The organism is Alteromonas gracilis (assembly GCF_002993325.1).
Lineage (GTDB): Bacteria > Pseudomonadota > Gammaproteobacteria > Enterobacterales > Alteromonadaceae > Alteromonas > Alteromonas gracilis.
On the sequence record NZ_PVNO01000001.1, the window covers coordinates 115,344 to 173,014 of the forward strand.

The window sequence follows — 57,671 nt, forward strand, 5'->3', positions numbered from 1 at the left end:
TTCTTCGAGTGTGGAAAAGTGCGAGATTACTTTACTGGTCACGTGCTGTGCGCCAATCATACCGCCAATGGTGATCCAAGTACCGTTAATGTCAATTAACCCGCGGTGATCCATCGTAGGTGCTTCAGCTTCTGTTTTTGGTATAGCCCAGGTTTCTTTCGCAATATCAAAGGTCCATATGGCGCCATCTGCAGTTGAAGGTTTACCGTTATAGCCAATGCCATTGTAGTTGTACGGATTAGTCGAACCGCCTACAAAATAGATTTTATTGGTGGCCTCATCGCCCGCAGCGGCCATGCGATAGCGCGCAGAACCTGTTGGATGCTGAAGCGTACGCCAATCAATCTTGAAAGGGTTTTCCTCGTCAATTTTACCTTTAAAGCAGGCGGTTTCCGCAGCAAAACTACGCCGTTTATTACTGTGGGGTGTTACTGAGACGCCGTCACAAATTACCATAGTGTTGTTGACGATGCCGCCAGCGTGCCCAAATACTGGATTACCCAAGAATGGGCTCGCCTGTTGCCATTGGCCGGTTTGCGTATCATAAACCTGCACAAGATTTACGTTGCCATCGTTATGCCAGCCTGAAACTAAGTACACGTAACGGTCTTGGTAGACTAAAGCAGTTGCATCATCAACTGGCACGGGCATCGGCGCCAGTCGCTCATACTTCGTCGTTGTTGGTGAGTATTTATAAACGTCTGGCGTACTAATCTCGTTGTGATCTTCATCAACGGTGTAACCGCCAAAGATATACACGCTGTCCTTAACGCCCACAGCTACTGATGCCAAACGACCTTTTAGCGTTAGGCTTGATGGAACAGGGGGGAGAGCTTGCCATTGCGGCGCATTATTACGCTTACTAGAATCGTCTTCGTTAATAACAAGTTGCCAAGCTCGGTTATGCACATCTTTAAAAGTTTTGCCTACACCCAATCCCATAAAACTGAAGATATATTGTGTGTCTTCTATGAAAACAGACGCTACGGCATTATTTGAAACTGGTTCTGGTAGGGCTGGAAGGCTGATGGGCGCAGCTGCTGCTGAGACAGTTGCTGTAGCAGCAATGATGAAGGCAGAGAGCACGAAAGAAAATTGGGGTACCGCACCTAGGAAAATGCGTAGAGCAATAGTTTTTGGCTTTTTAAATAACACAGTAATCTTCAGTTTCTATTTAAATTTCGAACGTTTGGCCGCGTATTCTACCTGTCACCTTTTTGTTTTTCCGCAAAAGTTTACGCTCAAGTTATTTTGAAGGTTTTGTGACTGTATAAATTAACGCTGGTCATCACCCAGTGCATTCGTGCTACATTGGTATTGTTCAAAGAACGATGTCGGCGTTAGCGAGTTAAGAATAAAGGGCGAGCCATCTTTTTAAAAATAAAAGCCTGCAACCGAAAAAGGTAATCAGTGGCCAATGCGATGTCATTTAAGTCGCTGCAATTGGCAGAGCAGACCACTTTACCATTCAAAATCGTTACCATAAGCCGCAACAACGCAAAGGGTAAACTATGAGAAGAGCAGTTATCACCGGTCTTGGTATCGTATCAAGCATCGGCGTAAATAAAGAAGACGTACTTGCTTCACTAAAAGCGGGTAAGTCTGGAATTACATTTTCAGAACAGTTCGCCGAAATGGGCCTTCGCAGCCAAGTTTGGGGCGACATCGATATCGACTTAAAAGAGCACATCGACCGTAAAGCAATGCGTTTTATGGGCGATGCGGCAGGCTACGCATACGTGGCAATGCAGCAAGCTATTGCAGACTCTGGACTAGAAGAAAGCGACATTTCAAACGAGCGCACAGGTATTATCGCGGGCTCAGGTGGCGCGTCTTCTGAAAACCAAGTGCTTTCTGCTGATATTCTTCGCGAAAAAGGCGTTAAACGTGTTGGTCCATATATGGTTCCTCGCTGTATGGCGTCTACGGTATCGGCTTGCTTAGCTACACCGTTTAAAATTCGCGGCGTGAACTATTCCATTGCCTCTGCTTGTGCCACCAGCGCCCACTGTATTGGTAACGCGCTAGAGCTTATTCAACTTGGTAAGCAAGACGTAGTATTCGCCGGTGGCGGTGAAGAACTGCATTGGTCACTATCAAGCCAGTTCGACGCGATGGGCGCACTAAGCTCTAAATATAACGACAACCCTGCTGTGGCATCACGTACTTATGACGCAGCACGCGACGGCTTTGTAAGTTCTGGCGGCGGCGGTATGGTTGTTGTTGAAGAACTAGAACACGCGCTTGCACGCGGTGCTAAAATCTACGGTGAAGTAGTAGGTTACGGGGCTACATCAGACGGTTTTGACATGGTTGCACCGTCGGGTGAAGGCGCAATTCGCTGTATGAAGATGGCAATGCAAAACATCGATGCACCAATCGATTATTTGAATACCCACGGCACATCAACGCCAGTAGGCGACGTGAAAGAACTTGCTGCTATTCAAGAAGTGTTTGGTCAAGCGGGCGTACCTATTAGTGCAACCAAGTCCCTGACAGGTCACGCTCTTGGCGCTGCAGGTGTAAACGAAGCTATTTACAGCTTACTGATGATGGAAAATAACTTTATTGCGCCATCAATTAACATCGACACGCTGGACGACGCGGCCCAAGGCTTAGATATTGTTACACAAGCACGTGAAGCAACGCTAAACACTATTATGTCTAACAGCTTCGGCTTTGGCGGCACTAACGCAACGCTGGTTATGCAGCGATACAACGGTTAAATAAAACCGCTTGAATTAGTAAACTTTTTAGCTTTATTTAAGAAGTTTCAAAAAACAAAAAGGGCGTAAACCTGAACACCATGAGTGTTTGTGTTTACGCCCTTTTTTATTGTTTTTTTATTGTTCTCGTCTATAGCTTTCTAAAGTAAAGATTGCGAACACGACCGTTAGATATTCTGAAGCCATTCACCTCACCGTGAACATCGCGCTCGAATAGAATATCGCCAACGTGTGAGCTAAAAAAATCACCTTTGACTGGCGCAATATAATGGTCGCTTAGGTAGTGATGAGAAATTTTGATTTTGACTCGGTTGCTATTTCCTATCATTTGCAAACTATACTGACTTTATGACGAAGCAATTTAGTATCAGTTGGTCTAAAAAAGCAGTTTTTCTTTTTTAGAGGTCGATTAGTTTAATACTTGAGCCCTATTTATTTGTTAGAACCTTCATTCTTCGAAAGGACTTTAAATGGATTTAGTTCTTTTTTTAATTACAGCATTGGCCTTAATAATTAGCCTTATAAGAGAAATTAGGAAACGAGGCAGCGACAGCATAGGCGTTGTCGTCTGGAAATATTTTAGTTATTACACAACACTTTCTAATCTTCTTGTCCTAGTTTGGTTCGTGGCTTTGACTTTTGGGCCTGAGCATTCAGTTACTCAGTTTGCTAAAAATCCGAATGTGGCTACTGCAATTACTTTTTATATAGTTACAGTTGGTATTGCTAACTACCTTATCTATGGATGGCTTAAACTCTCACTATTTGAACGTATTTCAGCTTTATTAGTCCATGCCGTTACACCCGTAATCACACTTTCCTACTGGTTTTTCTTTGTGGAAAAAACGCAGCTTCAATACTCTAACTTAGGCTATTGGCTCATTTTTCCGCTGACTTATGCCGCTTACACAATGTCTCATGGGAAATGGACAGAATTTTACCCTTACGAATTTACAAATGTTCAAGCGCTAGGCCTTAATAGAGTTTTATTAAATGGATTAGTGTTATCTATTAGTCTTCTCGTTGGAGGCGCTTTATTTATATTTATAGGGAAGACTCTTGGCGGATTTTAATAATGCGTTTGAGGCACTTGCTATGAGTGCTGGAATTTTATACGTCGGCTATGTCACATCGTTTCTAATTTTAGCTCACGCGTTATCGACCATTCGTGAGGGGTGTGAAGGTCTTCTGTTTGTCTTTACCCGTCACTCAAGTTGCCTATGATAATTTCGGCTTTTGTTTTCTCTCAATTACAAAATGCTGGCATTCAACCAAGTCTGGTGTAATATTGCACCAGATGATGCCTATTGGAGTAAATGTCATGCCTCGTCAAAGTATTACTCTGACTGAAAAAAATGATGCGTGGCTCAAGAGTCATGTTGAAGATACGCGAGAATATGCAAACAAAAGTGAACTCGTGAATGATTTGATTCGCCGGGCGAGACGTGCTGAGGAAATAAATCAAAAGCTCGTCAGTGCAGAGAGAAGTGGATTCATTGAACAATCGCCTGTAGATATGCTGAAAGAATTTAAGGCTGAATTAAAAAGATAAATGGAAAGCTACAAGTTATCGCTGAATGCCAAAGAGGATCTCAGGCGTATTTATACATATGGATTTGTAGAATTTGGCGAACTCCAAGCAGATAAGTATTTCGAAGGTTTTTTTCAGACATTTGAAAAAATTGCGAGTAATCCATCGGCATACCAATCAGTTGACCATATTCGACAGGGGTATAGACGCTGCGCTTATGGCTCAGACAGTATTTACTATCGATACAATGGTGTTGAAGTTGAGATAATGGCAATTCTGGGGGGGCAAGACGTCGTTGACTGGCTCTAAATCAAGCCAACAAACAAAACTCAGTGTCCGCTCTTTTTTTTTTAGGCAGACCTTAAAAACGGAAACGAAGTTGCACCGCTCAATACATTGCGGCACGTACAAATCCATATCTGACTAAGTAAAAACCCTAAGCTCACCCTAATATTAATAGAGGGCTACTGTGTTATCACTAAGTTTTCGGAAAATAAACACAAGGCATCCACAGCGGAATTCTAGTATAACTTAAAGCTTTTTAACTAACGTTCGAATTGCTTCAACAACTATTTCAGGCTGCATTTTGTGAATGGAATGCTGACGCGCCCCTGAAAAAATGATTGTGCTATCGGTAGAGCGAGTGGCTATGTCTTCCTGCAAAGTCGCCCATACCAAATCTCTGGTTTTTGTCTTATCGATTTCAGAAGACGCTTTGTTCCGCGCAATAACCACCAAAGGCATATCGCCATAGTTAGGTGTTAATTCATTTAATTCACTAAGGCTTCTTGGAAAGTATTCGGCTTCATCTAAGCTGGTATATTGATGTTTGGTTGTACTTTTTTTGGCTTTTTCTTCTGGATTAGTGTTGGAAAGGTACAATCTGGGAATACCGACAGGAGCTGCCCACCTTCCAAATTTGAATAGATATTTTTGAAGAGAATTCGTTTGAGGCATCTCATCTATCTGATCTTCATGGGCAGAGTCTACCAACACCAAAGCGGCTATATATTCAGGATAGGTAAGGGCATAGCGCTGCATGTTAACCCCACCAAATGAATGGCCTACAAGGATAATCGGTCCAGTAATATCTTTGTCTTTCAGAACCGAGTGAAGTTCAGCGACAATGGCTTTACTGTCTCTATCGTGCGGGCTTTCCTCACTCCACCCAAGTCCAGCTCTGTCATAGGTAATAACCCGAGAAAACTGTGAGACTTCCTCTACTACTTTGTTCCAGACCGATGAGTCATCACCCATACCAGCATCAAAAATAACGGTAACTTTTCCTGTTCCAGTGTCCTCGACATACAGGCTATAGCCACCGATATCTATCATTTCTCCACGCTTGTCAAAAGAGGTGGAATCAACATAGCTTGAATATGACTGAAATACAAAACCGACCAATAAAAGCAAAACTATGCTGACAGATAAAATTTTCAATGCGAATTTTCCTTTTCTTTGCGTTTCCACGACTTTAATAATATTTCACGAGTTTTTCAGTAATTTAGCTGGTCATTTCGGTTAAGTAAACTGGTAACGACTAAACAAATTATCTGGCTCGGGAATAGTGATTTTCCCATAATGCCGTTTCAGCAAACCTTCACTTTCAAGCTCACCTAAAAGCTGATTCACAGTTTGCCTACTGCTATTTATCATTTGCGCCAAAGACTCTTGCGAAAGCGTTAGCGTAATCGCGTTGTGTTTGGGCAAATGCTGACCGTAACTGGTGGTAAGCATTAAAAGCCGTTTTACCAGCTGGTGCTTAAGGCTAAGCCCTGCGCTTGAGTCAATAAATTGAAATGCACTGCGTACTCGAGTGCATAAAAGACGAGTAAAATGCGGGTAGAGTTCTGGATACTGTTCAAGTAATGCCTTAAACGCGTTTTTTTGAATTATAGCAACGACGGAGTTTGTCTCACAAAAGTTGTCGTGAGTACGGGGGAGGTCGTCAAACATTGATATTTCACCAAACCAGGTGCCAGGCCCAAGTAACGCAAATAACATTTCGCGACCGTCCACGCCCACAGTAACAACTCTTAATCGACCTTCGCATACCCCGTAGAAACCTACGCCGTCTTCACCTTTGGCATGTAGTTGTTGCCCTGATTTTAGGTGTTTTAGGCGCATCTTGTCGAACATGGCTTCCTGTAAATAAGAAGGGAGTGCGCTAAACCACGTAGAGCTAGCCAGAACAGGTTTAAATTTTTCCATTTAACAAATTTCTTACAATGTCGTATATGCGACAGTGTATAGCAGCTGGGACGAGTAATGTAGACGGTAAGAAAAATTAAATGGAAGTTTCTTTGAAGTGCGCGACGTATCGAGTCTTCAAGAAGAGGCTTATACCCAAGCCCTAATCAAATCATTTTGTATATTGAAAGAGAAAAGCTATGACAGATTCAGTAAAGTCGAAGGTTAGCAATGAAGAATGGCAAACCCGCGTTGATCTTGCCGCATGTTATCGTGCGGTTGCAATGTATGGTTGGGACGATCTTATTTTTACTCACATCTCTGCCCGCGTTCCGGGGCCTCACCATCATTTTCTAATTAACCCTTATGGTTTGATGTTTGATGAAGTTACTGCGTCTAGTTTGGTTAAAGTAGATCTTCACGGTAATAAAGTAATGGAAAGTGAATACGACATAAACCCAGCAGGTTTTACTATTCATAGCGCCGTTCATGAGGCTCGAGACGACGCCAAATGTGTGTTGCATTTGCATACAGCAGAAGGCGTGGCGGTATCTATTTTAGAAGAAGGATTGCAGCCATACTCGCAACAGTCGCTTTTTCCGCTGGCGTCGCTTTCCTATCATGCTTACGAAGGCGTGGCGCTAAACCCAGAAGAAAAAGTGCGATTGGTTCGCGACCTTGGCGATACCCAATTTATGATTTTGCGCAATCACGGGCTTTTAACCTGTGCAGACAATATTCCCGATGCATTCTTGTTTATGTTTATTATGCAGCGCGCCTGTGAAATTCAGTTAAAAGCGCAGGCCACGGGCAAACCGCTTATTCCAATTCACTCGGCAATTCTTGAAGGCATTCGTACACAAGCCGATCAAGTCACTCGGCAGGCTGGTGGCTCGTTAGCATGGCCGGGTATTAAACGACGTGTTGAACGCCGTTTCCCTGGATACGATAAGTAACTATCTAAAGTTAACGTTATCAATTACCACGATCCCAAAGGGTGAGGTGGACAAAAAGCACGAGCTAAAGCGCTTTGCTTTAAGCGTTCCCGTTTGAAAGGATAGTATGAACCTCGGCCGTCTCTTTAATGTTGCGGCCAAACGTGCATCAAAATGACGTAAATTAAACAAATCACCGACAAGATAAATCGGGGGCGCTAGGTTACTAAAAGCCTAAGTTAAGGTACACTTAGCGCCATGAAAATACTTCTTGAAGATACCATTCCGTTTGGCACAGATTACCTCAACAGCGTAGGTGATGTTGAAACCTATGCTTGGCAATCTCTTGTGCCTGAAATGCTGCGCGATGTAGATATCCTTGCGTTGCGTTCTACTACTAAGGTTACGCCTGATCTGCTGACCAGTGCTAACAAGCTTAAGTTTGTTACCACGGCAACGGCGGGTACTAATCATTTAGATAAAGCGCATTTGGACAGCATGGGTATTGCGCATAGCAGTGCAGCGGGCTGCAATGCCGTCGCGGTGGCCGAGTATGTACTCAGTGTTTTGCTGCACGCGCAAAAAGCTCAAAAGCTTGATTTATACAATGCGACAGTGGGAATAGTAGGTGCTGGTAATGTAGGAACTGCACTATCAAAAATTTTAACGGCAATTGGAGTTAAACACTGTCTGTACGATCCTCCGTTACAGCAAGCGCTAGCAAATACCGGTAAAACAGAGCATAACGGTCAGTCGTTTGTAGACCTAGCACAAATAGCAAAGTGCGATGTTATCTCGCTTCACGTGCCTTTTATTAAAGGCGGCGAATATCCTACATATCAGATGATAGACGAAGCGTTTCTGGAAGGATTAATGTCAAACCAGCTGCTTATAAATGCATGCCGGGGTGAGGTTATTGATGAAGTGGCACTACTTAGTGTACTTCAAGGGGAAAAACCGCCCACGGTAGTGCTCGATGTATTTGATAATGAGCCAGGTATAAACACAGCATTATTTGACTATGTTTGGTTCGTTACACCACATATTGCGGGCCATTCTGTGGAAGGCAAGGTGCGTGGTACACAAATGGTCTACGAGCAAATTTGTGACGTGGTGGGTACGGCCCCAGACAAAGCGCTCAGCGACTTTTTAGACAAAACCAACCCGATAAATGCTGCGTTAACATCGCCCGAGGCATCGCGTTTATCGGTTGATGATCTCATTGCTGTTTTTCACAACGTGTACGACGTCGCCATTGACGATGAGATAACGCGAAAGGCATTTTTATCGACGTCAAACCGTGATGTAAAGCAAAAAACAGATATTGCGAATACGTTTTCTGTATTGCGTAAGCAATATAGAGTGCGTCGCGAGTGCAGCGCCTATGCGTTACACTTGCCAAAGAACACCAGTAAGCAAATTCAAAACACATTCACCAAATTGGGCTTTCACGTTAGTCTGGTTTAGTTATTTTTAGATTAGGAGCATAAAGCATTATGTCGCAAGCGTTTGACGTAGCGGTACTTGGCGCCACAGGTTTAGTGGGCCAAACCATGATTGAACTATTAGAAGAGCGAGATTTTCCGGTAAATCGTCTGTATCCGCTTGCCAGTAAACGTTCAGCAGGAAGTACCGTGTCGTTTAAAGGCGAAGATATTGAAGTATTAGATGCTGATGATTTTGACTGGTCATTAGTGCAATTTGGCTTTTTCTCTGCAGGTGGCAGTATATCAGCAAAATTTGCTCCGCTAGCGGCAGAGGAAGGCTGTATTGTAATCGACAATACTTCAGAGTTTCGTTACGAGCCAGATATCCCACTTGTAGTGCCAGAAGTTAACGCCCATGCACTGGCAGAGTTTCGCAATAGAAACATTATTGCGAACCCAAATTGCTCAACCATTCAAATGTTGGTGGCGCTTAAACCGATTCAAGATGCGGTTGGTATTGACCGCATTAATGTTTGTACTTATCAGTCAGTGTCTGGCGCTGGTAAAGAGGCCATGGAAGAACTCGCTAAGCAAACTGCGGGTCTACTGAACGCACGTGAAGTAAAGCCAGAATCATTTAGTCGCCAAATTGCCTTTAACGTTATTCCTCAAATCGACGTTTTCCAAGACAACGATTACACCAAAGAAGAAATGAAAATGCTTTGGGAAACCCAAAAGATTATGGGTGACGAAAGCATTTTGGTAAACGCCACTGCAGTGCGCGTACCTGTATTCTACGGACATGCTGAAGCTATTCATCTTGAAACACGTTCACCGATAGATGCGCAGCACGTTAAAGAGCTTCTAGCTGACGCGCCGGGGGTAACCGTTTACGATGGCAACGAGCAGTTTCCAACGCAGGTTAGCAGTGCTAGCGGCAATGACATTGTTCATGTAGGGCGGATTAGAAATGACATTACTCACCCTTGTGGTTTAAACCTGTGGGTTGTGTCTGACAATATTCGCAAAGGTGCAGCAACAAACAGCATTCAAATTGCTGAAACACTTATTCGCGATTACTTATAAATGTTTCATAGAGGCTTCGCCTCTGATTAATCGGATAAGCACAGGAAAAGGTAAACATTTTTCTGTGCTTGCCGATAGTTAACGAAAGGTCGGATTTTGACGTAACAAAACGACAGTGAATTGGGAAAATTTAAACATTGTTACAGGGCAATACTTCTGTCTAACTAGATCACCCTTCATAACTGGTTTATAGTTTGTAAGGTTAGGAATAAATAAACGTTAAAAACAATCGTCAGTCAGACACTTAGACAAAATGTAAGAACATTAAAAAAGCGCAAATAAATCTTACTGCTAAGGTCGCAATAACTGCAAAACGCTAGCTTGACGAGATGGTTTCAAGGTAGCTTTAGAATAAAAATAAAAGCCAATGTTTTCTTCCGTACTGATTGGCTAGAAAATCCGCCCAAACATACGGGTGGTCAAGACGCTTGAGGGCATATAGGATTGCTATGAAATTGCATTTGACGGGCTTACTTTTACTCACACTTTGTTTGTCTTGCCCTGTAACTACAGTAGATGCACAAGAACGCGCTACCTTCTTAAAAGGTCCAAAAGACGCTACCGATCAGTTTTCCGGGCTGGAATATGGCCCTATTGATGCCAACGACACACTTTGGCGAATAGCGGAACGCTACCGTCAGAATAATAACCTGAGTGTATATCAGGTTATGACAGCCATCTACGAGCTCAATCCTAACGCATTTGAAAACGGTAATTTAAATCTATTGGTCGATGGCGCGGTGCTTAAGCTGCCTTCAGAGCGCTACATTGCAAGAATTGATAAGCAAAAAGCCCAAATGCGCGCTGAGCAGGACGAAAGAGCATTTGCTGATATGCTTAACAAGCCTGGCAGCAGCGTAAGGAACATCAAACCGGCTTCTCCGTTGGTTAACCAGCAAGACCTCACCCAAACTCAAACCGACATCGAACAAAAGATCACCCGTTTAGATCAGGAGCAAAATCGTCAGTTTGATGAACTGCGCATGCAGTTTGCTGCATCTCTTGAAAATGTAGAAGCCATTCTTAATGAAAATAGACGTTTGTATGAACGCGTTGAAGCAGTCAATGGCGAGCTAGAAACGTTAAGAGGGCAAGTTGAAGGTGACGTAAAAGCACAGCTTGATATGCAAGTAGCGCTTCAGCAAGAGTTGCTAGATATGATCAAGGCTGAGCAAGCTCAGCGTGAAGCAGAAAAGCAATCATCGTTCTTGACCACGTTAACAAGCCCTCTGAGTCTTATTATTGGCTCTGCATTTTTGTCGTTGTTACTCGTTGGCGGTTTGATCATGTGGTTGCTTAAACGCAACAGCAAACCTGAAGAGGCGCCCACAGCAGGCCCCACAATAACGGCTAACGATGATGATATACCTGTACCTGATGCTGATATTGGCGACCTTTCAAGTGCCCTAGCGCCAGATTTAGATGAAAAAGCAGAATTATCTGACGACGACTTATTCAATGACGATGACCTTCTAGACGACGTACTTACCTCTGACTTAGAGGAGAGCTTAGATGACGAGCTTGAGTCCTTTGCAGACCTAGAAGACGATATGCTAGTGCCAGATAATGATGACGACTTGTTTGAAGCTGGTGATGATGAGCTTGACCAAAGTGAGCTTGACAGTTTATTTGATGACGATGACTTATCAGACAAGGTGCTAAACGAAAATGACGCGGATGACCTGGAAGGTTTCGACTTATCGGGCGACGACGATGTTTTTGAAGAGAGTGGTGATAGCGATAGCGAGCAGGCGTCAGATTCAGCGAGTGCTGAAGACGCAGGTGACGATGATGATTTCGATATTGATGATTTACTCGATGATGTTCAAAGTCAAGGCGCTGATGAGGAAAGCAAAGCTGAGATAGATGAGACAGAGGAAATTAACCCTGACGATATCTTAAACGAGGTTAATGGTACCTCTGAATCTGAAAATGTTGATGAGGACGACATAGACGCGTTGCTTGCCAGTTCTGTAGAAGAGCTTACTGATGACGCTGAGCCAAGTGAAATCTCACCGTCGCTCCCTACGATTGAGGATGAGGACGAAAAGCCCGAGATTAGCATTGATGATTTGTTGGAAGAGCATGGTGTTGATGCCGGTCTTACCGATGAGTTAGACGGTAACGATGAACTCATTAATGAAGATATGTTGAGTAAGCTCGATGACGAGATTAATCAGCAAAACAAAGAAATCGATAAAATCACCGACGATCTGCTCAACGAAATTGAACAAATAGAAATGATGGGTGGATTAGGCGAAGAAGAAGATGATGATGACTTTGAAGATGAGATAACAACATCAGCGCCGTCACCTCAGTCAATTCAAAGCCTTGACGCCATAACTGATGATTTAGACGATTTGCTTGAAGAAGAGATTGAGGTTGATTCGGACTTCAGCGATCCCCTCTCTGACGAGCTTATAGCGGAATTACAATCAGAACAAGAGAACGACGACAGCGATTTTGCAGACGAAGATACTTCGACTGAATCGGTAGCCGAGCCTAGTGATGATGAAGATTTTGGTGACCCTTTCACTGACGAATTACTTGCCGAGCTTGAAGCTGAGCTTGAAGGTGAGCCTGTAGTTAGTCCGGAGACCGATTCCCTTGAAGACACGGATAACGATATTTCTGGTGGAGTCGACGAGGAAGAGGAAGACGATTTCAGTGATCCTTTAACCGACGAGCTACTTGCTGAATTGGAAGCTGAAGAATCGAAAAGCAGTAGTGACGTAGAGCAGTTAACCGATGAGTTACTGTCTGAATTAGAGGCAGAAATTGAGTCGGGAGATGAAGACTTATCAGAGCCGGAATCAGAACTTGGTTCTGAGATGGAAGAAGCAGAGGTTACGTCTGACGCGGAGCCTGAAGCTGAGCTTGGAACAGAAATCGAAGAAGAGCCTGACTCCATTGAAGAGCCCGAGCTTGAAGCCGAGGTAGATTCACTACCAGAGCCTGAAGCTGAACTAGAGTTTGAGCCCGAGGCTGAATCAGAAATAGCGCCTACCGATGAAGACGAAGTTAAAAGCGAAGACGAGATAGAGCCAGAATCAGAATTTGGTTCTGAGATGGAAGAACCAGAGGTTACGTCTGACGCGGAGCCTGAAGCTGAGCTTGAAACGGAAGTAGAACAAGAGCCTGATTCCATTGAAGAGCCTGAGCTTGAAGCCGAGATAGATTCACTGCCAGAGCCTGAAGCTGAACTAGAGTTTGAGCCCGAGGCTGAATCAGAAATAGCGCCTGCAGATGAAGACGAGCTTGAGAGCGAAGCCGAGATAGATCCGGAGTCAGAACTTGGTTCTGAGATGGAAGAAGCAGAGGTTACGTCTGACGCAGAGCCTGAAGCTGAACTTGGAACTGAAGCAGAACAAGAGCCTGATTCCATTGAAGAGCCTGAGCTTGAAGCCGAGGTTGATTCACTGCCAGAGCCTGAGGCTGAACTAGGGTTTGAGCCCGAGGCTGAACCAGAAATAGCGCCTGCCGATGAAGACGAAAACGATAGTGACGCTAACGCTGAGGCAAACGAAAGTGCTTTAACTTCTGAAGATCCCCTTGATGACGCTATTGAAGCGTTTGAAAAGCAGATGATGGATGATATTCCATCGTTTAGCCAAATGGGTGTGGATGAAGAACTTCAAGCAGAAGAAACATCAAAAGAGAACACAGATTCGACAGATGAAACCACTTCAACGGGTTCTGAAGCGTCTTTATCTAATGAAGAATCGCGCAGTGATGATGAATATGACGACAGTCTTCTGAATGACGCTTTCGACGAAATCGAAAGCTTCGAGTTAGAACAAGAAATTGATGGCGTCATTGACAGTCAAGACAACGAAGAACAAGAAACGTCTTCTGAAAATGAGGCACCATCGGAAGAAGATAGTTCTCAAAAAAGTGCCAATAAAGATTTTGAAGAATTAGACGATGTGCCCGGACTAGATGATTGGCTCTCTGCTTCTGATGATGATGACACTGTTGACGACAACGAAATTCTTGACGATTTAGACAGTGCGGAATTCGATGAGTTACTGCAAAGCCTAGAGTCTGACGATGTGATGGATTCTAGCGAACTAGTAAGCGATGCAGAAGATGACCATGATTCTCTGAAAGAAACTAGCGTTGAAGAGAATGCTTCCAGTGATGAAGTAGAAGAAACCGCTAATCTTGAACAAGATGACGGTGAAGACGAAACGTTCGAACTTGAGCAAGACGAGGATGCTGAAGCGTCACTTGAGCTTGAACAAGATGACGAAACATTCGAACTTGAGCAAGATGAAGATGCGGGAGAGACATTCGAACTCGAAGAAGATGATGCAGAGCCATCATTTGAGCCTGAACAAGACGAAGATGAAGATGAAACATTCGAACTTGAGCAAAGTGATGACAGCGAGCTTTTTGAGTTAGATGAGGATGAAGGGGCTGAGGAGTCAGACGAGCTTGAGATTCCAGATGATCTAGACATAGCCACGCCATCTGAAATTGAGGAAAGTGAGCCAGTAGTAGACGACCCTGCCGCTGAAGATAACGGTGAGGAACTTAAACTAGATAATCCTGACCTTGACCTTGCTGCATTGTTGAGCGACATAGAGTCAGATGATGAAGGAGAGACGAGCTCTGCGTCAGAAGATTTCCTCGATGTAGAATCGCTCTTAGATGACGGTGACGATGCAAATGCTATTGATCCTGACAGTCAGGCGCTTGATCTTGACGTAAGTTTATCTGATTTTACCGGCGTTTCTGATGATGATACGGTTATAGATATCGATAAAGATGCAGGCCAAAACGCAAACCTTGATCTAGCTCGTGCTTACATTGAAATGGATGATGCAGAGGCAGCAAGAGAGTTGCTAGAAGAAGTAATGAATGAAGGTAGCGAAGAACAAAAGCAGGAAGCTGAGTCAATACTAGCAAAAATCGTTTAGCGTTTGAGCGTTGCTTTTTGAAATAGATAAACAGCCTGCCTTTTTAACGCAGGCTGTTTTTGTTTATGTTACTGCGCGGTAACTGGTCATTCCGTTAGTGTTTTTTACGCATATGTGGCATTGCATGTTGCCCGCAGGATGACTAAACTTAGCGCCTTTTTAGCGAAGGGGTAATGTAAATGGGGCGAATTGCCTTAGGGATTGAATACGACGGTGCGGCAGTTTACGGCTGGCAACGCCAGCGCGAAGTTCCCAGTGTTCAAGAACATCTCGAAAAGGCACTGTCGACAGTGGCCAATCAACCCATTGAGGTGCAATGTGCTGGGCGAACCGATGCAGGTGTACATGCCACAGGGCAGGTGGTTCACTTCGATTGTGATGCTCCTCGCTCCGAACGCGCATGGACGCTCGGTGTAAATGCGAACCTACCTAATTCTGTAGCTGTTACCTGGGCTAAAAACGTCAGTGATGACTTTCACGCCCGTTTTTCTGCTACTCATCGTCGCTATCGTTACGTCATTCACAACGCAAAAATGCGTCCTGCTATTCTGCACTCGGGTGTAACGCACATTCATCGTGAATTAGATGAAAAGAAAATGCATCTTGCTGCACAGGCGTTATTGGGAGAGCAAGATTTTACCTCATTTCGCGCAGCGCTATGCCAGAGTAAAACGCCATTTCGAAACGTTACCGATGTGAGCGTGAGCCGACAAGGACGTTACGTTATTATTGATATTCGCGCCAATGCGTTTTTGCACCATATGGTTCGCAACATTACCGGTTCGCTTGTTGAAATTGGTGCAGGGGAGCAAGATGTTAATTGGATTGCACACTTGCTAAGCTTAAAAGACAGAAGTAAGTCAGCAGCAACGGCTAAGCCAAATGGATTGTATTTGGTAGACGTTACGTATCCAGCGGAGCATGACTTACCAAAAGGGCCTTTAGGGCCAGTGTTTCTTCCAGACTGAAATAAACAAATACGCTGAAACAATGTGTGAAGCTAGCACAGTAATCTTTTATCAAATTTAGGTTTTTAGTGTTTTACTGATATGGTGATAGCGAATTTGACGATACCCACTCATCATTTTGATGGTAAGGCGAAGTGCGCTGCCGGTCAGTAGTTAAGGAATCAACGTGATGCAAGGAGTTAGCGTGCCCATTTTTCACTTTTTATCTAAAGTACTCTGCTCGTTTTTGTGTCTAGCGACATTTCAAAGCTTTGCTAATTCACAAGTTCAAGTTCCCAGCATACGCTTTGCTGTCAACACTCCTGGCTCTCCTCCCTATTTATATTACGATGAAAACTCAAAGCGCTATCAAGGCATCGTCGTCGACTTTTTCAATTCTGAGGAAATGTCTAATCAGTTTCCCGTTGTCTACTTAGACTCAAATCGTGCCAGAAGCGAAGATTTATTAACGTCGTCTTCGGTAGACGTGTTTTTGTCATCTCCAAATTGGTTGAGTAAACCGAACGAATTTCTCTTTAGTGAGGAATTGATAGCGCATAATAGTTATATCTACTCGACCACAAATTTCGAAGGGCCATTTGTTTTAGAAGAGAACGTATCCTCGAGCATCTGTACACGATACGGTTTTGTTTATCCTGTCTTGACCGAGTATTTTGACAGGGAAGAAAATAATATTGGCAGAGTTGATTCAAGTAGCCAATTTACAATGACTATGATGCTATCGCGAGGACGCTGTGACTTCGCGATATTGAATGAACACAATGCCCGTTCAGTCATGTTTAATGAGACCTTCTGTTCCACAGCGTTTTATCAATCGCCTAATGTTATCAGTCAGGTGAGTTTAGTGTTTGTTATTCGTTCTGATTTGACTTCTCTCAAAGATAAAATTGATATCGCACTCAAACATTTCGTAGAAAGCGGCCAGAGGCAATTATCCCTCGAGCGCCACTCGGGTGTTAACCAGTTTCCCAAGGTCAAATGCTAGAAACGTCTAGTTAAGCCAGTGCTCATTAATACCTTTAGGTACTAATTTAAATACAGAAATAACTGAGGGTAGCGCTACTAATTCCGACTGCCAACTTCTAAGACCAGTTTTGTTTTTTCCATTTCGTTGTATTGTGGTCTAATAGCGCGCTATATTAGTTAGCTGTTCTGGTGTATTACGTATTTTTTCTTTGTAATACAGCATGAAACTTAAAAATTTAATGTGTTGTTGGCCTCAAGTATGAACAAATATTAATCGTCATGGTCGGCAAACAAAAACAAAGGATTCAATTTCCATGAGCTGGATTCAAAAAATTCTTCCGCGCACGCAAACATCGCACAAAGGTAATGTCCCTGAAGGTATTTGGACAAAATGTGGTTCTTGCCAAGCTGTGTTGTACAAAAGCGAACTGGAAAAACTTCAGGAAGTTTGCCCTAAGTGTGACCATCACATGCGTATTACCGCACGCCGACGTATCGACGCGTTTTTAGACGATGGCGAACGCGTAGAATTGGGTGCCGAGCATGAACCTCAAGACGTACTCAAGTTTAAAGATTCTAAGCGCTATAAAGACCGTATCGTTGCTGCACAAAAGGCGACAAACGAGAAAGATGCATTAGTGGTAATGCAGGGTAAGCTGAAAGGCATGCCTGTGGTAGTCGCTTGTTTTGAGTTTGCGTTTATGGGCGGTTCAATGGCATCGGTGGTAGGTGCACGTTTCGTTGCGGCTGTTAACGCATGCTTAGAAAACGACATGCCTCTTATTTGTTTTAGTGCAAGTGGCGGAGCGCGTATGCAAGAAGCGCTCATGTCATTGATGCAAATGGCTAAAACATCTGCAGCTCTGGCTAAAATGAGCAAAAAAGGCCTGCCTTACATCAGCGTGCTTACCGACCCTACAATGGGTGGTGTATCTGCAAGTCTGGCAATGCTTGGTGACGTGAATGTGGCAGAGCCGAAAGCGCTTATCGGTTTTGCGGGTCCTCGTGTTATCGAACAAACAGTAAGAGAAAAGCTGCCTGAGGGTTTCCAGCGCAGTGAATTCCTTGTTGAGAAAGGCGCAATTGATATGATTGTTGACCGCAGAGATATGCGTGATAGATTACACAGCCTGTTGGTTAAGTTGCATCATAAAAATTAGTGAATAACGAAAACAATTTAAATACTGGCTCAGCGCAAAACGCACAAGACGCTTCTGCGTCCTCAACTACGCAAAAAAGCTTGAGCCAGTGGCTATCCTACCTAGAATCAATTCATCCTAGCGCCATCGATATGGGGCTAGACAGAGTGAAAGCGGTTGCCAATGCCATGGCACTATCGCTTAGCCAATCGCTGGTTATTACCGTAGCAGGCACAAATGGTAAAGGCACCACGTGTCGCTTGCTTGAGCAAGCCATGCTATCGCAAGGCAAAAGTGTTGCAGTGTACAGCTCACCACATTTAATCGATTACCGTGAACGGGTGCGTTACAACGGCGAGTTACCGCCTGCCAATGAATTTGTAGATGCTTTTGAGTTTGTTGAAAACGCGCGAAAGGACACGGGTGGTGAGCCTATCACCTTGACTTACTTTGAGTTCGGTACGCTGGCTGCAATGAAAATGATGCAGTTATGGGCTGTAGATGTGGTGATTCTTGAAGTTGGCTTAGGTGGGCGTTTGGACGCCACTAACATTATTGATCCCAATCTCGCCGTTATTACCACAATCGACCTTGACCATCAGGATTGGCTTGGCAATACCCGAGAAAAAATCGCTCGCGAAAAAGCGGGCATTATGCGCAAAAACGGCAGTGCAGTAGTGGGTGAACTGTTCCCTCCATCGTCGCTTTATGATGTGGCTAATGAATTGCAAGCGAACGTACGCTGGGCAACACAAGACTTTGTAACTGAAGTGGCAAGTGATTACAGTGAGTGGAGTTGGAAAGGAAAGAGTAGTAGCTACGCCTCGCTACCTTATCCTAAAATTCCACTTCAAAATGCGAGTACAGCGTTGGCTGCGCTAGAATTGCTAGACTTGCTACCCGAAGAAAGTGTGGTAAGAAACATTATTGAAAATACCACGATGCCAGGTCGTCAGCAGACGATCAGTGAGTCGCCTCTCGTTGTGGTGGATGTTGCCCACAACCCGCAGGCAACGACGGCCATGCAGAACTGGCTAAATCGTTATGATGTAAGCAGAATGCGTATCGTCGTGGGTATGCTTAAAGATAAGTCAATTGCAGAAACCTTAGCGCCACTCTCTGCGCTTAATGCTGATTGGTATGTATCGTCAACAAGCGGCCCTCGAGGCTGCAATGCAGAAGTACTTGAAAATGCACTTGTTAATGCTGGTACAACCATAGAGAATATAAAGACGTTTAAAAACGTAACCTCGGCATATCAGCGCGCGCTTGCAGATTATCAAACTGGCGAACTTATTCTCGTTTTTGGTTCTTTCGTTACCGTAGCAGACGTGCTTGCTGAGCATAACTAACACGCGCATTGTAGAGAAAAACGTGTATTCAAGCAGGAGAGCACAGTGACATCGGCATTAAAGAATAGACTGGTGGGTACGATCATTGTCGTTGCCCTAGCGGTCATTTTTTTACCAGACTTTCTTGATGGCAAAAAGCAAACTAACAGAGAACCATTTGTTTCTGTACCCGCTAATCCACCAAAGAAGCCTATTGTAGAGCCCGAGCCATTTCCATCGGAGCGAGTGGCAAAAGCGGCAGTTCCTGCGGTTGAAATAGAAGATGAAACCGCCATAGACGATGAGCCTATGGTGACGTCACGTGATGAGGACTCTGGCGCTAGCGTTACTCAGGCGCCAAAAGAAAAAGTTTTCGAAGAGCAAGATAACCTTGCCAGTCAAACTGTGATTGATAACAAAGGCGCGGCGGCAGATGACGATGCAGGTTGGGTTATTCAGCTTGGAAGCTTTCGTCACGAGAAAAATGTCAAAGCGCTGTTAGCCAAACTCGAAAGGGCAGGTTACAGAGCCTTTAGCCGTAAAATTCAGACGAGCTCTGGGCCGCTTAATAAAGTTTTTGTTGGTCCTGATTTAGATAAAAACAAGCTAGAGTCGGCACTGCCTCATCTAAAAGAGCTCACGGGTCTTAAAGGCAAAGTTACAACGTTCAAAGTAGAGTAGTGCGTATTCTTACCTTTATTGATTCGTATTACAGACTAGTAATATTTCTATCTTCTGTTAGAATGCGCGCCATCTCGCCAAAGGCTCGTTGCTTCAAGACAAAAAGCAACATCAACGCAATAAAGAGACGATGAACTGGGTAGACTTTTCCATACTGGGTATCATTGCGGTATCTACCTTAATAAGCCTAATCAGAGGGTTTGTTAAAGAAGCCATCTCGTTAGTGGTATGGTTTGCTGCACTCTTTATTTCAAGCAATTTCTACGCAGACCTCGCAATCTATTTTACAGCCATTGACGACCCTTATTTAAAAAATGGCGCCGCCATTGCCGCGCTTTTTGTCGCAACACTTATTCTCGGTGGCATGATCAATTACGCCATAAGCCAGTTAGTGCAGGCCACAGGCCTTTCAGGTACCGATCGAGTCTTAGGAATAGTTTTTGGTGCATTGCGTGGCGTTTTGATAGTTAGCGCATTGCTCTTTTTTATGGATACCTTTACTCGCGCAGCCTCAGCAGCATGGTGGCAAGCGTCGGTGCTCATTCCCGAGTTTGGTGTCATCATTGAGTGGTTTTTCAGCTATGTGAAAGACTCCTCCAGTTTCTTAAATCCCGCTTGAAATAGGTAACGCACATGTGTGGTATAGTCGGAATAGTTGGTAAAACGCCCGTAGCTCAGTCGCTGTACGACGGTCTGACGGTTATTCAGCACCGAGGACAAGATGCCGCAGGCATAATGACTATCGACCAAAATATGTTTAATTTGCGCAAAGCAAATGGTTTGGTTCGAGATGTTTTCCATACACGCCATATGAAGAGATTGTCAGGCAATATGGGTATCGGTCACGTGCGTTATCCAACGGCTGGGACGTCTAGTTCGGCAGAAGCGCAACCATTCTATGTGAACTCACCGTTCGGTATTGCCTTTGCTCATAACGGCAACCTAACCAATGCCCACGAGTTGCAAGAAGAAGTATTCCGCATTGCTCGCCGTCACATTAACACTACCTCAGACTCTGAATTACTTCTTAACATTCTTGCTCATGAACTGCAGCAAGTTGCGGGTTTAAGTGTAAGTGCTGAACATATTTTTGAAGTCGTAACAAAGGTTCACAAAAAAATTCGTGGTGCCTATGCAGTAGTCGCAGCCATTATCGGCCAGGGTATCGTTGCGTTTCGTGACCCTCACGGTATTCGCCCGTTAGCGCTAGGTAAGCGTATGAGCGAGCTAGGTGAAGAATGGATGGTAGCTTCCGAAAGCGTAGCGCTTGATGCGGTAGGCTTCCAGTTTGTTCGAGATGTCATGCCAGGTGAAGCGGTATTTATTACTGAAGAAGGTCAGCTTCACACCAGACAGTGTGCTGAAAACCCGGTAACTTCGCCGTGCATATTCGAGTTTGTTTATTTTGCTCGCCCAGACAGTTTTATCGACGGTATTTCAGTGTACGCGTCGCGCGTAAACATGGGCCGTAAACTGGGTGAAAAAATCAAACGGGAATGGGCTGACCTCGACATTGACGTGGTTATTCCTATTCCTGAAACATCCATGGACGTAGCGCTTAAAATAGCCAACACCCTTGAATTGCCATACAGACAAGGTTTTGTTAAGAACCGCTACATTGGCCGTACCTTTATTATGCCCGGCCAAACCATGCGCAAGAAGTCTGTACGCCGCAAGCTTAATGCAATTTCATCTGAGTTCAGAGGCAAGAGCGTATTACTTGTTGATGACTCAATCGTACGTGGTACCACATCAGGTCAAATTATCGAAATGGCTCGAGAGTCAGGCGCGAAGAAAGTGTACTTTGCGTCAGCCGCGCCGGAAATTCGCTTCCCGAATGTTTACGGCATCGATATGCCATCGGCTAATGAGCTTATTGCTTATGGCCGTGAAATCGATCAGATAGCAGAGCTTATTCAAGCGGATGGCCTTATCTTCCAAGATATCTCTGATTTAGTAGATGCAGTTCGCGAAGAAAACGAAACCATTCAGCGTTTTGAAACGTCCGTTTTTGATGGAAATTATATTACTGCAGACATCGATCAAGCGTATCTCGAACGTATCGACTTGTCTCGCGGTGAACAGTCGAGGAAAGCGCCGGTGGTACAGGCGGAGCTAAGTAATCTTGATGTGCACAACATGGATGCCGCTGATTAGTTAGTACGGCATTAGCTTTTAGATAAGCAACGTGTTCACAAAAAAGCCGCTTTAAGAAGCGGCTTTTTCAATGGTTTAATCTTTTAAGAAGACGCTAGTGAACGAATACTGGCCCACCAGTAAGCCCCCATACCAATACTGAACCTGTCATTAGGATAACCAGTAACACCAGACCGCATGTCACCACTGAACTTGAATAAATAAAGCCTTTATCTTCTGGCATATGCATTAAAATTGGAACGCCGGAGTAAAGTAGGTATACCGAGTAGCTTATGCCGACCAACAAAGCTGTCATCACTACCCATAGTTCAGGATATAGACCCGCAAAACCCACCATAAACAGTGGAGTGGCTGTATAAGCTGCTAACTCTAACGATTGCGTGTAAGTTGGCGTAGCATCGAAAGCTTTAGCGAGTTCATGAATAAGTACCGCTAGTGCTACTACTCCGGCTATCAAGCCAAAATACATACCTATGCCCATCATGATGGCGGTATTTTCGCTAAGTCGTATGATGTCACCCGCACCAATACTCCAGCCGGTGTGGGCACTGGAATAGTAAGCTACAAGTGAGGGAATGAGTGCTATAAACGCGATATGAGTAAGCGCGTAAAAATAGGTTTCGTGCTTGGTATCAATGGTTTGCCACTCTTCTCTTGGATGAGTGTAAATACCAATTAAGTGATTTAAAATCATAAGGTCCTGCCTTGTTCACCAACATTATTATTAGAAGATTGTTGTGAGGCAGTAAAAACACACGAATTAGCCGAGAATACAAATAAACTCGGACACAGCGGCAAGCGCTAAAGAACTGCCATTAACAATACGTTTACAAATTCAGTGTGCAGCAGAAAGTCAGAGGCGTCAATATAAATAGTTTAATTTATGAACACCTCTAAATAGCTAGTTGATATTCGGCGCTCCAGAGTGGAAACGAAGCTCTTTGTCGTCACTTTCTATCAACGATTTTTCAACGTGACCGAAGTGAGCTACACGTTCAGTTATATCCGTGTCGGATATTTGTCCAGCAAGCGTGAGGTAATCTTCAAAGTGTCTGGCTTCAGAGCGCAATAGGGAAATGTAAAACTTGCCTAAATCTTCAGACACAAAAGGAGCGAGCTTCGCAAAGCGTTCGCAAGAACGGGCTTCAATATAGGCGCCACAAATAAGCTTATCGACAAGCTTTTCAGGCTCATAGGTGCGTACGTGACGTAGTAAGCCATTGGCGTAACGGCTAGACGTTACCGATTTATATTCAAAGCCCAGTTCGTGCATAATCTCTAGCACTTGATAATAATGATGGAGCTCTTCTTTTATCAGCATCACCATTTTATCCAGCATATCTTTTTTGAAAGGCTCAAGCCCTTCAACGTTAAAAACACTTTTTGAAAGGTGTTTAGTGTTAAGCGACTGCCAATCGCCTTCATGTCTATAAGTAAAGTCCTCATAGGGTTTTAACCAGCCCAAAAGCACTTTACTTGTTTCCTCATCAGCAACGTAGCGGCGAAGCAAGTACATGGCTGACTGAGCCGCTTTCAATTCGCAGATTAAGTGATCGGTAAGGATAACGCGAAGGTTTTCTTCTTTTTGGGCTTCGTCTATCCACGACTGTGGGGTCTCGCAGTGCAAAAAAGCGTTAACTGGAGTAAGTAGTGAAGTGACTTCAGAAGTGGAAATTACAGACATGTTGAAACTCAATTTTAAGTGCTACGATGTTTCAGTAACATTTGAATTTGGCATCTGGCAATCTATGTTTCGGCGAGCCCACATTCAAAGTTTCTGATCGAGGCGTGATTTTACTTGATACCTACAAGCCCTTACAACTTAAAAAAGAGGCCGTTAAATTACAAAATGAACTACCTAGCTCACCTTTTCTTGGCACGACCAACCGCAGATTCTCATTTTGGTAACTTATTGGGAGATTTTAGGCGAGGTGTTGATATCAACAGATTTGGAAACGCAGTTCAGCTAGGCCTTAAAAATCACTACGAAGTCGATCGATTCACCGATAGTCACGAGAGCGTTCTAGCTGCAAAGATGCTATTCGATAAAAGTCGCCGGCGCTTTGCCCCTGTAGCATTGGATATCTATTTCGATCATCTACTCATTAAACACTGGACAAAATTTTCAACTCAACGTTTCGATGATTTTCGCGAGCAAAGCTTCGCTTTGTTAGAACAGCGGTTGCCTACCATGCCAAGAACGATGCAGCACAGTGTAGGGCATATGATAACCCATGATTGGTTTGAGGATTATGCTGAAGAAGAAGGCATAGCCAAAGCGATTTCTGTTGTCGCCAAACGCATTCGTTTTCCCAATACTTTTCATTATGCTGTAGACGATATAGGCAAACACCAAAAGGAAATAGAGGCGAGGTTTTTAGCGTTTTTCCCTGACCTCATTGCACATATAAACGATAACGGCCCTGAAAATATTGATAAAACGTAGCCCGTGTTACAGAAATGTATCGAAGAAATTGGTGGTTTTGTCGTTGATTGCTAAGCCGTCGTACAAACAGCGATATAGTCTAACTAGAGCGTGTTGCTCATCTGTATAAGTGACAGGTTGGCAGGCTCTAAGAATACAAAAACGATAAAACTAACGACACACAAAGACAAGAGTAACGATGAATAAACAAGCCTTAAACCTAGTAACATCACTTGTGTCATTTCGCCACGGTGATAACAAACATAAAGCGCTGCCTTGGCTAATGGCCGCTATGCTTGCTTTTGTAAGTTTAAATGCGAGTGCTTCTGAAGATGAGAAAAGCCCCTCAGCACACGCTCGCGCTATGAAAATTGATAGCAGTGTAGTGACAGAACACGAAACTAAAATTCTTGGCAAGCGCGTGAAATACAGTGCTACTACAGGTACGCAACCTGCATGGAACAGTAAAGACGAAGCGGTTGCTACTTTATTCTACACGTACTATCAGCGAACTGACGTTAAGGAGAATACGGAGCGCCCGCTTATTATTTCCTTTAATGGTGGCCCTGGATCTGCCTCAGTATGGATGCACGTAGCGTACACTGGCCCTCGTATTCTTAATATTGATGATGAGGGTTATCCTGTTCAGCCCTATGGTGTTCAAACTAACCCTTATTCCATTTTAGATGTGGCAGACATCGTATTTGTAAACCCGGTAAACACAGGGTACAGCCGCGTACTACCAAAAGCCGATGGCAGTATGCCGTCGCAAGACGAACAACAAAAAATGTTCTTTGGCGTTAACGCCGATATTAGCTATTTAGCGGATTGGGTGAATACCTTTGTAACACGCAATAATCGCTGGCGCTCTCCTAAATATTTAATTGGTGAAAGTTACGGTACTACGCGTGTTTCGGGTCTTGCTCTGGAGCTTCAAAATAGGCAATGGATGTATTTAAACGGCGTTGTTTTGGTGTCGCCAACCGACATCGGTATTGAGCGCAATGGGCCTGTAAAAGCCGCTAATCGCTTGCCATATTTTGCGGCTGCCGCCTGGTATCACAATAAACTTGAGCCTGAACTTCAGAACAAAGATCTTACTGAATTACTTCCTGAAGTCGAAGACTTTACCATCAATAAACTCATTCCTGCGTTGGCTAAAGGCGGCTTCATCGGCGAAGCGGAAAAGCGTGCTGTGCTTAAACAAATGGCGCGCTACTCAGGGTTAAGTGAAACGTCAATTGCTCAAAACAACTTAGACGTAAGCACTGCTTTTTTCTGGAAAGATTTATTGCGAGATGAAGGGAAGACCTTAGGCCGCTTGGATAGCCGCTATTTAGGTATAGACGCGAAGCAAAGTGGCGATCGCCCTGATTATTGGGCAGAGCTAACGTCATGGTTGCATTCATTCACACCAGCCATTAATTACTACCTTCGCGAAGAATTAAATTACAAAACCGATATTAAATATAATATGTTTGGCAACGTGCATCCTTGGGATAGAAGCAACAACCAAACTGGAGAGAACTTGCGTTTGGCAATGGCGCAAAATCCTTATCTGAATGTGATGATTCAAGCTGGGTATTACGATGGCGCAACTAACTACTTTGACGCCAAATACACCATGTGGCAACTTGATCAAAGTGGCAACCTAAAAGACCGCCTTAGCTTTAAAGGGTATCGCAGCGGGCACATGATGTACTTGCGTCGCGATGACTTAAAACAGTCAAACCAAGACTTACGTGAGTTTATTCAAGCTAGCACACCAGTCAAAGGCGCCCCCGCCATGTATAAGCGATAGTCATAGAAGGAAAAGAGATATAAAACAGGGACGTCAGCTTTCTTTACATGAATGTTAACGGAAATTGATATCGTATTTTATGTCATTGAAAATAAAAGGTAATTATTTTTGGCTCGTACCTTGCTAAAGCATTTTTACTAACAGAAAAATTCTTATTAACACTATTTACAAGGAAGTATATATGAAAAAATCTTCGCGTTTTTCACTTACCCTGTTGGCAAGCGCAGCATTAGCCTTTTCTATCTCAAGCACTAGCGCTAATGCCTCCGTGCTCCTCTCAGGTTGGGAAGGTTCTACTGAAAGCGGGTTTGGTTTTTTGGCAATGGAAAGCAATGATGATGGCTCCTCTGGACCCATCATTTTTGATTCCTATGAGGCTTTAGCATTCAATAGCGGTTTAAATTTTTTCGGAACGACCTACGACAGGTTTTTTATCAATAATAACGGTAACATTACCTTCAATGGTAGAGTAAGTTCTTTTACACCAAATCCTTTTCCAAACAGTAATCAGCCAATGATTGCGCCATTTTGGGGGGATGTGGATACACGCTGCGCAGAATGTGGTGACGTATTTATCGGCTCTCCTAATGAAGATACCCTGGTGGTAACCTGGAATGACGTTGGTTACTACAATCAAAATAGTGATCCGACCAACACGTTTCAGTTAGTGTTGATTGACAGGGAAGACACGGGCGCAGGCAATTTTGACGTTGAGTTTAGATATGAAGATATCGGCTGGACTTCAGGCAGTGCATCAGGTGGTATCCCAGCTCAGGCGGGATATGACGCCGGCGATGGGGAAAACTTTTTTACCGTACCTGGTTCTCGAACTGCCGCTATTGCTGATATAGACGAAAGTAACAGCAATACTGGCACGCCAGGTATTTGGAAATTTGCTATTCGCGACGGCGTGCTACCGGGTAATAATCCAGAAAATCCGATTCTACCAATTGTTAACCCAGAAACACCGACGGATTATGAATTTGAATTTTCTATCGATGATCCAGACGAGCTTGTTTTCATCGACCCTGATGTAGCCGTAGGCTATGATTATATCGTAAATAGTGGCCCAAATATCGCGTCAGTCCTTTTGCCAGAAGGTTATGATGACAACATGTTTGACTTATTCCTTTGGGATAATGGCCTTATGGATTGGCTAGATACAGGTACAGATATTACTGGAGGCGTAGAGTACGACTTCACTTCACCCGTAGACCGCTTCAGAATAATGGGAATTGATGTTTCGAATATGCTTGAACCAACGCCTGATGCGTTTGTGACTGGTTTAACGTTCGATGGTTCTGGTGTTATTAATATGAACCAAAATGCGGTTACTGTATTCGTACCTGACCCAACCCAGGTTCCTGCACCCAGCACTTTGTTTCTTATGCTAGGAGCGCTATTTAGCACTTTCCTTATGAGAAAACGTAAGTAGCAGTAATAAATAAGATAGGGGGAGCATAAGCTCCCCATTTTTGTTAAGAGGTAGACGTGAAATATTTAGTAATAGTTAGTTCGATACTCGCTTCATTTTCTTCGTGGGCTGTCACAACGAGCGATTTTGGTAGTTGGAGTTTGCTTTGCAACGATTCTTCAGTTTGTACACTTAGCCAGCTTGTTGCTAAAGATGAGAAAGCAACTAAAGTATTGTTAGGCATTAATGTTGATTATTCTTATTCGAAAGATTTTCCAGTTTTAAAAATAAAGCTACCTAAAAATACGCTAACAAAAAATGGGGTCGGAGTAAAAATAGATAATTTCTCGCCCTTACAAGTGCCTTTTTCTGGGTGTGACGAAAAGGCATGTCAAAGTATTATCAAAATCGATAGCCAGCTTTTAGAGCAATTGCATAACGGTGAAACCATGCTAGTTGCATATCAGAAGTCTGAAAGCCAGCAGGTTACCTTACCCGTATCATTAGCGGGTTTTGACGTAGCATACGCGCAGCTGAATCAAAAAGCTAAGCGTTAGTCATAAATATCTTATCAAGCCGTATTTCAACATACACCTGCTTCTTTAAGGCGCGCTAAACATTCAGCGCAGCGCGCTTTTAACATGTCTCTTAATAACCTAACCGCTGGCGTGATCGATTGGCGGCTCGGGCAGATTAACCAAAGCTGCGTTGGTTTTGGTTGGTAGCCCGGCAATAACGTAACAAGACGCCCACTTAGAATATCGTCACAGGTATCTAAACTTGATTTAACGGCAACCCCTTTGCCAGCCACGGCCCACCGCCTTACCATTTCACCATCGTTTGCTGTCCTGTTACCGAGCATTTTTATCTTAAGTGGTTTTTCGTCGCGCACGAATTCCCATTCGTTATACACTTTGTCGTGCAGTTGATAAAAAAGCCCGTTATGCGTTTTCAAGTCTTCAAATTGTTCTGGGGTGCCGTGGATGTTGAGATAAGAAGGGGCGGCGACAAGAAACCGAGGAACGTCGCAAATTTTAAATCCGTAAACGCTTGCATCATCAGGTGAACCATAACGCAGAGCTAAATCGATAGGATCGCGGTAGAAATCGATATTGCTGTCGTTTAAATTAAGTTTTACGCTTATTTTGTCATGCTCTTCCATAAAATCATCAAGCCACGGCGCTATTACATTTCGTCCTAAGTCAGATGACAAGCCTAGTCGTAGTTCGCCCTCAATAACGCCAGTATCGCCCTTTAAGTTCTGCTTAGCATTTGCAAGCATCGCCATGGCTTGCTCACATGTTGGCAAAAATCGCTCACCAGCAGAGGAAAGCCTGAGCGATCGAGTTGTGCGTACAAATAACTCAGCGCCGAGAGCTTGCTCAACCCGTTTAACTGCCGCACTCGCCGTAGCGGTGCGCATATTTAAATGGGTGGCCGCGGCGGTGATATTTCGAAACTCGGCTACTTTTATTACTACGTTGAGGTCATCTAGTAACATGGTTTTCAAATTTTATTTGATAATGTTTCTTGTATTGTGATGTTTATCCAAAATTAATCAAGAGTATGATGAACGTATCAATTAAAGGAGAGCACAATGATGAAAGCAGTCGGCTATACCCAGTCACTAGAGATTAGTGAACCCAATGCGTTAATGGATTTAGAACTCGCCAAGCCCAGCGCGTCGGGTAGGGATCTATTAGTAAAAATAAATGCCATTGCCGTGAACCCCGTTGATTACAAGATTCGTCAGCGTGTTAACCCTGAAGGCGAAGCGAAAGTGATAGGCTGGGATGCCGTAGGTGAGGTGGTTGAAATTGGCGCTGATGTCACCGAGTTTGCCGTTGGCGACAGAGTTTATTATGCCGGAGACCTTACCCGAGCGGGGTCGAATGCCGAGTTTCAGCTGGTTGACGAGCGCATTGTTGGAAAAGCGCCGAAGTCTTTATCAGATAGCGATGCAGCGGCTCTTCCGCTAACCACAATTACGGCTTATGAATTGTTATTTGATCATCTTGCACTAAAGCAGCAAAGTGAAAAAAGTGACGAAGTAGTGCTTGTTGTGGGGGCAGCAGGCGGTGTTGGCTCAATAATGTTGCAACTACTTAAGAGTTTAACGGGCGCAACCGTGATCGCTACTGCATCTCGGGAAAGTTCAAAAAGCTGGGTGCAAGAGTTAGGGGCCGACTACGTAGTTGACCACAGTAAACCTATGGCCGAGCAAATCAAGGCCTTGAATGTTGGTGAAGTAACTCATGTGGCGAGTTTAAACAACACACACCAATACATTGAAGACTACGTGGAAGTCATGAAGCCGAAGGGTAAATTGGCGTTAATTGACGACCCAGAAAGCTTGGATGTGGCAAAGCTTAAGCAAAAAAGTCTGTCATTACATTGGGAATTTATGTTTACCCGTTCAATGTTTGAAACTGATGATATGGTCGAGCAAAGTCGTTTACTTACTCATGTTGCATCACTTATTGATGAAGGAAAAATAAAGACAACTGTAGGAAAACACTTAGGTAAAATTAACGCTGAAAACTTGATTGAAGCGCATAGAATTTTAGAAGAAGGGCGGGCTATTGGTAAACTCGTCTTGGAAGGCTTCTAATTAAGAGAAGGTTAGTCGCAGGCAATATTTAATTGCCTGCGACTATTAATGGTGAAGAGGAGAGAATAAATTGACGCCAAGGCCTATGCTTGCACATTCACTAACGTACGGCCTGAAATCTGCCCCTCTAAAATGGCGTCTATTTTTTCATTCACGGCTTCTAGGTTTACTTCCTCTGTAAGGTCATCAAGACAATCGAGCTTCCATTCACTGGCAAGTTTGTCCCACAATCTCAATCTAGGCGGCATAGGGCACTGCACAGAATCAATGCCAAGCAACGAAACGCCTCTCAAGATAAATGGAAATACGCTAACATTAAGATCGGCAGAAGCGGTAAGCCCGCAGCATGTCACTGTGCCGCCGTATTGCGTAGCCTTAATGGCTTGCGCTAAGTATTCACCACCCACCGTATCGACAGCGCCAGCGTATTGTTCTTTCAACATGGGGCGCTCTTTATTTTCAAGCAGCTCATCGCGAGTGATTACTTTGCTTGCTCCGAGGGTTTTTAAAAATGACTCATGTTTCTTTTTCCCCGTGCACGCTACCACTGAGTAACCCGCTTTGGCGAGCAATGCGACCGCGACAGAACCTACACCACCCGTTGCACCTGTTACTAAAATATCGCCTTTTTGTGGTGTAACACCGTGTTCAACTAAACCTTGAACAGATAGCCCAGCAGTAAAACCAGCAGTGCCTATCACCATAGACTCCCTTAACGATAAACCAACGGGTTTAGCCACCGCCCATTCGCTCGGAATTCGAATATATTCGCCAAAGCCTCCCGCCGTGTTCATACCCAAGTCATAGCCGGTTACAATAACTTCATCGCCTTCCTTGAAGCTGTTGTCATCGCAGGATACAACTGTGCCTGCAGCGTCTATACCCGGGGTATGGGGAAAGTTTCTGCTAACGCCGGGATTTCCTGTCGCTGACAGGGCGTCTTTGTAATTAAGTGATGAATACTGCACCTTAATGAGCAACGTGCCCTCCGGCAAATCATCAAGTGAACGCTGTTCTATACGGCGAGTGAACGATTTATCTTCCTGTTTTTCTATTAGCAACGCTTTAAACGATGTCATACCTGTCTCCATTGGTCGAAAGTAACGCTACCATTGTGACAATATATATACTTTGCGCAAGTATGCACTTTTTAGTAGGGTAGTACCCTAAAATATACTAATGGGAATGGACGCTAGTTTCTCTTAATTATCTTAGTGAAGTTTACATTGGTGAAAACCAAGAGCAGCAACGGCTGTGTTGCTTTTTAAGGAATTGCTATGACGGCGAATTTAACCAGGGTGGAAGCAGAAAAGAACGACGGTATTGTTACCGTAGATTCTATTAATGCCAAATCAGCGAAAATTGGGGAAAAAGAAAATGACACGGCTCAGTATGTTTGTGGCGTTGCTGTATCGTTAGAAATAATAGGTGGAAAGTGGAAAGGTGTTATTTTATGGCATTTGTGCCATAAAACCCTGCGCTTTAGTCAATTGCGTAGGCGTCTGCAGGGCGTTACACAAAAAATGCTTACTCAGCAATTAAGAGAACTAGAACGTGATGGGTTGGTCAATCGAAAAGTGTATGCTGAAGTGCCACCACGGGTCGAATACTCACTTACAGACCTAGGTCGCACGCTAGAGCCAACCTTGCGCCAACTATGTGATTGGGGCAGAACCTACAATGATGAACATAGGTAATTTAAGGGGTAGCGATAAAGTGTATTAGGTGCTGCGTATTACGCAATGTGAGCAAAACAGAAAAAGGTGAGTATAGGAAAAACTTCCCCACACCCACCTTTTTCGAGCCACACTATTGCTAAGGTTAATTACCTATCTATTTACGGTTTAGGCAAGTAAAGAACCGACAGACAGCGTACTTTCCTCGCCGTTAGTGACAGTGTTTACTGTGGCACTCATATTGTTAAAGTCGACGGTCAATGACGCCATATCGCGGTCTTTATTCCAGGTAAGTACCAGTGTGTTATTACTGTAGCTTACGTCGAAAACGCCATTGAAAGCTTGGTTTTCGTTTCTAAGGTTAATTAGCTGCATTAAGCCTTTCACGACCGGCTTTTGCACTGCCTCTTCAACCATTGCAGATGTTAGGTATGGACGGTTGATGTCGCGACCTACGTTGGTTCTAGCAAGTAATTCCATATCGTTTTGTGCAGCGAGTAAACCACCGTAATAAACCTGAGGAATACCTGGGCTAAAGAACTGAATGGCACGCGCCACCAAATAAGCGAAGTCATCTTTGCCAAGGGCATCATAATAGGTACAGTTAACCTGATAGAGATCGACATTATTCGCGGCAGCGCCTGTTGCTTTTTTGGACTCACCATTAGAGTTAACGTGAATTTGCTCCACCAACGCATTAATCGCCTCGGCGTTTAATAAGCCCGGCTTGTCACCGCTTGCGCCCACGTCAACAATGCCGATGCCGTCGTGCGTATCTAGAACTGTAAAGCAGTTGCGAGGTGAAATTGATAGCCAATGTGCCAGTGCGCTTGCATCTTTAGTAAATAGCGTATGCAGAACCAGTGGTGGTAGTGCAAAGTCATAAACGCTGTCACAACGAGAAGCAATATCAATCTGAGTTTGGTAGTGGCTGTGAATTTCTACTAGACACTGCATACCCATCGAACGTGCGCGCGTTGAAAGTTCTTCAATAAACTCGAAGGTTTCTTCAAGCATAAAACAGTTAGTGCCTGTGCGCTTAATTGCATAGCCTGCCGCGTCAAGACGAATGAGATCAACGTTGCTTTCAGTGAATGATTGTAGGATAGAAGATAAATAGTCTTTACCTAATTGCGATTCAACATCAATATCGATTTGGTTGGAAGTAAAGGTAGTCCAAAACGGAACCGTCTCTGGAGAATCAGTTTCTGTACCTACCTCATAATCGCTGAAAAACGGTGTTGGGCGAGGGCGGAACACTTTCGCAATTTGTTCGTCGATTAACGCTTGGTCATTACCTTTAAACACATCTTCTTTAGTAAGAAATAGTGGCCAATAGTCTGACTCGCGACCTTTTTTCAACACATCTTTAAACGCTTCACTTTGGCCTGACATGTGATTAACAATCAGGTCGGCCATAATATCAACCGACTCTCCCAGCTTCTTGATGTTGTCCCAGTCGCCCAATCGCTCATCGACAGACGTGTGATCGATAGGATCGAAGCCAGCATCTTCACCATCATAGGGGTAATAGAAGGGAAGGACGTGAACACCTGTAAATAAGCCATTTAGCGGGCCTTGAAGAAGGCTTGTAAGGCTCTCGATGTTGCCATCACCTAGTCGGTCTGCATAGGTGATTAATTGAACGCCATTGCGTATAGACATGATAACTCTCCAAAATTCAGCATGTGCTAACTCGTACTTCAAATATATCGCGAGCTTGCATTACCTTAAATTAAGCGCTACCAGTCTTGATGGTTCATAGCAGAACATATAACGGGCTTTGCTTAACTCTTTAACTTTTACTAACAGTTTATTAATGATAACTGAAAATAGTAAAATTATTTCTTAATCGATTAAGATAGATTATCAGCACAACGGGAAATTGTAAATGAGAAGTTCAAAAGTGGTGTGCGTTATAAAAATGTAGGCTTTATGTTAATTTTAGAGTTTGTGTCAGTGTAAAATGCGAGTTATCGCCGCTAATTCTTACTATAGCTTGTATCGTATTTCAGTTACCTGTGCTATTCGACGCGACTTCATCCTCTTGTTTTTGCTTAGCCTCTTTCCACTTAGCCAGCTTTTCATAGTAAACATCCCAGATACAAGGGCAGCATGAGCCTCCACCACAGCAGTCGTCTCTTAGGGGCTTTTCAGGTTCTTCGGGTATAGATGACATGAAAAATCTCCTCTAATTTCAGTGAACCCTTTGCTGCGAGTGTAAATATCATGTTGATGACGCCGGGAGCATAATAGTAACCATCATGTTACTACTTACAAATAATTTTTGCAGCTTGTGGGTAATGATCTATGCGAACTGGTATAAGGGAATAGTGTATACAAAAAACGCCTTCAACACGTGGAATGTCCTAGTGTTGAGGGCGTTTTTAATAGCGGGTACCGTGCAATAATATCAATTCTAGAACGGTTTCTAAATTTAGCTCTTATTCCGCGGGTGACGCCTCAGGCGCTTTGTTACCTTTTTTCTGTTCAGCAGGTGTTGCAATCGTTTTTGGTTTTACAGCGTTCGCCTTAGTGAGCAGATCGCTGTTACTTGTCACTAAATCGCCTAATGTACCAGTGTCAGCGTCTACCAAACCCACTTCACGTAACATAGAATCGACCAAAGGGGCGTTAGCGCGATAGCTTAGCGCGGCTTGCGTTACTTGTTCAGCTAAACCACCGCCTGCTGTGGCAATAGTGTGCTCACCTTTTGCGCCGCTACCTTGACCGTAGCCTTGCAGTATTTTGATGCCTTCAATATTTTCGAGAGGCTTAACTGCGTTTGCCACAAGCTCAGGCAATACTTTAAGCATTGCAAGGGCTTTCTGCAGTTCAATCTGTTCAGTTTTAAGGGTGTTCTCAGCTTCGTAAAGCGCCTGTTTACCTTGGGCTTCAACGGCGAGCACTTTCTCGTCAGCCGCAGCTTGAAGCATTTTGGCATCAGCACTGGCCTTCGCTTCAGTAAGAATAGCGGCAGCAGAGTTTTCTGCAGCTTCTCTCTTAGCCTGTGCTTCAACGGTGATACCAACCGCCTCACGTTCCGCTTCTTTGCGTGCATCTATAACTTCAATTTGTTTCTTACGCTCAGCTTCAGCTACAGATCTAGCAGTCAGTACCGCTTCTTCTTTTTCTACTTTTTGCTTTTCAGCTTCGGCCGCTTTCGCTCGGGCGGCAGACTCTTCTTCTGATTTAGTTGCAACAGCAATCTGCTTGATTTGTTCCGAAACCTCTACTTCTTGCTGCTGGCGAATGCGTGCCTGTTCTAACGCTTGGCGCTTGGCGATTTCTTGCGTTTCAATTTCTCGTGACTTTTCAATTTCAGCAGCCTCAATTGCCCGTTCTTTCGCAATTTCCGCTTCTCGTTCTTCACGCTCTTTCATTTCGCGCTGCTTAGCGATCTCAGCTTTTTGTTCCTGACGTTTAAAGGCCAGCACCTGCTCTTGAGCTAGGCGAGCCTCTTCTTCATCGCGCTTCACATCAAGAGATTGTTTTTCAGCCGCTAAGTTGCGTTGTTCAATATGAATACGGTTTTCTTGCTGAATATCGTTAGTTTCTTTACGCTTCTCTTCAATGATCTTGGTTAAGCGAGCACGACCTTCAGCGTCGAAGGCGTTGTTCTCGTTGAAAAACTGAAGATCTGTCTGATCGAAGCCTGTTAAACTTACCGATTCTAGCTCAAGACCATTCTTTTCAAGATCGTTAGCCACACTTTGTTGAACTTTTTGAACAAAGTCAGCGCGCTGTTCATGCATTTCAGTCATGGTCATTTCAGCCGCTACTGCACGAAGTACGTCAACAAACTTCGACTCCATGAGTTTTTTAACTTCTTCAGCACGTGTGGTACGTGTACCAAGGGTTTGCGCTGCCATTGAGATGCCGCTCGCATTCGGTGCGACGCGCAAATAAAAATCAGCTTTTACGTCAACGCGCATACGATCCTTGGTAATAAGCGCGTCTTTCTGGATTTTTTCCACCTCAATACGAAGGGTGTTCATGTTCACCGGAATAATTTCGTGAACAACAGGCAGTACTAAGGCCCCCCCATCTTTTATTACTTTTTCGCCGCCTAACCCCGTTCTTACAAAGGCGGTTTCTTTGGTAGCGCGGGTGTAGAGTTTTGCGAAAATAAGGCCAATAACAATGAGCCCTACAACAATGGCACCGGCAATAAAGAGTATTGACGGCAAGCTAGATGGTTGAATTGTATCCATACTTTTATCTCTTTTTAGGTTATTGGTAGCGTGTTGCTAACCAGCTGTGTTTATTTTTTTGAACTAAAATTACGCGCTCTCCTTGCGAGAAAAGCTCATGGTCTTCAAATGGCTCTACTAATACAAAATGAGGTTGCGAGTAATGATCGGTGAACTTTGCCTCTGCGGGGTTTCCCCGACTTGCTTTTCCAATGGTTATCTCAGCAACAGAGCCAAGAAAATCGTCGCTGGTAAGGGCGCTGGATTCGACGCTGGGGAGTAAGTTTGAAATCAGCCGAACGGTTTTTGCCGTGATGAACAACCCAATCGCAAAGGCCAACAGAACAGACACAAGTGAGGGTACCGTTGTATTGAGTATACTTGCACTCAAACCGTTTATGATTAGCCCCGAAAGGCCAAAAAAGGTCATCAATACAATGAGGTAAACAAGAAAAGGAACTTTGTTTATATTTAGCCAGCTGGCAAAAGATGTACTAAGGAATCCTTCACCATCGAATTCGGCAAAGTCGTCGCCTAATCCCAAAAGACTCATGCCAAAAACGGTGCTGATAAGCTCAAGAATAAAAACTAAGAAAACGGCGAATAGCGCGATGCTGAACCAAAAGTTTTCAGGGGAAAGAAGTACATCTATCATTTACACCATCCATGATGAATCGCTCATTTTATTCTTTTATACCATAGAACAAAAATTAAGCCAGTGAATAACTTATGTACTTTGGGATAGTTTGTAACAAAACCTTTTTGCATCCTCATTAAATGGCCATGTAAGCCTCATGACCATTCATTTATTAGGCTATATGTTCTTAGTGAGAATGGCTTTCACCAATACTGTGGCCATGTTCGTCATAATAGCCACTAGCTCCGGCTTCAATAAATCCCTGCGTGACCATTTTAGTTAAAAACGGGTCAGTGTGATCATCGCCAATATCAGCGTAATCTGTACTTTGATAGTCACGTCGTTTTGAAAAAAAGGCCTCTGTATTAGCATTTAAATCAATATTTTTTAGTGTCCATTCTCTGGTTACACCGTTTTTATCAACGCTAAACGATGCTACCAACTTGAGATAGGGAAGCCATTTGAGTGTGAATTTACCTTGGGTGTTTTCAAGTGAGTAGTATTCCACGGTGTCGCACCCGTTACCGTCTTTTTTGTCTAGCGACATAGCATTAATGAGTTTGTCGCTTATTAGCTGGTAGCGGTAGGAAAAATCTGTCTCCTTTTTACCGTGGATAGTTTCTCCAGGCTGATATTCTATAGCGCGTTCGTGAGCATCGAAATATCGTGTAGGTTTGATAAAGCGGTTGCGAACCAGTGTCCAAGACTCAGTAACGTTTGTCGCAGGATATTCATGCGCCACATTATTAGCGTTTCGCCACAAATGAAGTGATGTGGTCTTTGGGTCTTTTGATGGGCTCTTAATGCTTATCTCGTAAGTTGCGTGAAGGTTTGTGTCGTTTTTCTCGCAAACAAGTTCAGGTGATGCGTCTATGGCAGAATGGCTCTTTGTATCTTGAGCAAAGCCATGCGTACTCAAACTAGAAAAAAGTACAAAAGCAAAGATAGGGGCTTTGTGTGATTTCATTCATTAAATCCTACAGTGAATGATGTTGCTTACTTACATGGAAAAAGGCGACCGAAGGCCGCCCTTGTTTTGACTTCTAAAAAACTTATTCCATTGCACTTTCTGCTTGAGAAACGAAGTCTCCCGCAAAGTCCATGACATGGAAAATAACGCTTTGTTCGTTGGTACCGTTGACAAGGAAAGCGCCTGGGCCTTTCGCATAAATGCCTACGTCTTCACCCGAGTGCGTTTCAGAGCTCAACGGAATTAACGCTTCTTGGTGATAACCTGGTGTTGTAGTGTCAACATCAGTTATATCTTTACGACCTGTATCTGGGCCTGCTAAATAAGACGCGTCTGAATTGGTAACGTCTCCCAGGTTTCTAAAGCCCAAACCATTGGTGTAGCCAAGAGTGGTATATGGCGTACCGTCGGCAGCTGTAGCAGCTTCATCTGAACCTACGTTTACCACCTTACCTAAAATTGGGTTGCCGCGCTTAGGGTAACCCGCCATGGTAAATACGTGCCCGTGGTCAGCAGTTACGATGATCAGTGTATCTTCATCATCAGTAAGTTTATCAGCAGCGTCAACGGCTTCAGCAAAGGCGATAGTGTCGTGAAGCGCACCGTAGGCATTTCCTGCGTGGTGAGCGTGGTCAATACGACCAGATTCAACCATAAGGAAGAAACCTTTCTCATTGTTATCCAATACCTTAATTGCTGCGCTTGTCATTTCTGCGATAGACGGTTCGCCAGCAATATCGTTACTGCGGTCGGCTTCGTATTGCATGTGCGATTCGTTGAACAGAGCAAACACTTTTTCAGTGGTTTCAGTATCTAAGCCGTCGAACCCAGACTGATCAAAGATATACACACCGTTCTCATACATTGTCTGCCATTCTGCAGTCAGGTCGCGTCCATCTGTACGATCTCCCTCAATGCTGCTCGCTGCATCCGGGCTGTTGAACGCTTCGTCACGAGGTAAGAAGTGACGACGTCCGCCTCCCATTACGACTTCAATGCCATCAACGTCTAAGCCTTCGAAGTTTGCTTCTAAGTTAGCTTCGAAATTAATTAGCTGGTCGGCAATATCAGAGCAGCCTGCAGTAACCGCTGCTTCTGGCATATCCGAAATGTCTTCCCAGTTGCGGTCAGCAGATTTAGCGTAAGTTGCAGCAGGTGTTGCGTGTGTAATACGGGCAGTTGAAATGATGCCAGTAGACTTACCTGCAATTTCTGCAAGCTCAAGTGCCGTAACTAACTCGTTACCCGCAACCGTTGAACAATCGCCGCGCTCAATATCTTCGTCAACCCCGATAACACCGACATCGGTTTTTATACCGCTCATCATCGCGGTCATTGTGCCCGCTGAATCTGGTGTTTGAGCATCGACATTATAAGTTTTTGAAAGGCCAGAGAAGGGGAATTTGTCGAAGCTAAGCTGGTTTTCTTCGCCGGCAAGACCGTTCATTTGACCGTCTAAAATTCGAGCTGCCGTAACCGTTGAAACGCCCATGCCGTCACCGACAAACAATATAACGTTTTTCGCTTTACCGCGAAGATTAGCAACCATGGCGTCTAATTCTTCTCGAGAATTAACCGTGGCAGTAAACGCTGCATTTGATGAAGCAGCACTTTCACCCGAAGTTGCATTCATCCAAACCGCTTTATTGTTTTCCACTTCGGTTTGAGCTGCTACGAACCACTCGTTATTTAAGCTAGTCAAAAGCTCACTGCTACTAACGCTGTTAACACCAGGAACACAAACATAGCTTGTTGAAGTGATTTCAGAATCGGCAAGGGTGCCATCAGCATCTGCATCTAAGCCAGAGTCTATGCGCACGCCTGAATTAGGACAATTAGCATCGCCCACCGCCAACTCAGTTTGAACGGTAAGGCTTGTTAAACCGTTTTGACCATCAACGCCATCAACACCTGGTGCGCCGTCGTTGCCATCATCGCCTTCCAAGCTACACGCTGAAAGACCTGCTACTGCTACCGCAATTATACTTAATTTAAAAAGGTTCATATTCTTATCTCTACTTACTCGTTTACAAGGCCAAGCGCTTGATTGATCAAGTGGAAAACAACGTTTTGCTCTATTACGCCTTGCGCAAGCTGGCTTCCAGGTCCTTTGGCATGCAGTGCAATGTCTTCTCCAGAGTGTGTCTCTGAACTAAGTGGAATAAGTGCTTCTTGGTGATAGCCAGGCGTTGTTGTGTCGATATTAGTGATATCAACGCGGCCTGCTGCGTTTTCCAGTGCATACGTGGCATCAGAATCCGTTTCATCACCTAGGTTGCGGAAACCTAGACCATTGGTATAGCCAAGGGTGGTATAGGGTGTGCCGTCTGCCGCTGTTGCCGCATCATCAGAGCCCACGTTCACTACCTTGCCAAGAATTGGATTACCGCGCTTTGGATAGCCAGCAATGGTAAACACGTGACCATGGTCGGCAGTTACAAGAATAAGTGTCTCTGACGGGTCGGTATTTTCAACCGCAGCCATTACCGCTTCTTCAAATGCTAAGGTGTCGGTTAATGCGCCTGCTGCATTACCTGCGTGGTGAGCGTGGTCAATACGACCTGATTCAACCATTAAGAAAAAGCCGTTCTCGTTGTTATCAAGAATATTGATTGCCGTTTCCGTCATCTCTGCAATTGATGGTTCGCCCGCAATGTCGTTTCCGCGGTCTGCTTCGTATTGCATGTGCGACTCGTTGAAAAGACCAAATACACGTTCAACACTTTCAGTGTCTATCGCGTCGAAACCTGCTTGGTCATAAACGTATACACCATTTTCGTACATGGTCTGCCATTCAGCTGTAAGGTCGCGTTCGTCGGTTCTATCGCCTTCAACATCGCTCACTGCATCAGGGCTATTGAATGCGGCGTCTTTTGGCAAGAAATGACGGCGACCACCGCCCATAGCGACATCGATGCCGTCAACATCAACACCAGTGTAGCGTGCTTCTAAATACGTTTCAAAATTGACGAGCTGGTCAGCAATGTCACTACAGCCAGCAGTTACAGCAGCTTCTGGCATATCGGAAATGTCTTCCCAGTTACGATCTGCTGACTTTGCGTAGGTTGCCGCAGGGGTCGCATGGGTGATACGAGCAGTAGAAATAATACCTGTTGAAAGGCCTTTAATTTCGGCAAGTTCTAGCGCGGTAATAACTTCGTTGCCAGCAACAGTTGAACAGTTACCGCGTTCGATGTCTTCATCAACACCAATTACACCCACGTCAGTTTTAAGTCCTGACATCATCGCTGTCATAGTGCCTGCAGAATCCGGAGTTTGCGCATCTACGTTGTATGTTTTAACTAACGCTGTATGAGGAAAGCTTTCAAAACTTAAGTAACCTTCTTCACCAGGGTTGCCTGCTAACTGCCCCTTATGAATTCGTGCTGAGGTAAGGGTAGAAATACCCATTCCATCGCCAACGAATAAAATAACATTCTTCGCTTTAAACTGATTGTTTGTTTGGAGCTTTGTAGATAGTTTGGCTTGAGCGTCAGTAAACCAAGCGCTGTTTGATTGATGCTCTGGTAACACTGCCGCGTGAAGACTAGCAGAAACCGCTAGAGCGACTGCGGTGCATGCCACTTTCCAGGTACGATTCATGATTTTTTCCTAAACGTATTGTTTGTATTGGTTGTGGTGTTGTCTAGACATCTCATCACTACCCATCATTATTCCTTGCATGGGGAGTGAATCGTTAAATCACGGAGAGCGTATGGAGAAAAGGTGACAATTCTTTGACACTTATATTGCTGAACTGTCATAAATGTCACAAAACTGTATTATCGAGGGAATTTTACGGTCGTCGTAAATTTGATAAAGCTCACGTTTTATAGTGAGTTAGCGGTAAGGAATTGCACACATTAAAATTTTATTAATGGTAATAAAAAAAGTGGTAAGACCACGAGTAAGTGTCAGATTTCCTTACTTAAAGTTGTGATGTTGTAACATAGCTTCGGAGGCGGTAACCTTCAACACACTGCCTTGGTCATACCAATCGCCAAGAACAATGCGCGTCGCTGATTTTCCATTCGCTTTGAGGCTATGAATGTTTGGTCTGTGCGTATGACCATGGATCATGCGCTGTACGCCCCACTTTTCCATCACCTTAACCACTTCTTCTGGCGTTACATCCATAATCTCAGGCTTTAGGTTCTGTTGCTTTTCTTTACTTTCGGCACGGCCGTTATCTGCTACACGCTGTCGATACCACAAGGGCAGGGCCAGCATTAACCTAGGCCACCACCAGCCACGTGATTTCCTGCGAAACTTTTGGTAGGCAACGTCACGAGTGCATAACTCGTCTCCGTGAGTAAGTAGCGTCGGTGTGCCATATAAATCGACAACTTCCTGTTCGTTTAGCAACGTCATGCCCGCTTTAGACAACCATTTATCTCGAATAGCAAAGTCGCGGTTGCCGTGTATAAAGTAAACAGGGCAGTGCTCGCTCACCGCTTTAAAAGCTGATGCTATAGCGGTGTTAAAGGGGGTTACGTTGTCGTCACCAATCCACACTTCAAACAAATCGCCAAGTACGTAAAGTGCATCGGCATTAATCGCGTCTTGTTGTAAAAAGCGCATCAAACAGTCAGTAATATCCGGACGGTCTGCACTCAAATGTAAATCGGCAATGAAGTAGGTGAACGACATAGATCTTCTTAATATGGTTTAAAAAGCCGCGTTACATTAACGCGGCTTGCACTTAACTGAAGGCCGTGAACATGTTTCGACAATTGCGCCGGCCAAGCCATTGTTCTGGCTGTTATAAAATCAGTTGTTTAAGCAATAACTGCTTTTTCAATGATAACTGGTTCTACAGGTACATCCTGGTGATAGCCGTGGTTGCCTGTCTTTACCGCTTTGATCTTCTCTACTACGTCCATGCCTTCTACAACTTTACCAAAAGCACAGTAGCCCCAACCGTTAACAGATTTGCCAGAGTGGTTAAGGAAGTCGTTGTTGTTTACGTTAATAAAAAACTGTGCGGTAGCAGAGTGTGGATCTTGCGTACGCGCCATTGCGATAGTACCAACTTCATTGGCTACACCATTATCGGCTTCGTTTTCGATAGGATCTTTGGTGTCTTTCTGGTCCATATCTGGCGTAAAACCACCACCTTGGATCATGAAATTGTTAATTACACGGTGAAAAATAGTGTTATCGAAAAAGCCGTCTTCAACGTAAGAAAGGAAATTCGCTACGGTTTTAGGCGCTTTATCTTCAAAAAGATCAAGGGTGATGTCACCGAAATTTGTTTTTAACGTAACCATTGTGGGTTGTCCTGTGTGTTAGCATATAAAATGAGTGCGCGGATTTTAGCGCAAAACAGGGCAGTAGCGCAAAATAGTGCACCAACGCAAAAGCCTTGTACCATTTAAATGATGACGGTGCTAAACTTTGCGGCCCAAAAATTATGACAAATAGGAAATATAGACATGCTACATCTTTACAATACCCGAACCCGTGAAAAAGCGAAGTTTGTTCCGCTTCAAGAAGGGAAAGTGGGTTTGTATGTGTGTGGTATTACCGTTTATGACCTCAGTCATATGGGTCACGCCCGTACCTACCTAAGTTTCGATATCTTAGTACGCTACATGCGCCACCTTGGTTTAGATGTGAAGTATGTACGTAACATTACAGATATTGACGATAAAATTATTGCTCGCGCCAATGAAAATGGTGAAAGCTTTCAGGCGCTAACTGCACGCACTATCGCCATGATGCATGAAGACTTTGCGGCAATTAATTTACTTGAGCCAGATGTGGAGCCGACAGTAAGCGGCCACATGGACGAGATCATCGAAATTATTCAGCGCCTGATGGACAAAGGCTATGCTTATCAAGCGGCAAGCGGCGATGTGCTATTTGACGTAAGCAAGTATGAAGATTACGGCAAGTTGAGCAAGCAAGACCTAGATCAACTTAAAGCAGGTGCCCGTGTTGAAGTAGCGGCAGGAAAAGACGACCCGCTAGATTTTGTATTGTGGAAAACCACTAAGCCAGGTGAGCCAGCATGGCAATCGCCATGGGGCGACGGTCGCCCAGGTTGGCACATTGAGTGTTCAGCCATGAACCACAAGCACCTCGGCGCGCACTTTGATATTCATGGCGGTGGTTCAGATTTAACTTTCCCACACCATGAAAATGAGGTGGCTCAGTCGTGCTGCGCATATGACACGCCTTATGTAAACGTGTGGATGCACGCGGGGATGGTACAGGTTAATGATGAAAAGATGTCTAAGTCATTAGGCAACTTCTTCACCTTGCGCGATGTGCTTAAAGAGCACGATTCAGAAACCTTGCGTTTCTTCTTAATGTCGGCGCATTATCGCAGTCAGTTAAGTTACTCACAAGACAACATCACCCAAGCAAAAGCGGCCCTGGAGCGTTTGTATACAGCGCTTCGTGGTGTTGAAGTAGACGAAAGCACTGACCTTAGCTACGGCGGTTACTTAGCGCGTTTTGAAGCGGCTATGAACGACGATTTAAACGTGCCTGAAGCCTTTTCAGTGTTGTTTGATGTGGCCCGTGAGCTAAACCGCCAAAAGGGCAACGCCGAAGAAGCGGGTAAACTGGCAGCGGTTCTAAAAGGCTTAGGCGCAATTTTGGGCATGCTTCAAAGCGACCCAGACACCTATCTTAAAGGTGGTGAGGGCAATGATGACGAAGCGGCTGAAATTGAAGCGTTAATTAAACAACGTAACGACGCCCGTGCTTCGAAAGACTGGGCAGCCGCAGATGCAGCACGCGATGCATTAAACGCTAAAGGCGTAGTGCTAGAAGATGGCCCAAGCGGTACAACGTGGCGTAAAGCCTAATTAGCAGCCGTGCTATTTGACAGTAGGAAAGCCCGCAATATGCGGGTTTTCTTGTTTGTTAAGGGGAAAGGCAATGGCTTATATAATTAGCTTACCGTAGTAGGCTTAAATATCAGAAAGTAAAATTGTATCTCCAGAACTTAGGTTTAGCGCTTGTGCTGTTTGTTGAGAGATAACGGCAATTTCGCCTTGCTCACTCACTTTGGCCATCATGGCATAAAACGGTTGGTTAAGAGTTGCTACAAGCATTAACCTGCCTTCTGTAACATTTTGAACGATTTCTACATTCATTTGTTTCGTCGTTTGAACAGTTTTAAGCGTTGCTACTTCGGCTTCCATACTTGGCGCACCGTCAAAAATGTCGATGTAGTTAGTAAACTTAAACCCTTCTTTTTCCAGTAATGCCATGGCAGGTCGACCATCATTGTGAGGCTTTCCAATGGCGTGTTGAGCATCGTCAGGTAGCATGTTCACGTACAAGGGGAGCTTAGGCATCAAATCGGCAATGAATTGATTACCGTTAACGGCGCCGTATAAATCTGCTTCGGCATAAGTCATAGGAAAGAAATGGCTACCTAAAGCGTTCCAAAAAGGGGAACGACCTTCTTCGTCAACGTACCCTCGCAAATCGGCCATTACGTTTTTAGGAAAAACATTTTGATGCAAGCCCATGAATAAATACCGTACTTTAGTCAGTAGCTTGCCGTTAAAGTCTTTTCGGTATTGGGGTAGAAGGAAAAGCGAAGCCACCTCTGCATAGCCTTCAAAATGATGACTAAGATGCAGCACATCGTGGGTGTATTGTACACCAAGCGCGTTGTTGCGCTGTGTTACTTTTTCTCGTTTATAACTATAAAAACTATCATCTTTTCCCAACTCACCAAAAATGGCAGATGTACCAACAAGCTCACCAGAATGAATATCCTCCAAAACGAATAACAAATAATCAGGTCGTTCTTTTTTATACAGTTTTTGCTCTTCGTTTATTGAGCGTTTTAGCTTGGTGTTAAGTGTTAATCTGTCGGGTGGGAATGTGGTCATGCCCGGTGAAGCAGCTTGTGCTAGTGCAAGTAAGCCCTCCAAATCACCTTCTTTTACCAACCTAATACGTGTCTGTGGACTTGGTCTACTTGTCTCGTTTACTTTGCTATCAACTACCTTGCGTTGAAGGTGTATACCAGCCACCATACAGCGTACGGAACCACCGCCCATTTCAATAGTGGGAACAGTGATAGGAAGCAAAGTAAGATCGTTGGGGAGCAAAGCTAGCTGCGTTTCATCTAATGAATTAAAAGCGGTTTGTGATATGAGTAATAAACGTTTTCCGCGGTTATTCAATAGCTCAAGGCAGTTTCCAGCAAATGCATTTACTTGCGCTTCGTTAATTTCTATTACAGTTTTACCGGATTCCTTAAGTGTTGATAGCACCAAAGGCCTGTCGCAGTCTTTAATCATGCTAGTCGCAACAATGGCGAAGTCGCTACCCACACTCATCATCACATTAGTGTGATAAACGGCTGTACCGTTGGCGTCAAAGGCGCTAAAAAATACAGGTGTTAAACCAAGTAATTTGCACGCCGCTGTTACAGCTTTTTTGTTGGCTCGTTGAGAAAGGCAAACATAGGCTAACTTGCTTTCATGGTCGATTACCATGGCCCCTGTTCCTTCCACAATCAGGTTGTCTTTTTCTAGATATGACAAATCCGTTGTTTGCGCTACGTCATAGTGTTTTTGCAGATAGCTGACTATGTCATCTCGTCTTTCATTTCTGCGGTTTTCGCAGTACATAGGGTAGGTGACAAGCAAACCGTTGGTATGTGTACTTAACCAGTTGTTTGGAAATACGGCATCGGGAGTATCTTCATTTTCGGTGTTAAAGACCTCTACGGTAACTCCGTTTTTTTGCAAAGTGCGAACCATTTCGTCAAATTCATTACTAGCACTTTCAGACATCTCTTTCATCGCAACTTGGCTCATTGCGAAGGACTTCTGAAAGCTATTGTCTTTGGCTGTTTGTTCGTTAGGTCGAAAGCGACTGGGGCGCACCATTAAAACTGTATTTGGTGTAGTTAGGCTTGTGTTTGAGATGTGACTGGCTTGCATATAACGTCCTACAGACCTTAGCTAAGTTATTTCCACTGAAAAGAGCGTGTATTTTATTCTCTGGCTAATTCACTTAACCATGCTCAAGGTGTTGCAAGTTGTAATTTATTTAAAGCATAATGCTCAACTTATTTGTCATAATGCATGTTTGCAAACAAGGCGGCGAGAATTGATTAATGACTTGGCGGTTTGAATGTCTGTAGAGTAAATGGGTATGTATGTTGATTTAGATGCAAAAGATCGCGAGCTTCTCGACATATTGAAGCGTGATGCGCGAACGCCTGTTACCGTGCTTGCTGAAGTCCTCTCATTATCGCGAAATACAGTACAAAAACGTATCGACCGGTTAGTAAACTCAGGCGTGATCGACGGCTTCACTATTCGCGTTAATGAGCAACTGCAACCAGACAAAATTAAAGCATTAATGTCAGTTGAGCTTGAGGGACTCAGTACAACGCAGCTAATCATTAAACTAAGGCAAGTAAACGGTGTTGAAAGGTTTCATACTACAAACGGCAACTGGGATTTACTTATTGTTATAACCGCCGAGAGTCTCGCGCACTTAGATAGCATTTTAAAAGAAGTACGCGGCATTAAAGGTGTGCTAAATAGTGAGACGAGTATCATTCTGTCAACTACTGAAAAATAGTACGTACGCCTTATCAGTCTTAACAGCTATTGTCGCCATTTATCCATCGATTCACATCATCACTTAAATTTCGGGCTTGCCAGTGGGTATTGCCGATTCTTTTTCCGTTAAATGTGACTTCCACCGCTGCTGTGCAACGTGTGCCTTCACTAATTCTAAGCATTCATTTACAACGTTAAGTACTTCTTTATCAAGTGCATCGGCGGTAGGGGTATAGTCGTGCATACCTACTGAAATGAAATGGTCGATGCGCTCTGCGTCTAGGTCGCTTAACAGGTTTACCAGCGATGTGGTAACAATATCCGTTACCGATTCCTCCAAGGTATTTTCGATAGCTCTACCAATAACTGGCAGGTAGTGGAGAGAGGAAACTTGTGCATTACTTCTTACTGCTTTACCCACGCTTTTTCTCACGTGCTCTCGAATTACCTCGCCGTGTTCTTCGCTTTGAATAGACTGGCCTAAATGGTTGATTACACCTGCCATCCACTGAGTAATTACCGGGCGACGGGGAGCAAGCACCTGTGCGTTGATATCGTCTAATAATGGCGAACCTGCCGAAATATCTTTCTGTGCATCGCTTAATACTTTAACCACAATTCTGTCGCTCAGTTCCTCAACAAATACATCGTAGTAGAACGCAAAAAAGCGGAAGACCGCGGTTTGATTTAAGTCGATAATTTCGAACTTGTGCAAGCGATGTAGTATTGAGAATATGCGCAAGAAACGAAACAGGCGAGTGGGGCCGGTTGGTATCAAGCCGACAATGTCGTACCAGTGTAAAAAAGGGAAGAAATACCAGCGTAAGTGTTCTTTTCGAACAATAGCAACAATCCAGCGAAAGCAGAATTCGGTGAAAAATATGGCGATGAAAACTAGGTCGACCAGTAAAAAATTGTTGTGTATAGGGTCGTAAGTGCTCAGAAATGCAGGGAAATAAGTACCTAAGAGGCCATAAACGAAGTCTGTGGCATACAGCGCATCAAAAATGAGCCATGCCAGGTTTATGAAAAGTATACCCAGCATGACTAAGTCTAAAATTAACCAAGGCGTTTCGTGACTGTTTCGCAAATTTTCTCGGTTAATTCTTAGCATTTCCGTATCCTGTATAGTCTTTCTAAACTGTCATCAACCCGAGGCGCTTAACCTTGTTACATCCACGTGAAGTTTAAGACGCTGACCTGGCTGTAAATAGCGTTTAGTATTAAGCGAATTCCACTTGCCTATGTCGCTTACTTTAACATTGAACTTACTGGCAATACGAGAGAGAGAATCTCCGTTTCTCACTGTATAGGTGAGTGTTTTAGTAACCCCAGTTTTTGCGCTGCCTTCTTGCCATACAACCAGTGTTTTGCCCGGATGCAGCATATCGCCAGGAGCCATGCCGTTCCATTTTGCAAGCTGCTTGGTGCTTATCTTGTACTTACGCGCAATATCCCAAAGCGTATCACCCGATTTCACTGTGTGACTAACTTTCTGCTTAGAACTTTGGCTATTTTGCAAGCTTGCAAGACGTTCTTCCTGCGACAAGGTATAGCTGTCTAGCTCTTGAAGCGCGACAGGTACCATAATAGCTTGACCCACGCGGATCATAGATGAATCCAGCTCATTGATTCGTTTTAGTACCTTTACCGTAGTGTGGTACTGCTTGGCAATTTTGCTTAAGCTATCGCCGGGCTTAACGGAATGTCGCACCCAGTTTAACCGCTCCTTTTGATCAATATTGGCAAGGGCCTGAGAAAACGCCGCCGCCTTTCCGATGGGCAGGACCAACCTGTGAGGGCCATCCGGAGAGGTTGCCCAGCGGTTGAAGCCTGGGTTTAATCCGTGCAGCTCTTTTAGCGACATGCCTGCGAGCTCGGCTGCGAAGGCTAAATCGACTTGTGAGCCTATATCGACGACTTCGATAACCGCCACATTTTCAATTTCCGGCCAAGAGTAAGCGTACTCATCTTTATTTTTGAGAATATCCGCCAATGCGAGAAGCTTTGGTACGTAGGCGCGAGTTTCTTTCGGCAAGTCTAAATTCCAAAAGTCAGTGGGTTTCCCCGCTCGCTGATTCGCTTTAATTGCTCTTTGTACTCGGCCTTCGCCACTATTGTACGCGGCAAGCGCGTGCAGCCAGTTTCCATCAAACATTTCATTTAAATAGGTAAGGTAATCAAGCGCACCTTGGGTTGACGCAACTACGTCACGGCGCCCGTCATACCACCAGTTTTGCGGCATGCCGAAGCGTTTCCCCGTGCCGGGAATGAACTGCCACATTCCCGCAGCACGTCCGTGAGAATAGGCGAAGGGGTCAAAAGCACTCTCTACAATTGGCAAAAGAACAAGCTCCATAGGCATATCGCGCTTTTCAATTTCTTCAACAATGTAATAAAGAAAAGGCTTTGCCCGTTTAACAACACGCGCCATATACTCGGGGTGTTTTAAGTACCACTTTCGTTGGGAACTAACTCTTCGGTCATCTGGAATTTCAAGCGCAAACTTGGCGCTAGCTCGCGCCCACACATCCGTAATTACCGCCTGTGTATGTACATCAGGTGTATCGGTGGTTTCCGCGCCTTCTTCTAGGGTTTGGTCGTTCGGGTGAACAACGTCGATAACGCCGTCCCGTGCAATCTCACAATCTGCGACGGCTTCTTCGGTATTATGAATTTCACTACAGGCTTCCAAAGAAGCGCTTTCGTTATTTTCTATCTGCGCATTGTCGTTATTATTATCGGTTAACTGACAACCCGTTAAACCTATCGCCAATATCAAGGGCGATAGAGGGAAAAACTTCAACTGCATATATGAAGAAACCTCTTGGAGCACTGCAAACCGTCAATATTACGATAAACGGCTTAATAATGCATCAAAACTCATCTTTCCAGCGGCGAACTACAGCAAAGACTGCCACATCGTCGGCTAGGTTATTTTCGCAATACGCTTCGGCAGCAGTTTTTACAGAAAGTTCATGGGCGCGTAAAAATGGGTTTATATTTTTCTGCTCTTTAAGGGTACTTGGCAGCGTGGGTAGGTTTTGTTCACGCATAGAAGCTACCCAATCTGCATACTCATTCAGCGCTATATTGTCGGGCTCAACTGCTAGCGCAAACTTAACGTTCGCCTGGGTGTACTCATGGGTACAGTAAACTTTTGTGCTATCGGGCAGGCGCTTGAGCTTGTTAAGCGAGTGATGCATTTGCTCCGGTGAGCCTTCAAATAATCGCCCACAACCAGCAGAAAACAAGGTGTCGCCACAAAACAAAGCGCCATGTCCAAAGAACGCGATATGGTCAAGAGTGTGTCCAGGAACTTCCATTACCTGCAGTGACAACTTCAGAACAGGAAGCGATACCGTATCTCCCTGAGACACCGACTTGGTGATGCCGCGTATATGATTACCTCGCGGACCAATTACAGGAAGGTCGGGTACAGCCGATGCCAACTTTGCAATACCACCTGTGTGATCTCTGTGGTGATGCGTTATAAGTACGGCGCTAAGCGTTAATCCCTTTGCTTTGATAAAAGCTAACACTGGCTCGGCATCACCCGGATCGACAACAATAGCACTAACATCATCGTGTAGGCACCAAATATAGTTATCAGTGAATGCGGGAATAGGGTGAACGGCTATGTTTGAAGGAAATGTTTCTGACGTCATTTTTGTACCTGCTTGTGTAGGTAGAATTATGCGTTACTATAGGGGCTTGTGGACAGCAGAGCAACCAAAGAGCGCGCAGTGATAATGAAATCGGCGTTTAAAGCCAAACCACCTCGCTACCCCACAAATTGGGGAGATTTTCCCGCTGGCGAACATATACGTACTGCGGTCAACACCGTATGCAGCGATTATGCAGAGCGCATTTTTGGCTATCACTTTGCAAAATTAGGTACGCTTAGCGCCGAAATTAACCTAGATAGCAGCCCAATACGGCATCATATTAACCATGTTCCATTCGACAGCGAGCTAAGCGGACAGTGTGAGCTTAATGGGGCGGATACAAACACATGTGAAAGTAAAGCGTCGAGCCACGCATTTAAAGACTGCGAATATGGTGACGTAAAGAAAAGTAGAGGTAACACAATAGTGGGGCAGTCACATCGACTGCCTTTCTCGGAAAACAGCATTGATGGCTTTCTATTGGCTAATGAATTAGATTTCGCACAAGACCCCCACGAAATCTTAAGAGAAGTAGACCGCGTTATTACGCAAAACGGGTACGTTATTATAAGTGGCTTTAATCCACTGAGCTTGGCAGGCATTGCTAAGTACTTACCGGTAAAGCGTGGCAACGTACTTCACGATGCGCGCTTTTTCACTTCATACCGAATTAAAGACTGGTTACAGCTACTTGGCTTTGAAATAGTAGAACAGCGCCAAGTATTGTTTTCAACGCTCTTTTTTCAGCAACGGTGGAAGGGGGCGGTTAAGCTTCAAGAGTATTTAGCGTCTTATTTACCTTGGTGCAGCGCGGTTTATGTGATTTTAGCGAAGAAGCGGGTTATTCCTATGACGGCAATCAAACCCAAGCGGAACTTAAAACCCAGCTTTTCTGCGGTAGGCGCCAGTGTGAGAGCCTCTACCTTAAATCACTCACGTCGCTAAGATTACCGAGCATTTTTCCTCAGATTGTGAGGAGCGAGCAGTCGACAAAACAAACGAAGTGACGAAGTGAAAAAGCACAAAATAAAAAAGCCACGACATTTGAAACTGTCGTGGCTTTTATGAATGGATGGGCAAGGGCGCTCTTGAGAGAAGCCCAAACGCTATATTTTTCTTAAAGTGCCTTACTTAACGCGCATACCAGGCTTTGCACCCTCGTGCGGCTCAAGAATGTATAGCTCGTCGCCGCCAGGGCCTGCGGCTAATACCATGCCCTCACTCATACCAAAGCGCATTTTGCGTGGCGCTAAGTTAGCTACCATTACCGTGTGCTTACCGATAAGCGCTTCTGGTGAGTAAGCCGACTTAATACCAGCGAAAACTTGTTTAGTTTCGCCGCCTAAATCTAGCTCTAAGCGCAGAAGCTTGTCAGCTTTTTCTACGTGCTCAGCGTTAGCGATACGTGCAATACGCAAATCAACCTTTGCGAAATCATCAAACGAGATAGTTTCGCTGATAGGATCTTTAGCTAGCGGGCTGTCTGGGTCGATAGCGGGTGCTGCTGGCGCTAGGCTTTCTTTTGAATCTTCAACCATGGCGTCAATTTTCTCCATTTCTACACGCTGCATCATTGGCTTAAACTTGTTGATGGCGTGACCTTTTAATAGGGTTTGCAATGAATTCCAATCAAACTCGTCGTTTAGGAATGTTTCTGCTTTTTCTGCAAGTACTGGCAGTACAGGCTTCAAGTAAATAGCCAACAGACGGAACATGTTGATACCGAGCGAGCACACATCGTGTGTAAATTGCTGCTTGGTTTCGTCTTTAATGGTTACCCAAGGTGCGTTGTTATCAATGAACTGGTTTGCTTTATCTGCAAGGGCCATAATTTCACGTACAGCTTGGTGATACTTACGCTTTTCGAAAAGGGCAGCAATACTTTCAGACGCGTTTTGGAACTCAGCAATCAATTCAGGCTCAATTACGTTGTCAGATAATTTGCCGTCGAAACGCTTGGTAATAAAGCTCGCACAGCGGCTTGCTATGTTAACCACTTTACCTACAAGGTCTGAATTCACTTTTTGTGCAAAGTCAGTAAAGTTTAGGTCGATGTCGGTAACACCGTCGCCTAACTTAGACGCAAAGTAATAGCGCAGATATTCTGGATTAAGATGGTCAAGGTAAGTACGGCCTTTAATAAAAGTACCGCGCGACTTTGACATTTTCGCACCGTTCACGGTGACGAAGCCGTGAATGTTTACACCAGTTGGTTTGCGGTATCCCGCGCCTTCTAGCATGGCAGGCCAGAACAGACAGTGGAAATAGGTAATATCTTTACCAATAAAGTGGTAAAGCTCTGCTTCAGAGTCGGCCTTCCAGAAGTCATCAAACTCTAGGTTGTTCTGGTCGCAGAAGTTTTTGAAACTCGCCATGTAGCCAACCGGCGCATCTACCCATACGTAGAAGAACTTGTTAGGCGCACCTGGAATTTCAAATCCAAAGTAAGGCGCATCACGGCTAATGTCCCACTGCTGAAGACCTTCAGTGAACCACTCTTGTAGCTTGTTTGCCATTTCTTCTTGAAGGGCACCAGAGCGGATCCACTCCTTAAGCATCCCTTCAAATTTTGGTAGGTCAAAGAAGAAGTGCTCAGACTCACGTAGTACTGGTGTCGCACCAGATACAACGCTGCGCGGGTTTTTCACTTCAGTTGGGCTGTAAGTTGCACCACATACGTCACAGCTGTCACCGTTTTGATCTTCTGCGCCGCAGCTTGGGCACGTACCCTTAACGAAACGATCCGGAAGAAACATTTCTTTCTCAGGGTCGAACAACTGGTTAATGGTGCGCTTACTGATGTAGCCCGCGTTATCTAAGCGTGTGTAAATTTCTTCACACAGCGCCTTGTTTTCTGGCGAATGGGTTACATAGTAGTTGTCGTAGTTAACGTGAAAATCAACAAGGTCTTGGTGATGTTCAGCACGGGTTCTTGCCACCATTTCTTCTGGTGTAATGCCAAGCTCCTGGGCTTTAAGCATAACCGGCGTACCGTGTGCATCGTCTGCGCAAACACTGTAACATTCGTTTCCGCGAAGGCGCTGAAAACGAGTCCAGATGTCGGTTTGAATGTGTTCTAGCAAGTGGCCTAAATGAATAGAGCCATTTGCGTATGGCAACGCACTGGTTACCAGAATTCGGCGTTTTTCTGACATAATGACGTTATTGATTCTTTGCGTTTCAAAATGGCTGCAAATACTAGCGGAAAACCGCGTTTTTTGCATTACGTAATTCACACAATTCTACTACTAGTAAGGCATTTTATGTTCTTTTCTCGCAAAGCAGAGCCGTTAACTAAAAAAGTTGCTGCTATTTTGGCCAAGTATTTTTCATTAGATGAAGACGATACTTTGCCATGGTGTGCTTTTAGTCAGCCAGAAAAAGAAGATGCGGGCGTTACTGTTACCTTGCCATTTTGTATCGCTACCCAATTAAACACCCTTAAGCAAGAAGTGCTCACGCAGCTAAAAGGGAAGCTCGATGCTGACCAGCTCACATTTAAACAGATGGTGGCAAGTGGCGAAACTGAAGTAGCACCGGTTACCAATATTAAAAACATCATTGCGGTAGCCTCGGGCAAAGGTGGGGTAGGTAAGTCCACAACGAGTATCAATTTAGCATTTGCGCTTATGCAGGAAGGCGCAAAGGTGGGTATTCTAGATGCCGATATTTATGGGCCGTCCATTCCCATTATGTTGGGCAACCCTGATGCACACCCTGAAAGTGCAGACAACAAACACATGCAGCCACTTATGGCACATGGGCTGGTGGCAAACTCTATTGGTTATTTAGTTCCTCAGGAAGATGCAGCAGTATGGCGTGGCCCTATGGCAAGCCGAGCGCTCAAGCAGTTATTAGATGAAACGCTGTGGCCTGTACTCGATTACTTAATTGTAGATATGCCGCCAGGTACCGGCGATATTCAACTTACTATGGCCCAGCAAGTGCCGCTAACTGCATCTGTGGTAGTTACTACGCCGCAGGATTTAGCATTAGCGGATGCTCAAAAAGGCATAAGCATGTTTGAGAAAGTAAACGTGCCGGTGCTAGGGCTTATCGAAAACATGAGCTATTACCAATGCAGAGCCTGCGGCACCAAAGACTACGTGTTTTCAAAAGACGGTGGCGAGGCACTGGCCGAACGCCATGGATTGCCATTGTTAGGGCAGCTACCTCTTGATATTCATATCCGCGAACATGGCGATGCCGGCACGCCTTTGTTACTGGCCTCGCCTGATGGTGCCTTAAGTGAAAGTTACCGTGAGGCAGCGCGAGCACTGTCTATGCAGCTAGCCTTGACCGTTGAGCCGCGAAAAGGGGCTGCAAAACATATAAAAGGCGATCCGATAGGTATAGTAGGGAAGGCATAGATTAAAAGGTTAGTCATGAATGCCGAGTTTTTGAAGTAGATGCAGAAGGAACGAGCGCCTATTGAGGGGTGTAAATTCAAAATTAGCTAAAACTTTTTAAAAATTGCACAAAAGCAAGTAAAACAAGCCTTTGAGCAGTTGAATGCAAGCAGTGACATCCGCATAATAGCGGCCTAATGAAATGAGGATTACACCATGCGCTTGTGCGACCGCGATATCTACCAACATCTACAAGATGGAAAAATTAAAATCGACCCTACACCTGACTACGATCAGATTAGCGGTGTAACGGTGGATATCCGATTAGGTAACAAATTTCGAGTGTTTGAAGATCACCAAGCACCGTTTATCGATTTGAGTGGCCCAAAAATTCAAGTTCAAGAAGCGCTGGACCACGTGATGAGCGATGAAATTGTGTTAGAAGAGGGTAAAGCCTTCTTTCTACACCCAGGTGAACTAGCACTTGCAATAACACATGAATCAGTCACGTTGCCAGACAATATTGTCGGTTGGCTAGACGGGCGCTCATCGCTTGCTCGGTTAGGTTTAATGGTGCACGTTACCGCGCATAGAATTGATCCGGGTTGGTCTGGCAATATCGTACTTGAATTTTACAATAGCGGTAAACTGCCGTTAGCGCTTCGCCCTAAAATGAAAATTGGAGCGCTGAGTTTTGAGGTGTTATCGGCGCCAGCTGAAAAGCCTTACAATGCAAGGGTCGATGCTAAATACAAAGGCCAAGCTGGCGCAGTAGCAAGCCGCATCTCGTCGGATGACCAGAGCAAGTAAGAAATACAACCTGAAAAAACAAGATTTTTTTGGAAAAGCCTCGTGCGTTTCCCGTTAAATACTGATAGAAAATAGATAAGCGATAACAAGGGTTAAAGCCCGAGTACTTATAATAAAGCTATCAGTAGTGGGAAGCGCTATGCACACAAACCCTGAACCCTCTTCAGAAATTCAACAACGAAAGCCAACACGCAAGAACAGCATTATCCTATTTGCGTTGTTTGCCTCCGTCCTAAGTGGCTTAGGCTTGTGGGCTATTGACCAGCCAAGCGACATAATTTTTACTGCTGCCATCACGTTATTTGTAGCGGTGCTTTGGGTAACCGAAGCGCTTCCCATTCCAGCTACCTCACTATTACCTTTTGCACTGTTCCCCTTATTTGGCGTGTTGTCTCACAGCGAGGCTGCGTCAGCGCTAGGAAGTCACGTAATTATCCTACTTATGGCTGCCTTTATGCTGTCAAAAGGGCTGGAGCGCGCTAACTTGCACAAGCGATTTGCGATTTACATGCTACGTATAACGGGCAGCGGCAGCCCCCTTAAACTGGTGTTGGGTTTTATGTTAACCACTGCCGTATTGAGCATGTGGATCAGCAATACGGCCACAGTACTTATGATGCTTCCTATGGCCATTGCTATTATCAACGCTGTAGATAACCCGCGATTTGGGGTGGCACTCATTCTAGGTATTGCCTATTCGGCAAGCTTGGGCGGGGTAGGGACACCAATTGGAACGCCACCTAACATAATCTTTATGAGCGTGTATGAAGAGACTCAAGGTATTGAATACAGCTTTCTTGACTGGATGAAAACCGGTGTACCAATTGTAATTTTAGGTGTGCCTGTCATGGCCTTCTGGTTAGCGCGCGGTATAAAAGAAGTGGGCAACATAGATTTGCCCGTGCCAGGCACTTGGACGAAGGCCGAAAAGCGTGTGCTTGCTATATTTGGCACCGTAGCGTTGGCGTGGATTTTCAGACCTTTTTGGACAGCTTGGATTGGCGTAACTACAATCAGCGACAGCACTATTGCTGTAGCAGGTGTTGCGGCTATGTTTTTTACCAATAGCGGCAATGACAATGGCGAGGTAGACGCAAAAGGCAACAACGACAAGCTGCTTGATTGGAAAACGGCGAATGATATTCCATGGGGTATGTTGCTGTTGTTCGCTGGTGGTATTTGTATTGCCAAAGCCTTTATGTCATCGGGCCTAAGCGTTTTAATGGGTTCTTGGTTAACCGGTCTTGCCACCTTACCTGTGTTACTACTTGTTCTTGGTATTTGCTTGTTTGTTACGTTTCTTACTGAAATTACCTCTAATACCGCAACCTCTACCTTGCTTATGCCAATCCTCGCCGCCGCTGGTATTGCGGTGGGCGTAGACCCCAAACTACTTATGATCCCCGCTGCCATAAGCGCAAGTTGTGCCTTCATGTTGCCAGTAGCAACCGCACCTAACGCCATTGCATATTCGACAGAAAAGTTCGATATAAAAACCATGGCGAGA

48 protein-coding genes (2 of these 48 cut by a window edge) are annotated in these 57,671 nt (G+C 44.5%); 27 read left to right on the forward strand and 21 right to left on the reverse strand.

The window, feature by feature from the left end:
* A protein-coding gene (locus C6Y39_RS00515) for a Kelch repeat-containing protein (RefSeq protein ID WP_105929373.1) crosses the window boundary here: on the reverse strand, positions 1 to 1,155 show its 5' portion. It extends 135 nt beyond the left edge of the window; the window shows 1,155 of its 1,290 coding nt (coding positions 1-1,155); its start codon is at positions 1,153 to 1,155; the stop codon falls past the left edge of the window.
* Positions 1,156 to 1,511: 356 nt separating this feature from the next.
* On the opposite strand from C6Y39_RS00515, the gene fabB reads away from it, so the two are divergent.
* The 4 genes from fabB (at position 1,512) to C6Y39_RS00540 (ending at position 4,566) form a co-directional block, all read left to right on the forward strand.
* A complete protein-coding gene (fabB, locus tag C6Y39_RS00520) occupies positions 1,512 to 2,726 on the forward strand; it encodes a beta-ketoacyl-ACP synthase I (RefSeq protein WP_105929374.1) in 1,215 nt (404 codons plus the stop codon).
* Between the two features lie 470 nt (positions 2,727 to 3,196).
* Entirely contained in the window at positions 3,197 to 3,799 is a 603-nt protein-coding gene (locus C6Y39_RS00530; RefSeq protein WP_105929376.1) for a Pr6Pr family membrane protein, read from the forward strand.
* 119 nt (positions 3,800 to 3,918) lie between these two features.
* Positions 3,919 to 4,278 carry a ribbon-helix-helix domain-containing protein gene (locus tag C6Y39_RS18850; protein ID WP_240618775.1) on the forward strand — a complete coding sequence of 120 codons (360 nt, stop codon included), beginning with the start codon at positions 3,919 to 3,921 and terminating at the stop codon, positions 4,276 to 4,278.
* On the forward strand, positions 4,279 to 4,566 hold the full coding sequence (locus C6Y39_RS00540) for a type II toxin-antitoxin system RelE/ParE family toxin (RefSeq protein ID WP_105929377.1): 288 nt from the start codon (positions 4,279 to 4,281) through the stop codon (positions 4,564 to 4,566).
* Positions 4,567 to 4,788: 222 nt separating this feature from the next.
* Here the strand turns inward: C6Y39_RS00540 and C6Y39_RS00545 are convergent, their stop codons facing one another.
* Positions 4,789 to 5,697 (reverse strand): alpha/beta hydrolase, encoded by a 909-nt coding sequence (locus C6Y39_RS00545; protein ID WP_146128582.1) that lies wholly within the window; start codon positions 5,695 to 5,697, stop codon positions 4,789 to 4,791.
* Positions 5,698 to 5,778: 81 nt separating this feature from the next.
* A complete protein-coding gene (locus C6Y39_RS00550; RefSeq protein WP_105929379.1) occupies positions 5,779 to 6,468 on the reverse strand; it encodes a Crp/Fnr family transcriptional regulator in 690 nt (229 codons plus the stop codon).
* A gap of 179 nt (positions 6,469 to 6,647) precedes the next feature.
* On the opposite strand from C6Y39_RS00550, the gene C6Y39_RS00555 reads away from it, so the two are divergent.
* The 11 genes from C6Y39_RS00555 to purF all read left to right on the forward strand — a co-directional run bounded on the left by C6Y39_RS00555 (position 6,648) and on the right by purF (position 22,059).
* Positions 6,648 to 7,403, forward strand: coding sequence for a class II aldolase/adducin family protein (locus C6Y39_RS00555; protein ID WP_105929380.1), 756 nt, complete (start codon positions 6,648 to 6,650; stop codon positions 7,401 to 7,403).
* Positions 7,404 to 7,640: 237 nt separating this feature from the next.
* Positions 7,641 to 8,849 (forward strand): 4-phosphoerythronate dehydrogenase, encoded by a 1,209-nt coding sequence (locus tag C6Y39_RS00560; RefSeq protein WP_105929381.1) that lies wholly within the window; start codon positions 7,641 to 7,643, stop codon positions 8,847 to 8,849.
* A gap of 29 nt (positions 8,850 to 8,878) precedes the next feature.
* Positions 8,879 to 9,895 (forward strand): aspartate-semialdehyde dehydrogenase, encoded by a 1,017-nt coding sequence (locus tag C6Y39_RS00565; RefSeq protein ID WP_105929382.1) that lies wholly within the window; start codon positions 8,879 to 8,881, stop codon positions 9,893 to 9,895.
* Positions 9,896 to 10,344: 449 nt separating this feature from the next.
* Positions 10,345 to 14,817, forward strand: a complete 4,473-nt coding sequence (locus C6Y39_RS00570; RefSeq protein ID WP_105929383.1) for a FimV/HubP family polar landmark protein — start codon at positions 10,345 to 10,347, stop codon at positions 14,815 to 14,817.
* Positions 14,818 to 14,996: 179 nt separating this feature from the next.
* Positions 14,997 to 15,785, forward strand: a complete 789-nt coding sequence (truA, locus tag C6Y39_RS00575; RefSeq protein WP_105929384.1) for a tRNA pseudouridine(38-40) synthase TruA — start codon at positions 14,997 to 14,999, stop codon at positions 15,783 to 15,785.
* Between the two features lie 166 nt (positions 15,786 to 15,951).
* The gene (locus C6Y39_RS00580) at positions 15,952 to 16,770 is read left to right on the forward strand and encodes a substrate-binding periplasmic protein (protein WP_146128583.1); all 819 of its coding nucleotides are present in this window, start codon (positions 15,952 to 15,954) and stop codon (positions 16,768 to 16,770) included.
* 295 nt (positions 16,771 to 17,065) lie between these two features.
* Positions 17,066 to 17,911 (forward strand): acetyl-CoA carboxylase, carboxyltransferase subunit beta, encoded by an 846-nt coding sequence (accD, locus tag C6Y39_RS00585; protein WP_105929386.1) that lies wholly within the window; start codon positions 17,066 to 17,068, stop codon positions 17,909 to 17,911.
* A complete protein-coding gene (gene folC / locus C6Y39_RS00590; RefSeq protein ID WP_105929387.1) occupies positions 17,911 to 19,242 on the forward strand; it encodes a bifunctional tetrahydrofolate synthase/dihydrofolate synthase in 1,332 nt (443 codons plus the stop codon). The genes accD and folC overlap by 1 nt, the downstream gene beginning before the upstream one ends.
* 45 nt (positions 19,243 to 19,287) lie before the next feature.
* Positions 19,288 to 19,902 (forward strand): SPOR domain-containing protein, encoded by a 615-nt coding sequence (locus tag C6Y39_RS00595; protein ID WP_105929388.1) that lies wholly within the window; start codon positions 19,288 to 19,290, stop codon positions 19,900 to 19,902.
* A gap of 130 nt (positions 19,903 to 20,032) precedes the next feature.
* The gene (locus C6Y39_RS00600) at positions 20,033 to 20,521 is read left to right on the forward strand and encodes a CvpA family protein (protein ID WP_105929389.1); all 489 of its coding nucleotides are present in this window, start codon (positions 20,033 to 20,035) and stop codon (positions 20,519 to 20,521) included.
* Positions 20,522 to 20,535: 14 nt separating this feature from the next.
* Complete coding sequence (purF, locus tag C6Y39_RS00605; protein WP_105929390.1) at positions 20,536 to 22,059, forward strand: amidophosphoribosyltransferase; 1,524 nt, start codon at positions 20,536 to 20,538, stop codon at positions 22,057 to 22,059.
* 94 nt (positions 22,060 to 22,153) lie between these two features.
* Here purF and C6Y39_RS00610 read toward each other — a convergent pair whose 3' ends face one another.
* Together C6Y39_RS00610 and miaE are read right to left on the reverse strand one after the other, a co-directional pair.
* Entirely contained in the window at positions 22,154 to 22,753 is a 600-nt protein-coding gene (locus C6Y39_RS00610; protein ID WP_105929391.1) for a Yip1 family protein, read from the reverse strand.
* Positions 22,754 to 22,960: 207 nt separating this feature from the next.
* Positions 22,961 to 23,743 carry a tRNA isopentenyl-2-thiomethyl-A-37 hydroxylase MiaE gene (gene miaE / locus C6Y39_RS00615; protein ID WP_105929392.1) on the reverse strand — a complete coding sequence of 261 codons (783 nt, stop codon included), beginning with the start codon at positions 23,741 to 23,743 and terminating at the stop codon, positions 22,961 to 22,963.
* A 165-nt stretch (positions 23,744 to 23,908) separates the two neighbouring features.
* Between miaE and C6Y39_RS00620 the strand changes: the two genes are divergently transcribed.
* The 4 genes from C6Y39_RS00620 to C6Y39_RS00635 all read left to right on the forward strand — a co-directional run bounded on the left by C6Y39_RS00620 (position 23,909) and on the right by C6Y39_RS00635 (position 28,256).
* Entirely contained in the window at positions 23,909 to 24,505 is a 597-nt protein-coding gene (locus tag C6Y39_RS00620; RefSeq protein WP_105929393.1) for an acyl carrier protein phosphodiesterase, read from the forward strand.
* Between the two features lie 262 nt (positions 24,506 to 24,767).
* The gene (locus C6Y39_RS00625; protein WP_167390598.1) at positions 24,768 to 26,285 is read left to right on the forward strand and encodes a S10 family peptidase; all 1,518 of its coding nucleotides are present in this window, start codon (positions 24,768 to 24,770) and stop codon (positions 26,283 to 26,285) included.
* 181 nt (positions 26,286 to 26,466) lie between these two features.
* Positions 26,467 to 27,720: a nidogen-like domain-containing protein gene (locus C6Y39_RS00630; RefSeq protein WP_105929395.1), complete on the forward strand. Its 1,254-nt coding sequence runs from the start codon at positions 26,467 to 26,469 to the stop codon at positions 27,718 to 27,720.
* Positions 27,721 to 27,776: 56 nt separating this feature from the next.
* Positions 27,777 to 28,256 (forward strand): invasion associated locus B family protein, encoded by a 480-nt coding sequence (locus tag C6Y39_RS00635; protein WP_105929396.1) that lies wholly within the window; start codon positions 27,777 to 27,779, stop codon positions 28,254 to 28,256.
* 26 nt (positions 28,257 to 28,282) lie between these two features.
* Here C6Y39_RS00635 and C6Y39_RS00640 read toward each other — a convergent pair whose 3' ends face one another.
* On the reverse strand, positions 28,283 to 29,200 hold the full coding sequence (locus C6Y39_RS00640; protein WP_205664112.1) for a LysR family transcriptional regulator: 918 nt from the start codon (positions 29,198 to 29,200) through the stop codon (positions 28,283 to 28,285).
* Positions 29,201 to 29,299: 99 nt separating this feature from the next.
* Between C6Y39_RS00640 and C6Y39_RS00645 the strand changes: the two genes are divergently transcribed.
* Positions 29,300 to 30,310: a zinc-binding alcohol dehydrogenase family protein gene (locus C6Y39_RS00645; protein WP_105929426.1), complete on the forward strand. Its 1,011-nt coding sequence runs from the start codon at positions 29,300 to 29,302 to the stop codon at positions 30,308 to 30,310.
* An 83-nt stretch (positions 30,311 to 30,393) separates the two neighbouring features.
* Here C6Y39_RS00645 and C6Y39_RS00650 read toward each other — a convergent pair whose 3' ends face one another.
* Complete coding sequence (locus tag C6Y39_RS00650; RefSeq protein ID WP_105929398.1) at positions 30,394 to 31,389, reverse strand: YhdH/YhfP family quinone oxidoreductase; 996 nt, start codon at positions 31,387 to 31,389, stop codon at positions 30,394 to 30,396.
* A gap of 198 nt (positions 31,390 to 31,587) precedes the next feature.
* On the opposite strand from C6Y39_RS00650, the gene C6Y39_RS00655 reads away from it, so the two are divergent.
* A complete protein-coding gene (locus C6Y39_RS00655; RefSeq protein WP_105929399.1) occupies positions 31,588 to 32,007 on the forward strand; it encodes a winged helix-turn-helix transcriptional regulator in 420 nt (139 codons plus the stop codon).
* A gap of 147 nt (positions 32,008 to 32,154) precedes the next feature.
* On the opposite strand, the gene gtfA is transcribed toward C6Y39_RS00655, so the two are convergent.
* From gtfA to C6Y39_RS00700, 9 genes are all read right to left on the reverse strand, one after another.
* Positions 32,155 to 33,651, reverse strand: a complete 1,497-nt coding sequence (gene gtfA, locus C6Y39_RS00660; RefSeq protein WP_105929400.1) for a sucrose phosphorylase — start codon at positions 33,649 to 33,651, stop codon at positions 32,155 to 32,157.
* Positions 33,652 to 33,997: 346 nt separating this feature from the next.
* Positions 33,998 to 34,165, reverse strand: a complete 168-nt coding sequence (locus tag C6Y39_RS00665) for an oxidoreductase-like domain-containing protein (RefSeq protein ID WP_105929401.1) — start codon at positions 34,163 to 34,165, stop codon at positions 33,998 to 34,000.
* A 265-nt stretch (positions 34,166 to 34,430) separates the two neighbouring features.
* A complete protein-coding gene (locus C6Y39_RS00670) occupies positions 34,431 to 36,200 on the reverse strand; it encodes a flotillin family protein (protein WP_105929402.1) in 1,770 nt (589 codons plus the stop codon).
* Between the two features lie 19 nt (positions 36,201 to 36,219).
* Positions 36,220 to 36,834: an OB-fold-containig protein gene (locus tag C6Y39_RS00675; protein WP_105929403.1), complete on the reverse strand. Its 615-nt coding sequence runs from the start codon at positions 36,832 to 36,834 to the stop codon at positions 36,220 to 36,222.
* 169 nt (positions 36,835 to 37,003) lie between these two features.
* Positions 37,004 to 37,783, reverse strand: coding sequence for a hypothetical protein (locus tag C6Y39_RS00680; RefSeq protein WP_105929404.1), 780 nt, complete (start codon positions 37,781 to 37,783; stop codon positions 37,004 to 37,006).
* A gap of 85 nt (positions 37,784 to 37,868) precedes the next feature.
* Entirely contained in the window at positions 37,869 to 39,791 is a 1,923-nt protein-coding gene (locus C6Y39_RS00685; RefSeq protein ID WP_105929405.1) for an alkaline phosphatase, read from the reverse strand.
* Positions 39,792 to 39,805: 14 nt separating this feature from the next.
* A complete protein-coding gene (locus C6Y39_RS00690) occupies positions 39,806 to 41,389 on the reverse strand; it encodes an alkaline phosphatase (RefSeq protein ID WP_105929406.1) in 1,584 nt (527 codons plus the stop codon).
* A gap of 321 nt (positions 41,390 to 41,710) precedes the next feature.
* Positions 41,711 to 42,436 carry a UDP-2,3-diacylglucosamine diphosphatase gene (lpxH, locus tag C6Y39_RS00695; protein WP_105929407.1) on the reverse strand — a complete coding sequence of 242 codons (726 nt, stop codon included), beginning with the start codon at positions 42,434 to 42,436 and terminating at the stop codon, positions 41,711 to 41,713.
* Between the two features lie 128 nt (positions 42,437 to 42,564).
* Positions 42,565 to 43,056 (reverse strand): peptidylprolyl isomerase, encoded by a 492-nt coding sequence (locus C6Y39_RS00700; protein ID WP_105929408.1) that lies wholly within the window; start codon positions 43,054 to 43,056, stop codon positions 42,565 to 42,567.
* Between the two features lie 165 nt (positions 43,057 to 43,221).
* Here C6Y39_RS00700 and cysS point away from each other — a divergent pair, with 165 nt between their 5' ends.
* Positions 43,222 to 44,604 carry a cysteine--tRNA ligase gene (cysS, locus tag C6Y39_RS00705; RefSeq protein ID WP_105929409.1) on the forward strand — a complete coding sequence of 461 codons (1,383 nt, stop codon included), beginning with the start codon at positions 43,222 to 43,224 and terminating at the stop codon, positions 44,602 to 44,604.
* 105 nt (positions 44,605 to 44,709) lie between these two features.
* Here cysS and ctlX read toward each other — a convergent pair whose 3' ends face one another.
* The gene (gene ctlX / locus C6Y39_RS00710; protein ID WP_105929410.1) at positions 44,710 to 46,707 is read right to left on the reverse strand and encodes a citrulline utilization hydrolase CtlX; all 1,998 of its coding nucleotides are present in this window, start codon (positions 46,705 to 46,707) and stop codon (positions 44,710 to 44,712) included.
* A 208-nt stretch (positions 46,708 to 46,915) separates the two neighbouring features.
* On the opposite strand from ctlX, the gene C6Y39_RS00715 reads away from it, so the two are divergent.
* A complete protein-coding gene (locus C6Y39_RS00715; protein WP_240618776.1) occupies positions 46,916 to 47,356 on the forward strand; it encodes an Lrp/AsnC family transcriptional regulator in 441 nt (146 codons plus the stop codon).
* Positions 47,357 to 47,419: 63 nt separating this feature from the next.
* Here the strand turns inward: C6Y39_RS00715 and C6Y39_RS00720 are convergent, their stop codons facing one another.
* The 3 genes from C6Y39_RS00720 to gloB all read right to left on the reverse strand — a co-directional run bounded on the left by C6Y39_RS00720 (position 47,420) and on the right by gloB (position 51,005).
* Positions 47,420 to 48,451 (reverse strand): hypothetical protein, encoded by a 1,032-nt coding sequence (locus tag C6Y39_RS00720; protein ID WP_105929411.1) that lies wholly within the window; start codon positions 48,449 to 48,451, stop codon positions 47,420 to 47,422.
* Between the two features lie 33 nt (positions 48,452 to 48,484).
* Complete coding sequence (locus C6Y39_RS00725; RefSeq protein ID WP_105929412.1) at positions 48,485 to 50,149, reverse strand: lytic transglycosylase; 1,665 nt, start codon at positions 50,147 to 50,149, stop codon at positions 48,485 to 48,487.
* A 64-nt stretch (positions 50,150 to 50,213) separates the two neighbouring features.
* Positions 50,214 to 51,005, reverse strand: a complete 792-nt coding sequence (gloB, locus tag C6Y39_RS00730; protein WP_105929413.1) for a hydroxyacylglutathione hydrolase — start codon at positions 51,003 to 51,005, stop codon at positions 50,214 to 50,216.
* 84 nt (positions 51,006 to 51,089) lie between these two features.
* Between gloB and C6Y39_RS00735 the strand changes: the two genes are divergently transcribed.
* Positions 51,090 to 51,950: a class I SAM-dependent methyltransferase gene (locus C6Y39_RS00735; protein WP_105929428.1), complete on the forward strand. Its 861-nt coding sequence runs from the start codon at positions 51,090 to 51,092 to the stop codon at positions 51,948 to 51,950.
* A gap of 182 nt (positions 51,951 to 52,132) precedes the next feature.
* On the opposite strand, the gene metG is transcribed toward C6Y39_RS00735, so the two are convergent.
* Positions 52,133 to 54,160, reverse strand: a complete 2,028-nt coding sequence (gene metG / locus C6Y39_RS00740; protein ID WP_105929414.1) for a methionine--tRNA ligase — start codon at positions 54,158 to 54,160, stop codon at positions 52,133 to 52,135.
* A 108-nt stretch (positions 54,161 to 54,268) separates the two neighbouring features.
* Between metG and apbC the strand changes: the two genes are divergently transcribed.
* The 3 genes from apbC to C6Y39_RS00755 all read left to right on the forward strand — a co-directional run.
* The gene (apbC, locus tag C6Y39_RS00745; RefSeq protein WP_105929415.1) at positions 54,269 to 55,375 is read left to right on the forward strand and encodes an iron-sulfur cluster carrier protein ApbC; all 1,107 of its coding nucleotides are present in this window, start codon (positions 54,269 to 54,271) and stop codon (positions 55,373 to 55,375) included.
* A 195-nt stretch (positions 55,376 to 55,570) separates the two neighbouring features.
* On the forward strand, positions 55,571 to 56,164 hold the full coding sequence (dcd, locus tag C6Y39_RS00750) for a dCTP deaminase (protein ID WP_105929416.1): 594 nt from the start codon (positions 55,571 to 55,573) through the stop codon (positions 56,162 to 56,164).
* A gap of 139 nt (positions 56,165 to 56,303) precedes the next feature.
* A protein-coding gene (locus tag C6Y39_RS00755; RefSeq protein ID WP_105929429.1) for an SLC13 family permease crosses the window boundary here: on the forward strand, positions 56,304 to 57,671 show its 5' portion. It continues 69 nt past the right edge of the window; the window shows 1,368 of its 1,437 coding nt (coding positions 1-1,368); its start codon is at positions 56,304 to 56,306; its stop codon lies beyond the right edge, outside the window.

What these genes read in the sequence shown, in the direction of transcription:
- C6Y39_RS00600 (WP_105929389.1), top strand. Translation starts at nt 20,033, where the DNA reads ATGAACTGGGTAGACTTTTCCATACTGGGTATCATTGCGGTATCTACC.
- C6Y39_RS00680 (WP_105929404.1), bottom strand. Translation starts at nt 37,783, where the DNA reads ATGAAATCACACAAAGCCCCTATCTTTGCTTTTGTACTTTTTTCTAGT.
- C6Y39_RS00700 (WP_105929408.1), bottom strand. Translation starts at nt 43,056, where the DNA reads ATGGTTACGTTAAAAACAAATTTCGGTGACATCACCCTTGATCTTTTT.
- C6Y39_RS00570 (WP_105929383.1), top strand. Translation starts at nt 10,345, where the DNA reads ATGAAATTGCATTTGACGGGCTTACTTTTACTCACACTTTGTTTGTCT.
- accD (WP_105929386.1), top strand. Translation starts at nt 17,066, where the DNA reads ATGAGCTGGATTCAAAAAATTCTTCCGCGCACGCAAACATCGCACAAA.
- C6Y39_RS00720 (WP_105929411.1), bottom strand. Translation starts at nt 48,451, where the DNA reads ATGCTAAGAATTAACCGAGAAAATTTGCGAAACAGTCACGAAACGCCT.
- C6Y39_RS00690 (WP_105929406.1), bottom strand. Translation starts at nt 41,389, where the DNA reads ATGAATCGTACCTGGAAAGTGGCATGCACCGCAGTCGCTCTAGCGGTT.
- cysS (WP_105929409.1), top strand. Translation starts at nt 43,222, where the DNA reads ATGCTACATCTTTACAATACCCGAACCCGTGAAAAAGCGAAGTTTGTT.
- purF (WP_105929390.1), top strand. Translation starts at nt 20,536, where the DNA reads ATGTGTGGTATAGTCGGAATAGTTGGTAAAACGCCCGTAGCTCAGTCG.
- C6Y39_RS00715 (WP_240618776.1), top strand. Translation starts at nt 46,916, where the DNA reads ATGGGTATGTATGTTGATTTAGATGCAAAAGATCGCGAGCTTCTCGAC.
- C6Y39_RS00610 (WP_105929391.1), bottom strand. Translation starts at nt 22,753, where the DNA reads ATGATTTTAAATCACTTAATTGGTATTTACACTCATCCAAGAGAAGAG.
- apbC (WP_105929415.1), top strand. Translation starts at nt 54,269, where the DNA reads ATGTTCTTTTCTCGCAAAGCAGAGCCGTTAACTAAAAAAGTTGCTGCT.
- C6Y39_RS00540 (WP_105929377.1), top strand. Translation starts at nt 4,279, where the DNA reads ATGGAAAGCTACAAGTTATCGCTGAATGCCAAAGAGGATCTCAGGCGT.
- gloB (WP_105929413.1), bottom strand. Translation starts at nt 51,005, where the DNA reads ATGACGTCAGAAACATTTCCTTCAAACATAGCCGTTCACCCTATTCCC.
- C6Y39_RS00630 (WP_105929395.1), top strand. Translation starts at nt 26,467, where the DNA reads ATGAAAAAATCTTCGCGTTTTTCACTTACCCTGTTGGCAAGCGCAGCA.
- C6Y39_RS00650 (WP_105929398.1), bottom strand. Translation starts at nt 31,389, where the DNA reads ATGACATCGTTTAAAGCGTTGCTAATAGAAAAACAGGAAGATAAATCG.
- ctlX (WP_105929410.1), bottom strand. Translation starts at nt 46,707, where the DNA reads ATGCAAGCCAGTCACATCTCAAACACAAGCCTAACTACACCAAATACA.
- metG (WP_105929414.1), bottom strand. Translation starts at nt 54,160, where the DNA reads ATGTCAGAAAAACGCCGAATTCTGGTAACCAGTGCGTTGCCATACGCA.
- C6Y39_RS00670 (WP_105929402.1), bottom strand. Translation starts at nt 36,200, where the DNA reads ATGGATACAATTCAACCATCTAGCTTGCCGTCAATACTCTTTATTGCC.
- C6Y39_RS00725 (WP_105929412.1), bottom strand. Translation starts at nt 50,149, where the DNA reads ATGCAGTTGAAGTTTTTCCCTCTATCGCCCTTGATATTGGCGATAGGT.
- C6Y39_RS00640 (WP_205664112.1), bottom strand. Translation starts at nt 29,200, where the DNA reads ATGTTACTAGATGACCTCAACGTAGTAATAAAAGTAGCCGAGTTTCGA.
- C6Y39_RS00645 (WP_105929426.1), top strand. Translation starts at nt 29,300, where the DNA reads ATGAAAGCAGTCGGCTATACCCAGTCACTAGAGATTAGTGAACCCAAT.
- C6Y39_RS00550 (WP_105929379.1), bottom strand. Translation starts at nt 6,468, where the DNA reads ATGGAAAAATTTAAACCTGTTCTGGCTAGCTCTACGTGGTTTAGCGCA.
- gtfA (WP_105929400.1), bottom strand. Translation starts at nt 33,651, where the DNA reads ATGTCTATACGCAATGGCGTTCAATTAATCACCTATGCAGACCGACTA.
- C6Y39_RS00565 (WP_105929382.1), top strand. Translation starts at nt 8,879, where the DNA reads ATGTCGCAAGCGTTTGACGTAGCGGTACTTGGCGCCACAGGTTTAGTG.
- truA (WP_105929384.1), top strand. Translation starts at nt 14,997, where the DNA reads ATGGGGCGAATTGCCTTAGGGATTGAATACGACGGTGCGGCAGTTTAC.
- C6Y39_RS00685 (WP_105929405.1), bottom strand. Translation starts at nt 39,791, where the DNA reads ATGAACCTTTTTAAATTAAGTATAATTGCGGTAGCAGTAGCAGGTCTT.
- C6Y39_RS00625 (WP_167390598.1), top strand. Translation starts at nt 24,768, where the DNA reads ATGGCCGCTATGCTTGCTTTTGTAAGTTTAAATGCGAGTGCTTCTGAA.
- fabB (WP_105929374.1), top strand. Translation starts at nt 1,512, where the DNA reads ATGAGAAGAGCAGTTATCACCGGTCTTGGTATCGTATCAAGCATCGGC.
- miaE (WP_105929392.1), bottom strand. Translation starts at nt 23,743, where the DNA reads ATGTCTGTAATTTCCACTTCTGAAGTCACTTCACTACTTACTCCAGTT.
- C6Y39_RS00735 (WP_105929428.1), top strand. Translation starts at nt 51,090, where the DNA reads ATGAAATCGGCGTTTAAAGCCAAACCACCTCGCTACCCCACAAATTGG.
- C6Y39_RS00555 (WP_105929380.1), top strand. Translation starts at nt 6,648, where the DNA reads ATGACAGATTCAGTAAAGTCGAAGGTTAGCAATGAAGAATGGCAAACC.
- C6Y39_RS00675 (WP_105929403.1), bottom strand. Translation starts at nt 36,834, where the DNA reads ATGATAGATGTACTTCTTTCCCCTGAAAACTTTTGGTTCAGCATCGCG.
- dcd (WP_105929416.1), top strand. Translation starts at nt 55,571, where the DNA reads ATGCGCTTGTGCGACCGCGATATCTACCAACATCTACAAGATGGAAAA.
- C6Y39_RS00560 (WP_105929381.1), top strand. Translation starts at nt 7,641, where the DNA reads ATGAAAATACTTCTTGAAGATACCATTCCGTTTGGCACAGATTACCTC.
- C6Y39_RS00530 (WP_105929376.1), top strand. Translation starts at nt 3,197, where the DNA reads ATGGATTTAGTTCTTTTTTTAATTACAGCATTGGCCTTAATAATTAGC.
- C6Y39_RS00665 (WP_105929401.1), bottom strand. Translation starts at nt 34,165, where the DNA reads ATGTCATCTATACCCGAAGAACCTGAAAAGCCCCTAAGAGACGACTGC.
- C6Y39_RS00655 (WP_105929399.1), top strand. Translation starts at nt 31,588, where the DNA reads ATGACGGCGAATTTAACCAGGGTGGAAGCAGAAAAGAACGACGGTATT.
- C6Y39_RS00620 (WP_105929393.1), top strand. Translation starts at nt 23,909, where the DNA reads ATGAACTACCTAGCTCACCTTTTCTTGGCACGACCAACCGCAGATTCT.
- lpxH (WP_105929407.1), bottom strand. Translation starts at nt 42,436, where the DNA reads ATGTCGTTCACCTACTTCATTGCCGATTTACATTTGAGTGCAGACCGT.